Raw genomic sequence first — 57,671 nt, forward strand, 5'->3', positions numbered from 1 at the left:
TTTGTTCTCCGAGCGGGTGAACGAGGAGGACGACTTCGCCGATGTCGTGGGCCAGGACCATGCCAAGCGGGCGCTGGAGGTCGCGGCGGCCGGCGGCCACAACCTGCTCACGTTGTGGACACAATTCCAATAAAACTTGTGGCCATATTCAATCACCATTACGATCAGACCTTCCAAGCCCTACCGCAGAAGATTCGTCATCTTTATCAAGCAGTTCTGAAATCTTTCGGCTGATAATTCCACCGAGTGTCCGCAAGAAGCGATCGGCTGCTTTATCGTCATGATGCGGACAGGTATAAGTCACTTTGAAAAGACGCGGGGGATTCCGCTTCTTGCAGCCAATGCGCTTGGGGGCTTCAGTCTCAGGTAAGGAAGTTCGTATTGATTGCTTGGCCATGGGAATGTGGAATGTCCAAACAACAGTCATCTCACCTTGCAATAAGGTATTACAGCGACGACAGGATCCAAGAGCTTGACAAAATCGTCCTGCCTCGAATTCTCCATCATTTCCTTTTCTAGCCCGTCCGTAACATAGAGGTAGTCGTGTCTCTGCTGTAGGTCCTGCTTTCCTTTCTGGACCGAACCAACTCATGATCCCACCGGTCCGTTTCTCACCGGTTTTCACCGTTCCCCGCTGATTTTCTGACCTCTCATCAATCTGACTTCCGATCGACTCGTGGCCGGAGGCCTGTTCCAGTCATTCGGTTGCCACCGTCACTCGTCTCACTCATTCAACAGAAAGGAGAAATCTTATGGGCTGGTTATTCACATCAGGAGCCAGTCGCCGTGACATCATCGCCGAGCGGATCAAGCGCTGGTCCAACGACGGCGTTGAAGCGGTTTGCCTCAAGCATGCCGTCCGCGGGAACGTCCTCTGGACGGTCTGGGAGCATCGGCATGAAGACGGCCGCACGACGCGCTTCATCGGGTGCGACCTCTTGCAATGCAAAAAGGATTGCGGGTGGGGCTACAAGGACATGGACGAATCCTGTCACCCCTATTACTTCACTTGTCCGCTGTCGTTCCTGGACATGGTGCCGCCGTCCTGTGAGCCCTGGCGGGCCAAGGTACGGGCCTACCACGCCAGGATGAACGCCGGCCGTCACCTGACGGTCGGGCAAGTGGTCAAACTGCGGGGCTGCACGATCCCCGAGATCCTGATCATCTCGGTTCGGCCGTTACGCGGCCGGCACAACGGAATCACCTACCGGCTTCGGCGTAGCGACCTGGATTTGGACCCGGAGCAGCCGCCAATGGCTGAGCCGGCGGCCTGACCCTTTACGATCCTCTCGTCTACACGCTTTTACTCTGCTCACATCGTCGTTCTCTCGACCCATCTCATCACACAGAGGAGGTTTTTCATGAACGGTCAACTCGTTCGGACACAACTCCGCCGCCTGTTCCCCGGGTCGTTTCTCCTGACGAAGCGCTGCCGGTGTACGGTGCACGTCTACGGCGACGGAGCCCAGGCCCCAATCAACGTGGATGCCTGTGGCCGCTGCCGGCGCTATGCCCGGTGGAAAGCGCAGCGGGTGGGGAGAGCCTGATGAGCCGACCCTCCCTCGCGCAGCTGGGCACGGATCTGGGCCAGCTGGTCACCCAGAAGAACCAGGCCTATGGGAACTCCTGGGCCAAGACCGGAGAGTTCCTCAAGCTCTTGTTTCCGGAGGGGATCCGGCCGGAGCAGTACACGGATGCGTTGCTGCTGGTCCGGATCTTCGACAAGCAGATGCGAATCGCCACTCGGAAGGGGGCGTTCGCGGAATCCCCGTTCCAGGACATCGCCGGCTACGGGCTGCTCGGGATGTTCAAGGACCAGACCGAGGCGGGAGGCTGACATGGCGCGACTGGCCTCGCAGGCCAAGATGGGGTTCTACCCGACCCCGCCGCTCAGCTTGGCCCGGGTCGCCGCATGGGTGCGGCCGAAAGCACGTGACCGCGACGAGCCTTACGCCTTGCTCGACCCCTGTTGCGGGGAAGGGCAGGCGTTGAAGACCATCGCAAATCAATTCCACGCGAGTCAGACCTGGGGAATCGAGCCGGATGTCGATCGGGCGATGCAGGCGAGCCAGATCCTGCAGACGGTTGTCCAAGGCTCGATCTTCGATGCCCGGATCAATCCGCTGGCGTGCATGGGATTGCTCTGGTTGAACCCACCGTACGATACCGAAGGTCGGGTGCGGTCGGAAGTCACCTTCTTGAAGCACGCCCATAAGTGGTTGGTTCCTGGCGGCGTCCTGGTGTTCATCGTGCCCGAGGCGATCATCCAGGATGAGCAGACCGCCCGATGGATCGGGCGGCATTACACCCGCCTGAAGGCCTTCCGGTTGGTCACCAGCGAATACCCGCTGTTTCGGCAGGTGGTGCTGTTCGGCCTCAAACGGCCGGCGCCCGTGGAGCCGGAAGCGGCGGAGATCCTGCCGGCCGGGCCGTATCCGCACCTGGACGCCCCCAATCTGCGGGTGGTCCCCTATGAGGTTCCGGCGACCCACGGACCCTCGACCTTTCAGGCGGGGGACACCATCACGGATGAGGATTTGAGCCAGGATGCGTCCAAACTGCAGGACGACATCGCGAAGCTCTGTGCAACCGATCGGCTGGAAGCTGGCGCCCTGTCGCCTCTGTTGCCGTTGCGCAAGGGGCATCTGGTGGCGTTGCTGACGGCCGGTCTCTTGGATGGCCGGGTCGCCGGGCCTCATGGAGATCTGGTCATCAAAGGCTACTCATCGCGTGTACAGCATACGCGGGAGGAGCCTGAGGAGGGCAAGGAAATCACCACGGACACCTACGCCGTGGGGATCCGTGTCCTCGACCTTGCCAAAGGGAGTTGGTATGACATCCGGTAATCCACCGTTCGTCGCCTGCACGATCCGGGGGCAGGGCGTGACGGTCCGGTCGCCGCTGGCCCTGTATGAGGCCGCGACCCCGAACCGAATTGTCCTCCTGTCGGTCTATGGCTCCCCCCAGCAGACCCGGGCCATCTCCGCCCTCTTGGCGACCGGCCAGGTGCTGCTCGCGGACGGGCCCGCCGGCCAACTGATCGAATTGCGGCGTCCTGAGCAGCTCCGGATCCGCGGCCGAGCCATCGGCTACGGGAAACAGCATCTGCTGCTGTGGGACGAGCAGATTCGCGACACGCATGTCATCTGGATGTCGCCGGATCGTAAGCTCGCCAGCCTGCAGGACGCGTTGAATCTTCGCACGATTCCATTTGACCCCGCCTGGCTGCCCGCAATGGACACGCTCCTCACCGAGGGCGACTATTTCGAGCCGCTCGCCGGCTGGGGGCCGGCTCAGGGGTACCGGGTTCGGTGGGACGATGCCGCCATCTGCGATGCGCTGGTGAAACGGTTCGGCCAGCCTCAGCCGACCAAGGCCCCACGCCGGAAGCGAACAGTCGAACAGGCCGCCTAAGCAGGCGGACAATCTCAGACAAGGAGACACACGCGGTATGGGATGGTATCGCTACCAGACCCTCTCGATTGATCATGCCAGCGATGACGAGTTGCGGGCGATCTACCGGGCGCTCAAGGACCACGACGACGCCCGGTATATCTTTGACGTTCCGCATGAAGAACCCAACCTCGACCAGTTGACCTGGTACGGCTGCGCGAATGAGCGCAATCCTCCGTCGTTGGTCGAGTTCTTCGGCGAGCTGAGCCGACGGTTTCCGGCCGTCCTGTTCACGGTGGAGTGGTACGATGATCGGCCGGAGGAGGAGGCCGGCCGGGTCTACTACCGGAATGGCCGGAAGCAGGAGGTCTTCGCAGAGGTCTCTTATCCGGCCTTCGATCCCACGCGAGCCGAACCGATCGAGAGCGCGTCCCAGGGCTCCCTCAGCGTGGGGGGGCCGACCCCGGGTGGGCGGCTATGCCCAAGAGGAGGAAAGAGTTGGCCGTCCAGTTGAAGGAATTCCTCGAAACGTACGCGGATCAGCTGGCCGAGACGCTGGAAGCCAAGCTGACGCCGCTCTACAACCCCGAAAAACCTACCGGGGTGGACGCCTATGCCCAACGGCTGCTGGGCTTGAAACGCCAACTGTTTCGGGTGCAGGCGGAAGTGGTGAAAGGCATGGCCAAAGCACTCTATCAGGCCGGCCGTCAACGGCTGTTCATTGTCGGCGAGCAGGGCTGCGGAAAGACCACGCTCGCCCATGCCACGGTCGCGGTCGCGCCACGGCCGCAACGGGTGCTGGTGGTCTGTCCCGGGCACCTGGTCGAAAAGTGGCTGCGGGAAGCGCGAGCCATCATTCCCGACGTGCAGACGATCGACCTCTCAGTGCAGCACGTCATCACGATGCTGGATGAGCTGCGCACGATCCGCACGCGACCGGAGCGGCACGAGGTGTACGTGATCTCCAAGGAACGGCTCAAGCTCAGCTACGGGTGGCGACCCGCCGCCTGGAAGAAGGGACGATACGGGGGACCGCATTGTCCCGCCTGCGGGGTACGTGCCTGCTCCGGCGATGATCTCCTCGTCTGGAGTCAGCTGGAGACGAAGCGGCGGTCCTGCGGGATCTGCGGGGAGCCGCTCTGGCAGGCGGATCCCAAGATCCGGCGCATGGCGCCCGTCGAGTACATGAAGAAACGGCTCAAAGGGTTCTTCGACGTCATGGTGCTCGATGAGGTGCACGAGCTCAAAGGCGGCGACACCCTCCAAGGGCAGGCGATGGGCGGGGTGCTCGGCTTGGCCCGACGCAGCCTGAAGCTCACCGGCACGCTCAACGGCGGGTACGCGGATGACCTCTTTTACCTCCTCTTTCGCACCGACCCGAACCGGATGAAGAAGGATGGGTTTGAGCATGGGCAGGTCTCGTCCTTCATGGAGCGGTACGGGGTCATCGAGATCGTGAAGGATCTCCAAGACGGGGATGATCACCGATACGGACGGGGCCGCAAGAAACAGGTCATGGTGCGGAAACGTCCAGGGGTTTCCCCTGTGGTCATTGGCCGGCATCTCCTGGACAAGACCGTCTTTATCCGCCTGGCGGACGTGATCGACGGGCTCCCGCCCTACGAGGAGCGGGTCGTCACGATCGCCATGAATGACGAGCAACGAGCCGAATACGCCGCGTTGGAGCGCAAGCTCCGTCAGGCGGTTCGCACGCATGGTCGTCGCGCCTTGGGTGCCTTGCTCCAATCGCTGCTGTCCTATCCCGATTCCTGTCCCCTGTTCGGCGAAGAAGTCAAGATTCGGGACCGGGTCGGCCAAGCCGTCGAAACGGTCACGGCCCCGCGCATTCAGATGCCGGCCGAGACCCTGCTCCCGAAGGAGCGGGAACTACTGGACCTGATCGCGCAGGAACGAGCTGAGGGCCGGAAGTCGCTGATTTACGTGAACTTCACGGAATCCCGCGACATTCGACCGCGGCTCAAGTCGATCGCGGAAGCGGCCGGCCATCGAGTCGGGGTACTGGACAAGTCCATTGCGCCGAAAAAGCGGGAGGCCTGGATCGCCGACCATCAGCGCGACATTGATGTGTTGGTGACCAACCCCGAGCTCGTGAAGACGGGGCTGGATCTCTATGCCTTCCCCAACATCATGTTCTACCAGCCTGGGTATAACCTTTTCACGCTCCGGCAGGCGGCCCGGCGGTCGTGGCGGATCGGCCAGAGCCAACCGGTCAAAGTGACGTTCTTGTGCTATGAATCCACCATGCAGAGCATTGCGATCTACTTGATCGCCAAGAAGCTCGAGGCGGCCTTGCTGGTGGAAGGGGATCTCCCGGAAGGTCTCGCCGAATACGGCCAGAGCCATGCCTCGTTGATCGAGGAGATGGGGAAGGCTCTTGCTGACGGGCAACGGTATTCGGGGGCCGAAGCCGCCTGGGCGGAGTTCCGCAAGAAGGAGATCGAGGCGCAGCTGGCCATCGGACAGTCGGCCGATCAGCTCGAACAGATCATCCACCGCGGCCCGCCGGAGGCGTTGGGCAGCCTCACTCAGCCGAACGTCACGATCAAGGTCTCGATCCTATCCAACAAGCGCCGTAAGACCACGACATCCGTGCTGGAAGTGACGCCGGAGGATCTGGACTCGCTGGCGGAAACGCACGGAGCCCTCCAGTTCGCGCTGTTCTGAGAAGCCAGAGGCGCGGCGAAGTGGAATCCTCCATGCAGCGCCTCTGGCTGGCTGTAATACTCCTAAGAAGGCTGGGGGTTTTTGCGGTCGCTGCGACCGTTGGGTTACTGATTGCTTCGTGGCCCTATCTCAAGCGCTGGCTGCATCGTCGATAGCACCCAGTCTCATGGGTAGTTGGCAAAGCGTCATGGAGGAGGAATCCTCCATGACGCTTTTTTTGTGCGCCCGGCCGGGCGCACTGACTTGATGGATGCAAAGGAGGATAGCTGAGATTGACATTCACACGGCTCACGCCGTGGGCGTTTGGCCGTAATACTTCACTAGCAGACTGTTGTTGCTGTAGGCCATTGCGGTATGGCCGAAACCTCTACGCGGATTCGTCGATGCTGTCGCACGCTGACCACGACCCACTGCGCGATCGACCTGCCTTCTTCACGAATACAGCCTTACATATCCAACACTTAACCATTTCACATCACATAAGGAGGGTTTCTATGCTCGTGACCGAGCCATCTGGCACGATGACGCACGTCGTGTCTGATGGCGAAATCCTGACGGCTGTGAAGCGGAACCAGATCCTGGCCTCGTTCCAGCCGATCGTGGATCGAGACGGGGGGATTCGCAAAGCCGAGGCGCTCCTCCAGTGGGAGCATCCCCGGCTGGGACGCCTGCCGGCCCGTCTCTTCATCGAGCGCCTGTTGGCGCTCGCCCCCAGTCGCTCCATCGTCCAGTCTCTCTGTCGGTATCTGCGCGGTCTGGATTGGCCGCTGCATCTCCGTCTCGCCATCAATCTGGAAGTGGCCGATCTGCTGAGCACCGACACCGTGGACACGGTGGTTCAGTTAGCCGATCACCTGCCGTTGGAGGTCGAACTGTCGGAACGGGGGCCCTACGGGGACACCCTCTTGACCGACATCCAGGGCAGCCTCCGGCGTCTCAAGGAGGCCGGATGCCGCATCGCTCTCGATGATTTCGGCGCCGGCGCCACCTCCCTGAAAATCCTGGAGCAAATCCCCGTCGATGGGATCAAGCTGGACCGACATTGGATTCAGCATGCGCCGCTCTGTCAGTCCACGGAGCAAATCACGAAGCTGTTGATCGCGGCGGCCAAGGCCCTCAATCTCGAAATCACCGCCGAGGGCATTGAAACCAGTGAACAGGCGATTTGGTCCTACCTGGTCGGCTGTACGTTTGCCCAGGGCTGGTTTTTCTCCCGCGAACTCAACTGGGACGAGTTTCAGCGCCAGGGGTTCACGCGCTTGAAAAGTCCCGCGCAAGCCTAGGGCTGGCCTTCGTCCAGTCCTTCATCCCCTTTCAACTCAACCACACGATGATGACAGACCCAATGGAGTGGTCTACGCGATGCTTGTTGAAGTGCTTTTGAAAGTGGCAGCGATAGAGGCTGAAGAGAACGAGCAGGAGTACCGACCGCGGCCGTCCGCGGCCGGACCTGAACGATGCCTTCGCCAACTCGTCTATTTTGCCAGAGGCGTGCCCAAAGAGCCCATGCTCGACCGCATGGCCTTGGTCTTCGACGACGGCCATGTCAACGAAGGCACGACGGCGAAGTGGATCGGCAAAACCGCCTTTCGGTTGCATCATCAGCAGCTGCGAGTCAAGGTCGGAACCGTCACCCACAACGGTCAGCTCTACGACATCGAAGGCTCGATCGATGGCCTGGTCTCGGACTTTCTGGGTATCACGACCTGGCTCTGGGAACACAAGGCCATCAACCGGTATACGTTCGAGGACTATTGGACCGGCAAAAAGCTGCCGCTTGATTACATCACGCAATGTGGGTGTTACCTGTTTGGACTGGCTGCGGCCGGGTGGCCGCAGGTCACCCAAGCGCTCCTGGTGATCAAGTGCAAGGACACCAGTGATTACATCGAGTTCCGCTTGGAATACGACCGGGACGCGGATGCGATCCGAATCCTGGAAGTGGTGCGGGCCAGTACCGCTGAACGGCGATACGACGTCGTGAATCAGAATACCGTCTTAACCGGCGTGCGCAGGCAGGCCCTTGAGCGGTTTGAACTGGTCGAACAGTACCGGGTTACCCAAACCCTCCCGGACCGGCCATTCGTGGAACCCCAAAAGTTCCCGTGCGGGCGGTGTCAGTACCAGCAGCGGTGCTGGGACGGCTGGGTGCCGCCCAAGTTGGACGGGCGGATCGACCTCAGCGCGCAGGATGCGGCCATGGTCCTGGAGTTCGAACGGATCTCGAATGAGTTTTATCAGATAAAACGCCGACGCGAGGAACTCAGCGATCAGATCAAGTTGTTCCTCAGAGCCAATCGGGCCAAGGAGGGACTGGCTGGCGATAAGCTGGTCCGATTGGAGCAGCGGCCTCAGTCTCGCGTCGATCCGGAACTGCTGCCACCTGAAATTCGCAAGTCGGCCACCCGTGAGGTCCTGCAAGAATTCCCCAAGGTCTTGCCGGCACCCCACACGATCCTGAGGCGAGCCGACACGAAGGAGTAATACTCACGAGGAGGGATCGAATAGATGCACACTCAGTTCGCTCAATTCACCACCGTCAAGGGGCTCTCCGATCGGATACGCCTCCCCAGACTGGGAAAGATTCGCCTTGGGATCAAGGTGATCGGCCAGAACGGAGAATACCCGAAGGATGTGCCGTATTTCGTGGTACCGCCTGAGGTCGCCAGGATCTACGGCAACGAGCCGACGGCACTGGACATCATGTTCCCGGTCAACGACCGCAATCTCATCTTCCCGCAGGCCTTCAAATACTACGGCTCATCCAAGGGGCTCAAGTGCATCGGGAACGGGGAACAGGCTCTGAGGGTTGATCCTCAAACAGGTGGACAGAAACCCTGCGAGTGCCCATGCTCGTTGCTCGAGACGAAGGAATGTCAACTGCGTGCAAACCTGATGGTCATTCTGCCCAAGGTCAATATGGGGGGCGTGTACCAGATCGACAGCACCAGTTACCACACTGTAGTGGACATCAACAGTGGGATCTACTACGTGGAGAATCTGGTGAAGCGCTTCGCGATGGTCCCGTTGGTGCTCAAGCGTGTTCCACGTGAAACACACCCCAATGGGCAAAAGCAGATTCACTATCCGCTCCAGGTCCATCTCGAGAATGCGGATGAGAACTTTGTCCTCAAGCTTCGCTCCGAGACCGAAGCGATCATCCAGCGGACGAGCACGCTGGTCCTGCCGGCCCCGGAAGATGTCAATCCGGAGCTGGATGAGGGGGCTACGGTGGTGCGGGAAGAGGATCTCCAGGCGCCCACAGAGGAGAACGTCATTGAAGGGCAGGCTTCGGAGACAGTCGCGCCGAGCCAGGTGACGCCAGCCGCCACTGCGTCCAAGATGCAGGCGAAGAATGAGGGATCGGCCGACGCGGCGTCATCCTCCGAGGCGGCACCGCCACCTCTGCCCTCCGGTGCTCCCATGAATGGGGGAGCGCCATCGAGGACGGAAACCGCTCCGGAACGGACCGTGCTCTCGGTGACGCTCCCGGTAAAGGGACGGTCTGGGAAGTACGGTCCCTATCAGCTGTCCGTCATGGAGGTCGGGGGGAGCCGGATATACCGTTGTTGGGAGTCCAGCTTGCCGGGCATGTTTCATGGTCAGAAGGCCATGGAGCTGATCGGGAAGCGCATCATACTGTCAGCCGAGTCGAGAGCAGGGCGGAGGCCAGGAGAGACCGAGTTCTGGATCACTCGATTCAAGGTGGATGGCCCGGGCCAGGATCCGCCGGTCGCTGCCGAAGGGACCGGTGAATCCTGGCCTAAGCCCGAGAGTCAGCCGGCTCAGACGGTGCCGCCGAGCTCCGGATCGACGCCGGCCCAGCCGTTGTCGTCCGCACCTCCAATGTCTAATGGACCTCGAATGATGTCGGAGGCGCAGAAGGGGAAGATCCATCGTCTGTGCCAGGAGAAGCAGATTCCCGAGGATCGTGTCCAGAAGACGATCCAGGGGATGACCCTTCGTGAGGCGTCCAAACTCATCGACGCGATGACGGCCGGGGATTTCTCGGCCTTCGATCTCGCGGAGATGGAAACCTTGGGCGCGGGAGACGAAGAGCGATACTGACTGCTAAGTCGTAAAAACGCGAAAGGGGCACCCGGCTCAACCGGGTGCCCCTTTTTTTGTTGGCCGGTCCCGGCGAGGCGACAAGGGATACTGGTGCATCCGGCGACAGGGGATACTTGTGTATCCGGGGACAAGGGATACTTGTGTATCCGGGGACAAGGGATACTTGTGTATCCGGGGACAGGGGATACTTGTGTATCCGGGGACAAGGGATACTTGTGTATCCGGGGACAGGGGATACTTGTGTATCCGGGAAAGCGGGATACTTGTGTATCCGGGAAAGAGAGATACTGGTGCATCCGGGGAAGCGGGATACTGGCCGGTTGCAAGACAATGCTGCGTGAAGTTTCTTGTTTTTATCCGAAATTCGTAGTTCATGTCCATTATCAATCATGGCCCTTCACGATTTCGGCAGGGAAACTATTTTTTTATCAGATGGTGAAAATGGCCGTAATATAACGGCGGGAGGTGTTGTTCTCGCATGGATCTACGGAACCCTCAGCCTACCTTACCACATCTCGACCGACCTCCTGCCCCCCCCTTGACAAGCCCTCCAAATAGATATATAATATATCACTAGACTTGGTCGGATGGCTCCTCATCCAGGAAGACCTACTATGAAGCAGGTCGAGCACTGTCCACTCGAAACACGTTTATCTCAAGCGCGGTTACGTCGCCAAGCGATAGTGCAGGGCATTTCGAGGTCGGCGCCGACTACGCTCAAGATTGGGCGGATCGATCCTCCGCACCACGATGATCATCATGGCATTTTGCCGGTCCTCCGAAGGCACGACCGACTGCTCAAGAAATTCGCTCGAGATCGCAGGATGCTGATTACTCTGGATCCTGCCTACGACGCGGAAGACATCGAGCAGGAACTGGTGCTGGCGACCATTGAGGCGCAAAAAACCTGGGACTCCGTGCGAGGTCGGAAGACGAAATTCAGCAATCATCTCTATCTGTACGGCCAGAAGCAAATCCAGAAGATCTTCCGTGGACACGATGTGCTCGTCGATATCATCGACAAAGAAACCGGCCACGTCATCGAGACGATGTCCCACAGCAAATTCAGCAAACGCAAGCGCACGATTGATTTCGGACGATTTGACGCGCGTTCTCGGCCCCGACTGGCGCGTGGAGTCGATCCCGAGCGAGCGACGGAACATCCCGATTCGTCGCCGGATGAGCTTGATTGCGATGATGACGGAAGGAGATAAAGCGTTCGCCAAAATCATGGCGACCGTCCGGTTGAGGCGGAAGCATCGCGGTCACGCGGCACAATATCGCAGGCGAGCGCAAGTACGAGCCGCGCAAAAACGCTTTTTCATCGCCGCGCTGGCGACGTCCCCGCCACCGCTCCCTCCCGGTGAGACCTATATCACCCTGCAGGATTTTCATCGCATGGTACGCCGACTCACAGGGTTCTCATGCACGTTACGCTCATTGCGGCGGTGGGCCGAAGCAGGACGCCTGCCGCGGGGCATTGCGACGTTCCTGCCGAACTGTCCAGTCGGCAGTAATTTCTGGGTCTGTTCGATCGAGGGGAACGGCGGGACCCAAAGCAAAAAGTGGGTCGTGCCGGTGAGCTATCTGCACCCGGTGTTGCTCGATCATGCTCGCGTGCTGAACGTGGTCACGGTGACGCGCGAATATACCGGATCGAGGGAACAACGACTCGAACAGTACATTAAAGATCGCTGCGAGCAACCGCTGTCATATCGTCAAGTTGCAACCGAGCTTGGACTCAACTGGCGCACGGCGAAACGCATCATCCAGCGATTGGTGGAGCGTGGAGTCGTGACTATCATTAAAGTGTCAAAACTGGGGTTCGAAGCCTATTGGCACGCGCCCCAAACCCAACCGAAGGAGGAACTCGCATGAACCGAACGATTGTCTGGTTGTCGCCGGATGAGTTGGTTCCCAATCCCATCTCGACTGAACTGTTCACGACGACCGAGGAAGAATATCAGGTCGTCCGCGATGCAATCATCTCCGCAGGTGTCATCCTGTGTCCCTTGCTCGTGGGGCCTCAACAGGACGGACGCTACATGATCCATAGCGGATTGCAACGGTATCGGGCCGCCAAGGAACTGGGCTATGCCCGGGTGCCCTGTCTCGTCGTCGAGACTCCGCATGAGCGGATCGTCGCGATGTACGATAACGTCTTTCGCCGGCAGATCACCATGGAATTGGCTCGGCAATACCGGGAGCGTGCCGCGAAGGAACTGTCCGAGCGCGATCTCTCGGTCAAGGACGACATCGCGATCATGCGCGATCGGTTTATCAACGCCCTCGCCGCGCATCCTGATGCCGATCGGGAGCAGGTGTTGCGGACGTTATTCGAGGAATTGCAGGCACGCTATCCCGGTCTGTCGTCAAATCTCATCACGCGCATCACGCCGGAGCTTTCCGGCGACAGCGTCTCGGCGACGACCGCGCACACCGAGCGCGCGGCGCATTCTATGACGCTGGAGGTCAACGCGCTGAAGTCGCGACTGGCTGAGTCCAACACGGTCATCGCCGCGAGACAGGCTGACCTCGAATCGGCGAGTCGGCGAATTTCGGAACTGGAAGCTGAATTGCAGAGCGCGCGCGGTGCGCAACCGGTCGCGGAGGGGTCCGGCACGGAGGATCCGTCGAAGATGACGCCACATGCGAAACGGGAGCACAAGCGCATCCAGGCGGAGCTCGAAGAGGCGCATCGAAGTCGTGTCGAGTTCTCGAAGAAGCTCAAGAACGCGAAGGAAGAACTCGAAACGGCCACCGCCGCCCTCGCGGATAAGACGAAGCGCGTGGAGGCGCTGGAAAGTCAGGTCTCGGTGTTGCGCAACGCCGAGTCGTACTGGAAGCAGAATTGGGAGCATGTGTGCAATCTGGTCCTGGACGCCGCCGCCGTCTCACGCGACATTGTCCTGGTCGTGGAAACGCTCCAGCACGTCCACGATGTGCTCGTGGTGTGCTCGGAATGGCCGGAGTCGTTGCACGACGTGGTGAAGAAGGGGCTGGACCAGATCACCGCCATGACGGAGCAACTCCGCGCGGTCGCCACCGCCGCGGCGATCAAATCGTCTCCCGACAACGCGGCTGCGTCTGGTTCCGCGGCTCGCGGTAAGAGGAACGCAAAGAGCAGTGACTGAACCGCGACGCTGGACCGGCATTGTCACCGCCTGGCAGCCAGGCTCGGTGATCCTCAACCGACGGGTGAAGGTGTGCCTCTCTCCACCCTGGGCTGGGATTGAGCCTGATCTCCTCGGGAGCAGGATGACGGTCACGGGGGAGGAGACCGCGCGACGGACGATTCAGGCCGTGAGCGTCTCCATCGAAGCCGGCTCGCGTGAGCCGGCTTCGCAATCGACCACGGCTTGTCATTGGCCGTGGCTGACTCCCGTGGTCTCCTGGCTGCGCGAGGCCGGATGGCCGACCCTCGCCAAGCGCGTGACGCGGATGTCGGTCAGTCGTCAAGCCGAGATCGCCCGAAACCCGTACAGCCTCATCGGCGGACGGGGACTGACCTTTCAGGTTGCCGATTATCTGGCTGTGCATCTCATTGGCCTGGCCCCGGACTCACAAATCCGAATCCTGGCCGCGCTAAAGTTCCTGCTCCGGGAAACCTATCGCCGTCATGGCGGAGGGATTCTCCTACGGGACATCAATGCAAAGCTCTCTGCGTGTCTCCGTCATGCCGTCCCAAGTCCTCTTCCATATCCGCTCCCAACGGACGTGGCATTGCTGCGCAACGAGACACTCTATGACCCGGAGCTGGATCTTCTCCGTCAAGACGCGCTGACCCGGCTCGCCGGGAATCAACAGGATCTGTTTGTCGGATTCGATGATCCCGTCCTCGCCCTGACGCAATATCGATATGCGGTGCTGGCCGGCCAGGCCGGCTCCGGCAAGAGCACGGCCTTGCGACGCCTGGCCTCGCACGCCACCCAGGAGGGATTGAGCGTCACACTCTGCGCCATGACCGGCAAAGCCGCCAGCGTCTTAGGGGATGGGGCCTGCACGGTGCATCGGCTGTTGGGCTATCAATCAGGACGATTTCTGACTCGCGCCATCCCGGTCGATCTGTTGCTGGTCGATGAGGCCTCGATGCTCACATGGCCGGTCCTCCAGGCTCTTTTGCGGGCCGTGCGCGGGAAGATCGTCTTTTGTGGCGACGAGGCTCAATTGCCGCCGATCTCCGGCGAGTCGGTCTTTCGTGTCCTCCTCGGCCGCCTCCCGGTCCTGACGCTCGAGACCGCGCATCGGTTCGTTGGACGGCAGCGACCGGCGTCGAACGGCAAGGGATTGCCGGTCACGCGCGTCCCGCACCAGACGGTCTCGCAGCTGGTCCGCAATCTGGTCAATCTCGTGACGTCGCATTGGGCAAAAGGGACCGTGCAGGTGTTGACGCCCGTGCATTTCTCCCGATTGGGGACCGTCGAGCTCAATCGCCTCTTGCAAGCACGGTTAAACCCGGACGGCCGGAGCCTGGGACGATTCCGGGTCGGCGACCGCGTGATCGTCACCCGGAACTGCTATGAGTCGGAATCCCCGGCCTTTAACGGCCAGACCGGGGAAGTCATCGGCGGGACAGGTTCCGAGGCGATACAGATCCGCCTGGACCAAGGACGGACCTTGGTTGTCTCCGAGGACATTCTGGACTTGGCGTACTGCATGACCGTCCACAAGGCCCAGGGCAGTCAATACGACATCGTGGTCTTGGTGTTCCCGCGATCGAAGCTCCAGACGTTCTGCGACGCCAAATTGGAGTACGTCGGATGTACACGAGCGAGGCAGAAAACCTACTGTCTCGAACTATAACGGTTGGGCAGCCGTGCCGGCAGCGTTGCGAGCACGATGGATGCCGCTCCACGGACGATGAAGCGATCTTCATCGTCCTCTCGCCGGCCCCGGTGTTCCTCTGCAACCGGTGCCGACTTCGACGGAATCACGCTCTCGTGAATACGCTGCATCGTCTTCGCGCACAGAAGGAGAATCTGCATGAATCGTGAGTGTCAGATCGCCGATCAGGTCAACGTACGGCCGGAACTCATCACGGACGCGGTGGCATGCTGTCGGCAGATTGCCCGATCCTCACATGAGTTGATCGAGCAGAAATTCAAACTGGGTGAGCTGGTCTGTACGGTGCTCAAGGAAGCGCAGCATGGGGATCGCGCCGTGCGGAAGCTCAGTGAGACAATCTCCAAGACGCTGAACAAGATAATCTCGGCCTGCAGTTTGTACGAGGCCGCCAGGCTTATCCAGGACATCGAGAATAGCCTGGTCGCGCTCAAGGGCCGGGTCTGCGCACAGGATTAATTCTCAACGGTCCTATGGCTCAGGAGACAACGCAAGAACAGCGCGTCTTTTTCCGTGGCCCGCTGCCGGGCATGAATGACATCTTGGATACGGCCAAGGCATTCGACGGTCGGCAACATCGTCTCAAGCAACGATGGAACGGCTATCAGGAGATCAAAAAGAGTTGGTTGAGGACGTTGGTCTGCGAGCTTCGCCTTGCCAAGATTCGTCCGGTCGAACGGGCGTACTGGCTGTTCGAATGGCATGAGCCGAACCGTCTGCGCGATCCCGATAATGTCTCGGGGGCTGGTCGGAAACTGATTCTCGATGCCTTTGTCCATGCGCAGCTCATTCCTGACGATGGCTGGGATGTGATCGCCGGCTGGGAAGATCGGTTTGTTGTGAGCCGGAAACCTGGCGTGTTGGTCACGATTCGTGAAGTTCAGGAGGAGTCATGAAGCAGGATCTTGCACGCACCTTGGCGAGCAACCCATCGGAACGGGCCGCCCCGGTTCCAGGTGCGGGAACAGGATCGTCACCGCTCGATCTCATTTATACCGAGGGCGAACCGTATCCGATCGTGGTGAGCCCAGGTCCCCATGATCTCAGCGCGATCCTAACTGCTTGGCAACGCTTGGATGCCCAATATGTGAACGGACGAATCCCGGCTGAGCGATGGGTGCCCTTGCGGGACTGGTTGGTTCAGCACGGCGTGACGATCATCGAACCGCGCGACGTGTTCCGTCTGGAGGAGACTCCTGCATGACGGTTCGGACTCTCCCCGCATGGTCCCTTCCGCTTCGATCATGGCAACGCGATGTTGACCTGAGATTCGCCGCGTCCTCGTCAGCGGACTTCCTGATCGTCGCCACGCCTGGTTCGGGCAAGACCACGGCGGCGTTACGGTGCGCGCACCGCGTCATGACCTCCGCATCGATCGAGCGGATCGTCGTCGTGTGTCCCACGAACCACCTGCGTGGCCAGTGGGCCGAAGCCGCGGGCCGTACCGGGATTCAATTGGATCCCTTCGTCATGGGCGACGGTCACGAGAGCCGCGACTATCATGGGATGGTCGTGACCTACCAGCAGGTCTGTGGCAACCCGGGCGGCATGCGACACGCCTGCCACCGTCAACGGACCCTGGTCATCTTGGACGAGATTCATCACGCCGGGGATGGAAAAGAATGGGGCCAGGCTTTGCGCGCGGCCTTCGGTGACGCCGAGCGGCGCCTGTCGTTGTCCGGGACGCCGTTTCGGAGCGATGCGGCCACCATCCCGTTTGTCCGGTACGACAACGGTGTTAGCATAGCCGATTACGCCTATGGGTATGAAGCCGCGTTGCGCGATCACGTCTGCCGGCCGGTCTACTTCTCCACCTATGGCGGATACGTTTCGTGGCGGACAGGAGATGGGGGGATCGCGTCCGCGTCGTTCACCGACGATCTCCCGGACAAGCAACGGCGTGAGCGACTCAAAGCTGCGATACTCAACGAAGGATGGGCCGAAGCCGTGCTGCGCCCCGCCCATGCGAAACTCATGGACCTGCGACGCCAACATCGCGATGCCGGCGGGTTGGTCATTGCGTCAAGCCAAGACCACGCGCGCGTCATCGCCGGCATTTTGCGTGGTTCCATCGGGGTCCACGCCGACATTGCCGTCTCGGACGACCCGGCCGCCTCTCGGATCATTCGCCGCTTTGCACAGTCAGACTCGCCATGGCTCGTGGCCGTGAACATGGTCAGTGAAGGGGTCGATATCCCGCGGCTGCGAGTCGGCGCGTTCTGCACGAACATTCTCACCGAGATGTACTTTCGTCAGGTCACCGGGCGATTCGTGCGGCGGCAGCCGCATCTCCATGGCCCGCAACGGGCGTTTCTCTACCTGCCGGCCGATCCCGTGTTGAGCCACTATGCGAAACGGATTGGGGAAGAACGCGACCATGTCCTGCAAGCTCAAGACCCGCCAGATCCGAAGCAACCGCACGGATTGCTGAGTGGGGCCGAGCAGACCAGTCTGTTTAGTCCATTGGAAGCCCATGCCCAGGCCCAGGAAATTATCGCGCCCATTGAACAGCGTGAGGCGGCATTTATGGTTCAGCCGCCCGTGCAGTCAGCCGCGTCGTCTCATCCGGCGCCGTTGTTTGCGCAAAAGAACGCCCTGAGAACCAAACATAAGCGGCTCGTGGGGATGCTGTCCTCCCGAACGGGTCGCTCTCACCGAGAGATCAACGTGGATCTCATCCGTTCAACGGGGAGTCGAATTGAGACCGCAACGGTGGCGGAATTGGAGCGTCGCATCGCGATCCTCGAACAGCAGTTGGACACCCTCTCGAAACCAATCGGACGGTCATGGGCGTCTCGGAGGGCTGCTCACGGTGAACGATCGGAATCCAGTTGACGAAACGATGCGAACTCAAGCCTCTGGCTTGAGCCATGGGGAGCAGCCAGGCACGGGCTCTCCCGACGATCAGGGACCTTTGCGGAAGGAGGAGCATCGCCCTATGCCGGCAGACAAGAACTTGAGGATTCTGGTCGTGGACGATATGTCCACCATGCGCCGAATCGTGCGCAATGTGCTAAAGCAATTAGGCTATGGCAATGTCGAAGAGGCCGAGCACGGCCAGGAAGCACTCACCAAACTGCAGAAAGAGCCGTTTGGCCTCGTGGTCACGGACTGGAACATGCCGATCATGAGCGGCATTGACCTGCTCCGCACGATCCGGGCTGACCGTGCGATGCACCATATCCCGGTCATTATGCTGACGGCCGAGGCCCAGAAGTCGAATATTCTCGAAGCGCTAAATGCAGGGGTCAGCCAGTACTTGGTGAAGCCGTTCACGGCTGAAATTATGCAGACCAAGCTCGACCAAATCTTTCAGTCCACCGCCTAGTTCGCTCACCCACTTGAGAGCGACCTGGGCACGTCTCAGACCGAGGCCGCTCTAACATACCCACGCTCTGTGGATTCAGTCACGATCCGGGTCCCAGGAACCCGCCTCTCAAGCGATCCGACCATTTATTGTCTTCGACCAGCTCTACCCCCCCCTGAAAGTCCGTAATAAGGAGATGGAGGCAGGTCATGAGTCTTGGGTGCATGAAATGTGAGGGGCTGATGGTGGTCTCACGCGATCCACTGGATGATCCCCACTACTGCGTCAACTGCGGGTGGCGGCCATCCTGGATCCGTTGGATGCGTCCATTCTGGCGCGCTCGACTGCGCCAATGGTCTCGGGTCCACCGTGGCCGTAATATCCCGTCGATGGCGGGCCCGGAGGCTACCCCTCGTCGCCTGTCCGAATGGCAACGTCTGTCAGCAGATGGAGGTGCGTGATGCGAACAGGATATCGATTCGTCATGGCTGCATTGGTGGTGGGGCTGATCGTGCTCGGGTCGGTCGTCGAGAGCGGCGCCTATTCGCCGCTGAATCTTTCGCCGGGCTACCCCACCAGCCTGGATGATGCCTATCCGGTTCCTCACAAGGAATGGGTGGTGCAATCAGGCGCCCGGGTCGATGTGTTCCGGTCAGCCACACGAACCCGTGTCCCGGTCGATGCCCGGTACGGGATCGCCAAGGACGTGGAAGTCGATTTGGGCGGAACGGTCCTTCGCGGCCCGTTGACCCCGGGCACGCAGGAGGATCCGCGGTCGATCCGAGTCGGCGGCCTCGCCCGGATGTACCGAGACGATCAGCTGAGTGTCGGGGCCCGGGTTCAGGCGCAAATCCCGACCGGTGGAGAACGCCGGAGCCCGTCTCTCAAGAGTACGCTCTTGGCGAGTTGGGATCTCGGGAGTCAGCGGTACTGGCATGTCAATGCGAGCTACGAAGCGGCCCCTTCCAGCCAACGTGGCCAGTGGCGGGCCGGCGGAACCAGTCAGTGGACGGGCGTGACGGGGGTTGTCTGGGGCGTGGATACCGTGCCGATGGCGGTGGTCGCTGATGTGAAAGCGTCCAATGTCCGGGGTACTGGCAATCCGGCCAAGGATCGGGAGATCACCGTCACCCCCGAGGTCGGGGTCGTGATCCCGATTTCGAAGCACCTGCATGTTCAGGCCAGCATCAGCCGGGATTTTGGAGGGGCGCCGTCCAGCCAGGCCTCGATCAACGGATGGGTCGGCATTACGGTAACCTGGACGTAATGAGCGCCACTTTCGCCCAGACCTGGCTGTGTCGCCGGTCTGACGGTGAGGGTGGACGGAGGAGTGTTGGTGAGTCGCCGGACAGCCAAAGAGACGCGAGAATCCGTCACGTTCGCGGCTGAAGTGGTTCGAGTCGTGTATCGAGCGGTAGAGGGGGGGTACACCGTTCTGACGATGCGTGCCTTGGGGCGGGACCTGACCCCTTTCAGCGCGGTTGGAGAACTGCCCGAAACCATGCAGCTGCGTGAGCAGCAAGCCTGGTTGATCACGGGGTCATGGGTCACCTCCCCTAAATACGGTCGCCAGTTCCGGTTGACCAGCCTGTCGCCGCACCGGCCGGCGTCGGCAGAGGCGCTCGAGGCGTTGCTGGCCTCGGGGATCATTAGCGGGGTCGGACCTGAACGGGCCAGGCGGATTACCCAGACGTTTGGCGTGAACGCCTGGGACCTGATGAACCAGGCGTCGGAGCGATTGATGGAGATCCCAGGGATTGGGCCCGGAGTCTTCCGCACGATCACCGAATCCTGGCGTCAGCATCAACAGCAGGCGGAGCTCCTCTCCCGGCTCTGCGCGCTGGGGTTGACGCTCTCGCTGTCCGTCAAAGCGGTCAAACACTTCGGCTCGGCCACCGAAGGGATCGTTCAGACCAATCCCTACCGGCTCACAGAAATCCGCGGCATTGGGTTCAAAACTGCGGATCTGTTCTCCCGGTCGCTGGGCATCAAACCGACCGCTCCCTACCGGCTCATAGCCGGACTGCGTGAGGTGCTCAGGCAGGCGACCGTGGCCGGCCATACCTTTCTCCCGGAATCCACTCTGTACGAGGGGTTAAGCGATCTCCTCGGCCTTGATCGGGATAGTGTGCGGCCGGCCCTCTCTCAGGCCTGCGGCGATGGGGAGGTGGTCTGCGATGATGGGCGGGTCTACTCGGCGGACTTATACCGGGCCGAACGAGCCGTCGAGCGCCGACTGTCCGATCTGGTTCGTCGATCGGCCGTCCGGTGGCAAGGCTCCATTGATCCTCGGACCACACCCGAGCAGGCCCAAGCCGTGACGTGGGCGATGACCATGCCATGTTCGATCCTGACCGGGCTGCCGGGCACCGGCAAAACGTACACCGTGGCCGAGATCGTCCGATTATCCAAGCAGCATCGGCAACAGGTGGTCCTCTGCGCCCCAACCGGAAAAGCGGCTCGGCGGATGACCGAGCTCTCCGGCGTGGACGCTTGCACCATTCATCGTCTGCTCGAGTTTAGCCCCGACGTGGGATTTCGACGTTGTGCCGGCCATCCCCTCGATGCCGATCTCGTCGTGGTGGATGAGGCGTCGATGATGGATTTGCCGCTCTTTGACAGCCTGCTGTCCGCCATCGGTCCTCGCACCCGGCTTTTGCTGGTCGGCGATCAGCATCAGCTGCCCTCGGTTGGACCCGGCCAGATCCTGCGCGATCTCATTGCCAGCGGCTGGATCCCCGTCACCACGCTGACGCGGATTCAACGGCAGGCTGAGCTCTCCGGCATCATCACGTGGGCGCATCAGGTGCATGCGGGCACGCTTCCGCCGCTCCGGACAGGGGAGTACGGGGCACTGAATGACTTGTTCCTGATGCTCCAGGACGATCCCGCCGAGTTGGCGACCAGTCTGGAACAGGTCCTCCGTGACGCCGGCCGGTCGTTTGCCCCGCAGGACATCCAGGTCTTGGCCCCGATGCACAAGGGTCCGCTCGGGACGGTCGAGCTTAATGAACGGATCCGCGCGGTGCTCAATCCCCAGGCCGGGAAGGGCCCGCGACTTGGCAAGTTTGCCCCAGGCGACCGTGTCGTTCAGAACGTCAACAACTACGACAAGGAAATTTTCAATGGCGAGGTGGGGCTGGTGGTGGACGTCGATCTGGAAGACGCGATGCTCACGGTTCGATTTGGGGAGCGCCCGGTCAGCTATTCCATCGAGGACCTGGCTGATCTGGACCTGGCGTTCTGCTTGACGATTCATAAAGCACAGGGATCGGAATTCCCGTGCGTTATCGTCGTGTTGCATCGTCAGCACTACATCATGCAGCGCCGGGAACTCTTGTATACCGCGATGACCCGGGCCAAGCAACGATTGGTCTTATTGGCCAGCGCGGAGGCATTGAGGATTGCGGCGAAACGCACGGATGCGGCTCGACGGTACAGCTCTCTGTGCGCGGCGCGTCCCGTTCAATCGATCTTGATGAAGTCCGTAATATAGAGATGGCCGTTCCGTCGTGAGGGCTCGATGCGATCGCGAGGCCTCTCTGGTGTTGGTGTTCGCAATCACCTGATTACATTAACGAATTTCTCGGAGGAGGACAGGCAAATGGTCAGAACAGGCGTGTTGGTCGTGGCGGCGGTGATGTTGGTACTGCCGCTTCTGATGGTGGCGTCCGCGTACGCCGGCACGGATACGACGTTCGATGAGATCGCCCAGACGGTTCGTGGCTGGATGCAGGGGTCACTGGGCATGGTCTTGTCGTTGTTCGGGGGGATCCTGGGGGTCGGCAGTGCCGTCAAGGGCGACTGGGCCGGGCTCGGGACCGGGATCGGCATCGCGGCCGGCTCCTACTACATTCCCAACGTCCTGCCCAGCATCATCACGGGATTGATGTAAGGTCACGCATCATTGGGACGGCTGGCGGCGATCCGGGTGTGGCCCATCGCCGCCATGGCGCACCCCCTGACGTGTTGGTGTCTGATGTATACCATCCCACGGTATATCGACAGCCCCCCGCAAGTGCTGTGGTGGGAACTGGATGAGATTGTCATCCTGATCATCTGTATCTTCGCCGGCATTATCAGCCGGGAATTGACGACGCTTACAGCGGTCGGCATCTGCTCGACGATCCTGATTAGCAAAACGAAACGCGGGAAGAGCGAGGGCATCGTGCTGCATTGGTGTTACTGGCACTGCCTCCCGATGTTCTCGCTCAAAGGCTGTCCCTCTGGTGATGTCCGGGAGTTGGTGGAATAAGAAGCTGGCGGAGGCGACGTCCTGGGTGCTTGCCAGGCCTCACGTCATCGTTCGTCGGACGGGAGGACGCGGGGAGGCCGCGTCAACAGAGTCGTGAACTGGACGCTCTATCGGGATCATCTCGCGAACGCACGAACCCTCAACACGTTGTTGATGGTCATCGTGGTCGGGCTCGTCGTCGCGTTAATTGCCAACGGGTTCTATCGCCGGACGGTGGTGCTGCATGTGGCGCCGGTCTCCGTCGAACGCGAATATTGGGCGAGCTCCAATCAAGCGAGCGACCAGTATAAGAAGGAAATCGCCCTCTCCTTGATCCCGTATGTCGCCAATGTCAGCCCGGCGAGCGTCCGGTTGGGCCATCAGACGTTTCTCCGCTACGTGGCCGAGGAAGCCTACGGGCAACTCAGTGAGGCGTTACGGGCGGATGAAGAGTATGTCACCAAAAACAATCTCAATCGCTTCTTTTCGCCGGAATACGCGCGCGTGTCCGGTGATGAGGTGGTGCTTGGCGGCAAGGAGCGCCGGTTCATCGGACATACCCAGGTGGCGGAAGAGGACCGGGAATACCGCATCGTCCTGAAGTTCACGGACTGGCGCGTTCATGTCTCCAGTCTCAGCGCAGGCCTGTTCACCCGCAAGCCGGCGAACCCCGAAGCGCAGACGGTCAAGATGCCGCCATCGGATCAACCCGAGAAACAACCATGACCACTTCGTGCTTTGATGCGCGTCAGATTCTATTGTCCGCCGCGCTGTGCGGTCTTCTCTGGATAGGGGAGTATCCCGATCATGCCCTTGCCGTCCAGCGCATGGATGTCGTTGATGAGAGCTCGATCAGCGTCACAGTCTCGTCCCGCGATGTGAACGTGATTACGGCGCCGTCTCCCATCCTCCATGCCTATACGTCCAAACCCGAGATTGAGGTCAAGACGCAGGGCCGGCATGTGATCGTGACGACTGGCGCAACGGCCGGCGAATTGGTCCTCCTGACCGAGCAACAGGTCTATGTCCTCCAATTGAAGCCTCAAAACGGCCCCTCGGAGACGATCATCCTCAACGACCGGCGTGTGGCCGACACCACCAACCAGACGGACCAGGAGCAGCAGAACAGCGCGGACTACATTGACGAACTGACGACCCTGATGCGGAATGTCTTTCTGGGGCAGGCGCCGGCAGGGATGCGGGTCATTGAGACGCCGAAAGAGCGCCACCTGACCTGGGTGGAATTGGAGTTGGTCCATGACCGGCTTTACCGTGGTGCCACCTATCTGCTCAGACGCGTGGAGTGGCGGAATGACACGGCCGGCACGCAGACGTTCCGCGAAAAGAGCTTTTTCACCGGGCGTGAACTCGCCATCGCGTTCGATCGTCTGCGCGTCGAGCCAGGCCAATCGGTGACCGCGGTGATGGTATACCCCGCACCCGGCCGTGACGCCGAGAGACCGGCGTCGCCCCTGCCGCCAGCGGAGCAATAAGGACCTCGATGGTTGACGTGAATGCCGCAGGAGGCGCTCCAACCGGCCCCATCCTAGACCCCGTCAATCCCGGACCGCAGCCGGGCGCCTCCGCCAAATCCGGACTCCAGAAGTGGATGGTCTGGGCGATCTTAGGCATCGTGGGGGTGGTTGTGATCGTCGTGGGACAGCGGGTTCGCGAGGCCGAGTTCGGTGGAGTCATCAAGAAATCGCAGCCCAAAGCGGCGACCTTGGTGCCGAAGGCCGACCAGGAGGTGTGGATTGCCGAGGCCGGCGGCAAGCTCAAATCGCTCGAAAAGACCATCGAGACCCAGAGCAAGCTCATTACCCAGTTGCAGCAGGAAATGGACAAGGTCAAGAAAGACACGAAACGGGGCCCGGGAGGGCCGGAAGGGAAACCGGGTCCCGCGGGTCCCCCAGGTCCCCCAGGCGCCGTAAAGATCGTTCCGTCCGGCAAAGCCGGCCTGAAGAGCGGGACCATTCCTCCGTTACCCCCCGCATCCTCACTGCCCCCGCTTCCTCTGCCAGGCGGTCCTTCCGGTCAGGCTCAAGCCGGGAGTCCGTCTTCGACTTCGAAATTTCTCGAGCAAGCAGCCGGCAGCCAACCTGCCGGGAGCGGGGAGGTGGGCGCGAAGGGTCCAGGACCGGCGGGAAAACCGGCGACGCCCTCTGGGTCTCCGACGGAGCGGATCCGTGTCTTCAAAGCCGATCAGGTCTCCATGCAACCCAAGAGCAAGTATTTCATCAATACCGGTACGCTGATCCCCGTCCAATTGCTCTCCGGCATCGATGCTCCGGCCAGAGGGGGCGGTGTCGGAAGTGGAGGGATGGGCGGGGGGGTGCGTCAGCAGCCCTACCCTGTGCTGATGGTGGTCAATAATCTGGCGTTTCTCCCGAACGATTTTCGCCTGAACCTCAAGGAATGCTTTGTGATGGGGGAGGGGCTCGGCGAACTGTCCAGCGAGCGGACCCAGATTCGCGTCCTCGGCCTGAGTTGCGTCAAAAAGAACGGCCAGGCCACGGATGTCGCAATCAAGGGCGTGATTACCGGAGAGGATGGCAAAGTGGGGCTCCGCGGCAAGATCGTGATGCGGGAAGGCGCGCTCCTGTATCGCTCGCTCCTGGCCGGCTTCGTCAGTGGTCTCTCCAGGGCGTTTCTCCCGTTCCAGCAAGGGTTTTTCTTCGCGCAAAGCCCGCAACAGATGATGCAGTTCCCCGACACGCAAATGATCGGAATTTCAGGCCTTGCAGGAGGGTTAGGGCGCGCAGCCGAGCTCTTAGCCCGTTTTTATATGACGATGGCCCGGTCGATATTCCCTATCATCGAAATCGATGCCGGTCGGAAAGGGGTTCTGATCGTCACGGAAGGAAAAGAGTTGCCCGATATCCCGCTCTAATCCCGCGTTGTCCGTAATATCGTAGCGTGTGGGTCTCGCTTCGGTACCACCAAAGGAGGGTCGTTTGCACAATCGAGATTCTATGAATAGGGCCCCCTTTACGTTGGTCGACAGTCGAGGTACGAAGGTCCGACTGTCAGGGGTGACCAACCACCACCAACGAAAGGGGGCAGGTGATGATCTACGTCGGATTGGATGTCAGTGGCAAGAGTCTGGTGGCTTATGCGGTCAATGAACGGAAGCAGCGCGTGTTCGCAGGGGAGCAGCCGGCCTCCCGGGCGGGGCTCCGGGCGCTGCTGCGGCACGTGGGGGTCGGCGCCAAGCTGGTCGCCTTCGAGGCGGGCAATCAGATGAAGTGGATCGCGGAGACCTTGAAGAAGCTGACGGACGTCCAGGTTCATGTGGTGCATCCGAACGAGGTGAAGTGGATCACCGAGAGTCGGGGGAAGACGGATCGGGTGGATGCGAAGAAACTGGCCGAGCTGGCGCGGACGGGGTTGCTGCCGCGGGCCGTGCATGTGGTGGCGGGCGTGACCCGAGAGCTGCGGGAGGTGGCCAGTGCCCGGCAGCAGTTGCAGAGCAAGCGGGTCGCCTTGCTCAACACCCTGCGCGGGTATGTGCGGCAAGAGGGGTATCGGCTGCCGGCCAAGTTCTTCGCGAGTCCGACCTGGCGGACGCAGCTCGAGCGGCTGCCGCTCAGTGCCCCGCTGAAGCTGATCATCGAGACCTTCCGCGCGAGCCTTGAGGCGCTGACGGCGGCGGAGCGGCAACTCACCGACCGGCTGCGGGCCATTCGGGATCCCCGCTGTGCACTGGTGGAGACCATTCCGGCCTTGGGCCCGTTGTCCGCCCGTGTGCTGGTGGGGGCGCTCGACGAGGCGCGTCGGTTTGATGATCAGAAGGCCGTGGCGAACTATGGGGCGCTCACACCGACGATCTACCAGAGTGGGGAGGTGCGGCAGTTGGGGCGGATCAACCGGGACGGGCGGCTGGAGGTGCGACGGGTGCTCTTGCAGTGTGCCCACACGCTGGTGCGGATGAAGAGTCACGGGGCGAAGCCGCTGCAGCAGTTCTTTGCCCGTGTTGCCCGGCGACGGGGCCAGAAGATCGCCCTTATCGCCCTGGCCCGGAAGTTGTTGACGACGGCCTACGGGGTCTTGAAGTCGGGGCAGCCCTACGACCCGGCCAAGCTCCTGGCGGCCGCGCGCTAGCGCCCGCGGTCGATGAAGGAGAAGCGGGCACGTTCGATTGCCCTGATGGTCACGCCAAGACGGTGAGCCCGCATGGTCCTTGAGGGGACAACCTCGATAAGGAGATTGGGCGGCTGTCTTTGGACCGGAAGGTTGGGCGACCGAGCCCGCATGGGAGGTTAACGGTCCATCTTTTTCAACGTCAGGGCCTCGTATTCCCTGTTGACAGAGGCCCTATTCATGGGAGGATCCATGATGTTGTTGCGCACGCTGCGACAGGCCGGTTGTCTCGGCCTGGTCGGCTTGGGGTTGTGTTTGGCGGTCGGTCTCTCGTCAGATGCCTGGGCCGATACGGTCAATGCTCCGATCACGAGTTGGACCTGGCCGTCTGAGTCCATGGTCTACGATGCTTCAACCGGACGGTTGACACTGGCGTTTTCTCAGGAGCCGACGCGGCAGACGGACCTGCTGCCGGACACGCTGAGCGATGCTGCTCTCGTCGCCTCTCCTGGCGGTCAAACCGTGTGGCGACTCATGAACATGACGGGTCGGGTCGTGAGTTCCGCCAGTGCGACCGCCGACTTCGGCGGAGCGGGCTGCCGCGGGGGCTATTGGCAGCGAGCCGTCGTGGCGATGGATGGCCGGATCTGGATCCCATGCGACTCTCGGGTCATGTTCGGCACGGTGGACGGGCAGGTTCAGCAAGTCTCGTTGCCTGACCTTGGCTACGCTCCGTTCTTTGGGTTCGTGTACACCCAAAACCAGTTTCTCTATGGGCTCACTCGTGGACCCGTTCCGGGCTGTTCCGACGTCAAAGCCCTCTGTTTGACGACGATCGATACGTCGAACAACGGGTTCGCCCTGAGCAAGTGGAATGAGGCCTATCTTCCGAATACGTTCGGCGACAGCACGATCTCCGGTTACGACGTCTCGCGCGCCTACTTCCTTTCTCCTGGTTCAGGGTTCGTCCAAGTATATTTGAACGGTCCGAACCGCCACGCATGGCTCCGCTATGCGTCGAGCAACCCCGCGCCGTGGGCGCCGTGGAATCCGGATTTCAATCCCGTGTCCGAGGTGCCCCGTTCCATCTTTCTCGTCGGGGCCTATCCGTGGGTGGTGACGGATACCGCCATCCACATCATGGACCCTGGCGGGGTCTCAAGTCTGAAGACGCTTGCCCTGCCGACCGGCGTCTCGGTCCAAACCGCGGGACTGGCCCGGAATAATGTCGTATGGGTGGCCGCGTCCAGCGGCGAACTCTTGCTCTATTCGGCATCGGATGGGCAGGAACGCCTGCTTGGCCGATCCAATGTCCTGTCCGTCGGCAACCAAGTCTCCAGCATCACCCCGGCGCCAGGGGATGATGCCGCGGTCCTGGTCGCGCCTGCCACGTGCGCGTCCGGCAGCGGCCGGTGCGTCGCCAACATGACCGCCGCCTCACGCTATGCGAGCAAAGGCGTGGCCGCGATCTCTCCGGTTTACACGGGACCAACCATTTATAAAGTCCTGAGCCGGCTGTCTCCGGTGGCCTATCAAGCGGCTGGAACCGATGTCCGTTGGGCGCTGAGCTTCGACCGTGGTGTCACGTGGCGCGTGTACCAAAACGGCGGCTGGCAACAGCTGCCCTCGATGACCGCCGTTGAGACGGCCGGGATGTCCACCCAGACCCTCTCGGAGCTCACCCGTACGTCACTCGGCCAATTTGCGGATCGCCCGTTCCAGGCAGCCGTCGCCCTCCTCGCGAGTCCCGATCAGTCGGCCGCGCCTCAACTGGCGTCATTGAGCGCAGAGTTCGGCTTGTATGAGGCGCCGACGGCAGGAGGGCTGTCCTGTCCGCCGCAGACCCGGTTTGGGGTCGCAGTGGATTGTGCGGTCTCGGCCACTGCGCCGTTGGGTACCCTGAAATACAACTGGACGGCTACTCCGAGCACCACGCTGGTGTCCGGGAGCGGCCAGGCGGCGACGATTACGCCCCGACGAGTCGAGGCCGTCCTCGTGACGGTCTCCGTCTCCTTGGTCGAGGATCCGAGCCAGACGTCGGCGCCGCTGACGACCACGATCGAGGTGACGCCCCCGGAGCTACGCATCTCGATTTTCTGCCCGGCCGATCGAGTGGGGCGTCGGCAGGATCTCATCTGTGATGCCGACATGAATGGCACTGCCGGGACTCCGCAGATCCGTTGGGATACCGGCGACGGGGTGGGGCAAACCGAGAACGGAGGGCTACGTCTGAAGGCCAGATGGACGACGCTCGGCCAGAAGACCGTCAGTGCCGTCGCGTCGTTGCTGGAGGCGCCCGGCTATGAGGCCACCTCTTCCGTCACGGTCGAGGTGTTTGGCTGGCAGAAACCCAGCATGAGGATGACCGGACCACTCCAGATCGTCCGCGGCTCCGTGGCGGCGTTCCAAGGCGTGGCGGCATTGCCGAGAGGGGCAGCCCCCGGCAAGCTCGAGATTCAGTGGGATGTCTTTGGGCAGATCAGTTCCGGCCAAGTCCTGAATCTGAAAGGTGAGCGGGTCGGCAAGCTGCTGGTCAAGGCCAAAGCCGTGATCGTCGAGGCGAACGGAGATCCGGATGCGGAATCCGACACCGTCCAGCAGGAACTTACGGTGTCGCCCATGCCGAAACCCAAGCTGTCCATGCGCGGGCCCCGTTTTGCCGTGGAGGGGTTCCCGGTCACCTTGCAAGCCCAGGTGAAGCATACGGGGCCGGTGACGCTCGAATGGATGTTGCCGGATGGTTCCGTCGTCTCCGGGCAACCCAGCCTCACCTATACGCCCGACAGCAGCGGGGGAGTACATGTCGTCAAAGTGCGGGCGATTCCGGAGGGGAGCGTGACGGAGGATGAAATCGCCTCGGTGACAGTGAACTACCCCATCCTGAGCTACTCGTTTCCTGTCTTCGCCTTGGAAAAGCGTGGTGACAAAGATCCGTCCGTGCCCTACACCGTGGCCTATAAGTTGAACGGGAATGTCAGGAACGCGCCAGGTGCTATTTTCACCTATGCGTGGGACTTTGGAGATGGTGAAACCGCAACCGGCAAAAAAGCCGGCATGACCCATGTCTATCGGGCCCCGGGGACCTATCACGTCTCGGTGACCGTCTCCGATCAAGCTGGCCATAGCCAGACCGTGACGGATCAACTCGTCGTCGAAGATTCGAAACCGATGAAGATCGGCCTCAGTACAATGTCGTCGAATCGGTGGTTCAAGGCCCCGCTGACCGTGAAGGTGCGTCCGACGATTACGGGACTGAAAGATGACAAGATCATGAAGTATGAATGGCTCCTGAATGACTCGATTGTGAGCCTGAATAACGTCGGCGTGGCCGTATTCCGTGAGCCAGGGGATTATTTGCTGACCCTGCGGGTGACGTCACGGAAAGGGCAAACCGGCGAGGCGCAGCTCAATGTGTCCGTCGTTGCAAACCAGCCGCCGACCTGTTCGGTCAGTCAGCAACCCAGCACGTTCAGGCCGAAACAAGTCAGGCTGACAGCCGCCTGTCTTGACCAGGATGGGAGGGTCAAGGGGTATCGCTGGGATCTCGGCGACGGACGGGCGATTGAGAATCGGGCCATCGTCGTCGTGGAGTACCAGGAACCTGGGAGCTACCAGGTGGTCATGACGGCAACCGACGACGATGGCGCCACCGCCGAAGTGACGGAATCGGTGATCATCAATTAGCTCATCGGGCTTCCGAAAGGTGTTGGTGATGGCGAATCAGTCCGTGCGGCATATCGTGATCATCGCGGCGATCGGGCTTCTGCTAAACGGCTGCTCGTACGGGCAGTCGTTCAGCTGTAAGGGCTATCCCGAAGGGGTCCGTTGCCAAGATGTGATGACCGTATACGAGAATCGGCAGGCGATCGACAAGATGGTCCAGTCCGGCGACGAACCTGGAGGATGGGGACTCGACGGAACCTCTTCAGGAGCAACGTCCGTCGGGATGCCTCCACCTCCGACCATCGAGTCGGCTCCAGGTGCGCCATTGGGTCAGCCGGCCATCACGCCTCCGAAGGTCGCGCGCGTCTGGATTGCCCCGTGGCGGGATGAGAAAAATCGGCTCCATGAGGCGTCGGTCGTCTACATGATGGTCGAAGAGAGCGATTGGGTGTACGGGCAGCGTCCTCGCCAGGCCACGCCATCCCGCGGACGCGGCAGTATCGTCCCGACCGTCTCCGCGCTCATTGAGCGCCCCGGGCAACACCGGAACGCCGAGGGCGTGGATCCGGCCGGGACGGATCCATTGGGACGGCCTGGACGCGAGCGGATGGTCCAGCCGCCTCGCCCTCCGATGATGATGCCCACTCTCCCGAACACGCGGATGCCGTCCGGCGTGCCGATGGTCCCGATGGTGCCGATGGGGTCTCCGGATACGGCGGTCGGCGAGATCATGGGCGAAGGCATGGGCAGTGACCCCCTGTTGCAGTAACCCTCATGGCCGTGCCCATTTACCAGACAAACAAGATTCTCCAGCGGTACCCGCTCAGCGAGTATTTGCCCTATCAGGCCTACGATCCAGTCCACAATCTGTTCATTCAGGCTGACGGCCGATGCGGGGTGGTCCTGTCCTCGGAACCGCTGACCGGGTTTAACGATCAGGTCCTGGCGAAGTTCACCAACCTCTTCGAGCTCGACCTTCCAGCCGGCTCGACCATCCAGTTCGCGATTCACGGGTCACCCGCCATCAGACCGTGGCTGGATGACTACGTCAAGCTACGGGAACAGGCGAGTCCCGTGCTCGCGAAGCTGGCCGACCGAACACGGGACTTTTTCTTCGAACGCCGGGCCCGGCTCCTGCCAACCTCAGGGCTCCCCCTCCGGGATGTGACCTGCTACATCAGCGTGACGATCCCGCTCGCCGGGATGCAGCCGCACGGCCTCAAACTCGAGGCCATCGCGGAAAAATGCTCCGGGATCGAGCAGCTCCTCAAGAGCTGCGGATTCAGCGTACAGCGTTTGGAACCTTCCACGTTGTTGCATCTCTTGCACGGGCTCATGAATCCCGCCCATGCCTGGAATGAATTGCCCGAACACGCCTACGATCCGCTTCGGTCCCTATCCGATCAGGCGGTTCGCTATGATACCGTCACCCGGCTGACTCCCAAATACTTGGAAATGGACGGCCTATATGTCAAAAGCCTCTCCATTCAGCAATTTCCGGAACGCTGGCATGGCAGCATGAACCGGGAATTGATCGGCAGTCTCCATCGTATCTTTGACCAGGTCACGGTTCCCTTCTGGATCTCCCTCAATACGCTACGGTTGGATCCATCAACGACCCAGGGCGAGATACGGAAAAAACATCTCTTGATCACCAATCAGTCGTACAGCGGCCTGCTCAATGTCGTGCCGCAGCTCAAGCGGAAGAAGGAGCATTACGACGCGATGGTGAGCGCCATGGCGGACGGACGAGCCCCGATCGGCGCCTATTTCCATATCCTGCTGTGGAACAAGACGCCAGAAGAAGCCGAGAAGAACACGCAGGGCCTGAGCGCGCTGTACCGGAGTCTGGACTGGCTCGTCCAGGAGGACCACTACATCGGCCTCCCGATGTTCCTGTTCTCACTCCCCATGGGGCTCCCCAACGACGTCACCATGCTCCGAGACAAGCTCCGGCGCATGAAAACCCTTCATACCGGGGTGGTCCCGCATCTGGCTCCGGTGGTCAGCGACTGGAAGGGGATCGGCCGGCCGGTCGTGCTCCTCGTGTCCCGGTGCGGGCAACTGATGAACTTCGACCCGTTCATGAATCCGAGCGGGAACTACAACATCTGCGTGGCGGCCAAATCCGGGTCCGGGAAATCGTTCTTTACGAACGAAATGATCCGCGGCTACTTGGGCCTGAACGCCCGCATCTGGATGATCGACGCGGGGCGAAGTTACGTCAAGCTCTGCGAACAAGTCGGCGGACAGTACATCGAGTTCGGGAAGCGGCACCATGAATTCTGCCTGAACCCGTTGAGCTCGGTCGTCGAGCGCGATGCGGACGAAATGGCGATGCTGAAAGCCATCTTCGCCCAGATGGCGTCCCCCTCGCGGGCCTTGACCGATCTCGAAATGTCCTGGATAGAGGAAGCCCTCAATCAGGTGCTTGACGAGTCGGGGCAGCAGGGGACGCCGACCGACGTCTCCAACGTACTGCTCAACAAAAGCGACCAGCGCCAGCGCGATCTCGGCCAGATGCTCTACCCGTACACGATACACGGCCAATACGGGCGGTTGTTCAACCGGGCCGACATGACGCCGGAAGACGATCGCGATCTCAGGTTCGACAATCCCTTCGTCGTGCTGGAATTGGACGGCTTGGACACCATGCTTGAAGTCCGAAGCGTGATTCTCCTGCAATTACTGTTTGCGATCCAGGGGGCCATGTACGGCGGGCAGAAGGACCAGCCGAAGATCTGCGCGATGGACGAGGCCTGGGATTTGTTGAGTCAAGGCGGCAATACCGCGACGTTCTTCGAGAAATCCGTGCGCCGGGTCCGGAAGTACGGCGGCGCCATCATGACGATCACGCAGGGCATCAACGACTACTACGACAAGATGGGACAGACCGGCGCCGCGCTGATTGAAAACTCCGACTTTCTGGTCCTGTTGCAACAAAAGCCGGAAAGCGTCGAGTCCATCAAAGAACGGAAGCGCCTGGTGTTTTCCGAGTACGAATTCAAACTGCTCAACAGTTTGCACATGATCAACAAGGAGTATTCGGAACTGTATCTCTACACGCCGATCGGCCGCTCGATTGCCCGGTTATGCGTCGATCGGTACACGCAGCTCTACTACACCACCAAGCCGGACGAGCTGGCGCGGATCGCCGCGTTTACCGGCAGCGGACTCTCCACTGAGGATGCGATCGTGAAGATCCTGGAGGAGGAGCGCGCGCAGGCCGCCCCTGGCCCTCAGTCGCCCATGGCCGCGTCCAGCTGAGCCCCGTCCGTTTCGCCCAGTCTCCGCCGGCACGCTGCCGATCTCGTTCCGCCACGTCTCCTGTCCGTAATATCAGAGCGGTGACATCGCGCGCTCAAGAGACGGCTCAGGCGTCCGTTCGAGATTGGCCAGCTCGTGCGGATCGTGTCATGGCTTGGTGGCGGTCGCCCGCCTTGCGGTGGCCGGTTCTAGCCGTGACCACGCTGCTGTGGATCATGATTCTGGCCTCCCCTTGGGTGGGACTCGCGATCCGGTCGGATGAGAGCTGGCCGCATCATCGCCTGTTTCTGATCGTCAAGGCACGGTCCCCGGCCCGAGGGGAGTTCGCCGCGTTTTCGATGACCGCCGAGCTGGCCGCGCGCGTCCAGCCGCCGCGCGACAGGCCCTATGCGCGGGTTGGCGCACTCTGGATGAAGCGGGTCGTCGGAATCGAAGGGGACCGGATCACGCTCCTCCCGATGAATGGCGGCCAGACCATGATTCTGATCAATGGTCAACGGACGGGGGTTGCGCTCTCTCATGATCGGACCGGGCAGCCTATCCAAGTCGCGGCACTCCCCGCCGTCATCCCGCCGGGCTATGTGTACGTCTCCCTCGATCACCCCCGTTCGTTTGATAGCCGTTATTTCGGCCTCGTCCCCATGGCCGCGATTCTCGGAACCGCGAAGACCGTGTTGTAACCACCCACGGCAGGCTGCGGCCAGATGGGCGCTCCGGTCGTAATATCCATACAGGAACGCTACCAAATTTCTTCGTGGGCGACTCAACATGGTGTTGGCGCAAGGAGTCCTTGGCCGCGGTCTGGCCGGAGCCGTCACGGCGCTGGTTCTGCTCGGAGTGTCTGGAGCCCACGCGGATGATCCCTACCGGCAAGCGGCTCAAGCCATCGCGGACGCCGGCTCCCAAACGGTGCGCTCGGCCTTTGCAGCCGGACCGTCGGAACACCGCGTCCCGGATGGGTGGTACCTCGTGCTGTCCTGGTCCGTGCCCGATCCGCTCCGTCGTGAACTCATTGCGGGGGCCCGGCGTCTGGGGGCGACCGTCGTGGTCAACGGCCTTGTGGGCTCCTCGCTCAACGAGACGATCGCAGCCTTCCGTGCCCTCGCGACCCCAGAGCAGGCCGTCCCGATCGTGATTGACCCCATCCGAATCCGGGAATGGCACGTGGAGACGTCCCCGACGCTGGTCCTGAAACGTGACCATCGCTACCTCGCCCTCTCGGGAGGCGAGCCGGTCGATGGTCTGCTTCGAGCCTTGGCTTTGGTGAATCGGAACGTCCGTCCGACAAGCGAATGGCTCCTCCGGCATCCGGCGCCGTGGTGGGACCCGGACCGGAAGGATCCGCGCCCACTCCTTCCGGAGGTAACGGCATCCGCGAACCATCGCGGAACCCGCCCGGGGTGGCCCCTTGTGGAGCGGCCCCTGGATCAGGCGCTGAAGGAACGCATTCGTCAGGTCAACTGGAAGTCGCTCACCGCGGCCGCTCAGGCGCGGCTGGCCGAACGGATCGCGGAGGGCCCTGGCTTGACGTTACCCGCCGCCACCAAGGCGCGAACGCGGCTGGTCGATCCTTCGGCCCGATTGACCAAGGACTTCTCCGTCAACGGGACCACCTTGTTCAAAACCGGGGCGTCCATGAATCCTCTAGCCGATCAGAATCTACGATTCCGGTACTTGTTTATCGACGGGACTGATCCGCGACAGGTCCAACTGGCCCGGAAGTTGGCCGGCGCCATGTCGGACGAGCCGCCTCTGCGCGTGGTGCTTCTCCGCGGGAACTGGCGTCAGGTTGCCCATCAGATCAAGGTCAAACACGTGTATTGGGCCCAAGCGCCGATGCTATCGCGGTGGCAGGTCGAACGTGCGCCCAGTCTCGTCACGCAACGCGGCGTGGTGTTACAGGTCGAAGAATTCCCGCTCGGACCCGCAAAGTAGGAGGAGTCAATCATGGTCTCGATTCGCCTCAGACTCATGCTCGGCATGGCGCTCCTAGTCGGCTGTGCCGGATTGCTGGAAAGTCCCGAGTTCGGTTGGGCCGGTGAGCGTGAGGCTCCCATCCTTGTCGCGCCGGGGTCGTCCCCGACTCCCCAACCGACTGATCCTGCTCAGGCGACGCTGCTACAGCGTCTGCAGGCGGTCATGCCGGAGGTCGCCGTCGATTGGATCAAGCCCGGCCCAATTCCCGGCCTCTATACGATGAAGGCCGGCCGCTCGATCGTCTACATGGATGCCTCGGGGCGGTATCTGTTTGCAGGCGGGATCTTTGACCTGCAGGCGCAGGTGAATCTCACCGCCTTGGTCCAGGGACAAGAAGCGGTGGCGCAACTGTGGGGGGGGCCGTTGGCGGATCTCGCGATCCCGCTCGGGGAGGCGGATCGTCCGGACAAAGAGATCGCCGTGTTCGATGACGTCGATTGTCCGTATTGCAAGCGCCTGCATCCGGAGATCGACAAGCTGGTCCAGGCAGGCTGGCGCGTCTGGGTGCTGCTCTATCCCGTGCAGAAACTCCATCCGCATGCCTATTCGAAGTCCGTGGGGATCTGGTGCGCCGAGGACCGCCCTGACGCGCTCCGTCGTGTCTGGTCCGGAGAGCGTGCAGGGGAGAAGAATTGCGCCCATCCCCTGGATCGCATCCAAGCCCTGGCACAGCAGGTCGGGGTGGCCGGGACCCCCACGATGGTGCTCAAGAGCGGCATCGTGATCCAGGGCTATCACAATGCCGAGTCCATCGTCTCGATGAGCCGGCCCCAGTCGGCTGCCGTCGCGGAGAAACCGTAGCCGCGTGAAAATGTTCAAGAGGTTGCGCCGGGCTATCCTGATTTGCTGCGGAGTGTTCGTGGCGTTGAGCCATGGAACCCGTGCGTGGGCGGCCTGTGAAGGCTTGACTGGCCTGGATCAGGCTCGGTGTTATCTCAATCAGCAGCCAAGCCGGAATCCGCTGACTTCGGGCAGCTTCGGCGCGCAACCCTCCACAGTCGTCCCCCAATATGATCCATCAGCACCGGTCCCCACGGATCTGTATAGCACCAGCGGGAATGCGAACCGGCTGACCCAGGAAGGCAACACGGCGCTCCAGCAGAATGAGATGATCCCGTCCCTGTTGCGGAGCCGGCAAGATGCCAAAGCCTGGTCGCTCCGTGATAGCCCATTCATGCTGAACGGCCAACAAGCCCTCCAATCCGTCTCGCCCTTGGCCGGCCTCAGTCAGCAATGCTCCTTGCAGGACGTGTGCGTGTCGCGCGCGGAGCCGAGCGTGGACACCGTGACCTGCCGGGAGCCCGCATCCCAACTGCATATTTGCTCGGAGGGCACGGCCGTCGCCCACCTGATCGCGCCGGCCGAATTCCAGCCCGTCGATAACGGCCAACATGATCCGATCGCCGGGTTCTGCGAGAACCACTTCCACAATCAGAGCGACGAATATGGTCTGTCCGGATCCTGTTACATCTTCAAAGTCCCGGCGTACGACACGACCGTCTGGCCGTGGCGGTTCCAAGTCTGCGCGAAAGCATGGTACCGCTATAAGGGCGAAGTGTTTCCGATCACCGAATCCTGTCTCTGGGTCAACGAAGGGGAAGCGTTTGACCGCCTCACCCTGCAAACCTATCACAGCGCCGGCTCCGGCTGTTGCGGCACGACGCGCTTCGAAGTCACCATCAGCGGCAGGATCGCCAACGGATTCGGGGAGGTCACGTTCACCCCGGGACAGGGGATCGCGCATGTTCAGACTCTTGGGTTCACCTATGTGCCCCCCAACTATACCGTCGAGATGGTGGATGCGAACGGGCAGCCGATGCTCGGCTGCTCGATTCCTGACGGGGCGCCATCCGAATGCCAGGCCCAGGAAGAAGCCTGCACGGGGGTCGAGGAAACGCGAGTGGTGGATGGGGTGGCCGTGCTGATCCCCTGCACGTCCAAGACCAACTATATCCAGTGTCGGATTGCCGACACCTGCGCGCAATACAAAACCCAGGGAGGATGCACGACCGTCTCAAGCCGCTGCGGCCAGGAAGACATCCATGGACAATGCCTCTGGTACGAAAACACCATGCAGTGTCAGCGGCCAGGGTCCTGTCTGGATGCGCATCAAGTCATGCAATGCTCGCAGTGCGGGACGCCGGAGAGTCCCGTGCCCTTCTGCATTGATACCACCACGGCGCCAAATCGCAACCTGCCGCTCGCGGCCGGCTACCTCGAACTCTTCCAGCAACTGCGTCGTGATTACGACCCGACCTCGCTCACGATCTTCAAGGGAACTCCTCGGCGTTGCCAATATCAGACCATGCTCGAACAAGGGCTCTCGACGACCATGAATACCGCGTTATCCTCGTTGATCGGGGCGGGGACCGGCGGCGGACTCGGCGCGTTCATGTCCGGGGCGACCGCCGTCGCCGGCGGCGCAATGGCCGGACCGATCGATTGCTGCAATCTCAACATCCAGAAGAAGATTTCGACCGTCACGATCGCCGCGAATGCCGCCGTACACGTCTCGCAATATGCCCTGGAATACGCTGCGCACGCTCAAGAAGTCGCAGAAAATGCCATCCAGACGGCCGATCAAGCGATCATGCAAGCCGATCAGATTCGTCTGGGGACCGAGACCGTGTCGGGGGCCCTCGCCGAATCCGGCAATCAGGCGGCCGGCGAGGTCATGAGCCAAGCGGCCAGCAACGGCGGCGACTATATTCAGATGGCCAACGAATGGTCCGTGGCGGCGAAGGAGGCGTTGGCGGCCGGCGATGCGGCACAGGCGACGGAATTCGCCGAGAAGGCCCAGGAAATGGCGAATAACGCCGGAGAAGTGATGGGGTCATCTCTCGGAAGTGCTGACTCGATGCTCTCGGCGGCCGGCGATTTGGCGAGCGGCTTGACCTCGTTGGGGGTCAGCATGGCACTCAACATAGCGAAAAGCGCGCTCCTCGATCAGCTCGTGGGCCTCAAATGCGATAGTGACGATGTGCTGCTCTCGGTCGAGCGGAATTCCGGTCTTGCCGTCTTCGTGGGGACGCGATGCGTGAAGTGGTTGGAGCTGGGATTCGCCAAGTCCTGCCGGGTGAAGGAAGAAGTCTGGTGCTCGTTCAAGTCGATCCTGGCTCGGTTGGTCCATCAACAAGGAAGACCGCAAATCGGTCGTTCGTTCGGGGTCGTCCATGACGGCGCCGATTCGCCGGATTGCGGCGGGCTCACGATCCCGGAATTCGCGGCGATGCGGTTCGACCAAATGAATCTGCAGGAGTTCTACGACCACTTGAATCCGCAAGCCTCCGGATTCGCCATGAACCGCGCCGGCATTCGAAATGCCACGACCTATATCCGGCAGAAGGGGGGCCCATGAGCGCCCGCACACTCCTGCTCGCCTTTGGATGGGCCCTGGCCGTGGCGGCGTTGATCGTTTGGCCGGATGACACTCGGGCGGAGAGCACCCCCGGTTGCCGGGAAAACAACCTGTTCGGCGAAGTCATTGATCGGACCTGCTGGGAATGTATCTTCCCGGTCAGTTTCGCTGGATTCGTGCTGCACCAAGGCGACCAACCGGCGCACGACCCCGCCAAAGGTCAAACCAGCACGCTCTGTTTTTGTTGTCGTGAAGGAGAAATCGATTGCCCCCCCAGTGTGCCGATCGGCTATTGGGAGCCGGTTCGATTAGTCGAGATCGTCCATGAGCCGTTCTGCTTTCCGTCCTTTGGCGGGGTCGATCTCAACGGCGAGACCGATGTGGAAGGACGCGGGAGCGTGGGCAGCAGTCAAGCCGATCCGGAACGGGACATGGCGTATCTGAATGCGCATCTCGTGGAGTTCCCCTTGTTTGCGATCATCGGCTTGGTGACGGATGTCTTTTGTTTGAACGGGTTGTCCTTTACCGACAACATCGACGTCGTCTATCTGACCGAACTCGATCCTCTCTGGAGCGATGATGTGGCCGCCACGGTCATGGCTCCCGAGGCGGCCTTGATCGCAAATCCCATCGCACAAGCCGCCTGTGCGGCCGATGCGATCGCAGCCAGCAGTGGATTTCCGATTGACGCGATGTGGTGGTGCGCGGGCGCCTGGGGATCGCTCTATCCGCCGACGGGCAACGTCTCCGGGGCGACGGCGGGGCCGGTGAAGTCTTCCGCCTTGACCATGTCCCGGCTGATCGCCCACATGGCCCGTCTCGGAACAGAATGGTATACGGCCGGGGTCGAGGGTAATATTTGCTATGATTATCCGACGTTTATGATCGTCAAGAGCCAGTATAAGTTTCAGTTGTTGTGGCCCATCGCGAATACGGCCGGCGCCGGGATCCCGTGCTGCTCTCCGTTGGGCCGGACGACCTTCATGTGGGGGATGAGTAAAACCGTCCCGAGTTGGCCGGAGGATTTTGTCTACCTCCTCTGGCGCCTGCAGAATTGCTGCATGCGGTTGGGCGCGTAGGCGCCGGCCCTCCTTGATCTCCTCCTCCCGCCGTCCACGCAAGCGTTTGGACGTAATATAGAGGTGATGCCGCCGATCTGGGAGAAGACGTGTGCGTTCGCGTTGGCCTTCTCGATCAGCCTCGCCTCGATGGCATGGGCTGTCGAGGGGGAGCGGGCGATCATGGCCCTTTCCCGGATGGCCGAACTTCTCGTGGTGACTGCTCCAGGGTGTCAACCCTGTCCGGAACAGGTGGCCTACGCGCAAGCCGTCGCCGATCGGTACGGCTACCGAGTGCGGACCGTTGACCTCTCCGATCTCTCGACTCGGACGGTTCCAACCACGCTCTTCGCCATGCTCGAGCCCCTGCGCCCGACCTTGGGCGGCAAGACGCCCGTGGTCTTTGTGGCGGTCCCGGCTCTTCCGGCCTTGCTCCCCATCGTCTCCTCGTCCTCGCTTCCCCATTCGGCGGACGAACTCTCGGAGCGGCTTGGGATCGTGGCGGATCTCGCGTATGCCCAGTGAGGAGCGAATGATTCGCAATCGGAACGCAGTCGTGATGCTGCTCTTCGCGGCGCTCGTGACGATCCTCTGGAGCGGCGTCGGCCGTGGAGAGGAGAATTTCTTCGGCTTGAACGAGAAGAAAGGGTGGTTTTGGTATGAGGACCCCCCGGATCCGCCCAAACCGGAGCATCAGGACGTCACGCCGGACGTGTCCGTCACCGTCTTGAAGAAGCCCAAAGCGCTGACCTGGGAGGAGCTGAAACGGATCTCCCTTGAGACGGTAGATCTTGACACGCTTCCGGCTCGATGGCTGCGCGCCATCGCGGATGCCAAGCGGGAATATGCGCTGGACGACCCCATTCCTGAGCGGGTCAAGGACTACATCGTGGTGCAACGTGCGGTCTTTGCTCGGAGCGAACGGTTTACGTCCTCGTGGCAGGTGGTCATGTATGCCAATCCGGACCTTGACTACAGCAGCCAGCATCCGACCTCCGAGTTCGGGCATCAGGTGGAGGCGGATCTGGTTGCGGCGCGGGAAGAGGAACAATTGCGGAAAATCGCCGAGCGTGGCGGTCTCTTCTTCTTCTTCACCTCGACGTGCAAATTCTGCCAGGAGCAGGCCAAAACCTTGCGGGTCTTCGCTGATACCTATGGCTTCTCGGTGCTGCCGATCTCGCTGGACGGGAAGGCGCTCCCTGAATTCCCAAATGTGAACGTGGACAACGGCATCGCCAAGCGGTTGGAGGTCAAGATGGTACCCACCCTCTATCTTGCGATCCCGGATGAGCGGGTCCTCACACCAATCGGCGCGGGAGTGCTCACGGTGTCGGACCTGAAGGAGCGGATCCTCCGCATGGCAGGGGTTCCGCCGGCCAAGGGGCTTGATCCGGCAACCTCATCCGAACCGGTCCCGACCACCGCGGCCGTGATCGCTCCACGCCCGGGCCGGTCTGCAAACTAGGATGGTTGTCTGAAGGGATTCTGGAACCGCTTATGCAACGGGTCGTCGGTCTGATCGTGGTCGCGTCCGTCTTCTGGCACGGCATCGCCTGGGCAGGCCTGGACAGTGAGCTCGGGCAGATGTTTCAGTCTTGGGGCATCTCCGGTGGGGCAACGGTCAACCAGGGCGGGGCCTATCAATCCCAGCAGCGGGGGTTTCTCTCCGGAGGCAGTGTCAGCGTGCGCGTCTACCGTCGTCCGCTCCCGCCGCTGGTGTCCTTTTCGAGACCTCGATTCAACGTCGGTTGCAACGGGATCGACGTGTATCTCGGGGCCTTTTCCTACGCCAAACTCGACCGGTTCGTCCAGATGCTCCAACAATTGGGGATGGGCGTGGTCGCCGGCTACGCCTTCAAGTTAGCGATGAAGGAGCTCTGCGAAACCTGCTCCAATGTCATGGATAACCTGGAGTCGGCCATCCGGTCCTTAAATGCCCTGACCAATCTCCAGCCCTGCCAGGCGAGCGTCAGACAGATCGAGAACACAGGGAAGAAGATCATGAACGCCGGATCGGAGCTGTGGGACAGCATCAAGGCCGCGGAAGGCGAATTGAGCGACCGGCTGGAAGGCAAGGGGAAGAAGCCTGATGCCGACAAACTCGCCGACATGAACAAGAACGACGAGACGAGAGTCTCGTTCAACCTGGTGCATGATCCGCTCAAAAAGGCCGGCGTGGACGATGACACGATCCGCCTCATCATGTCGGCCACGGGGACCTTGACGGTCAACAATAACGGGACCCCGAAATGGGTGGGGGCCACGCTGTCCCTCGATCAGCTGGTGGATCTCAGGCCTGGGGATTCCGCCACGATCTTGATGTGCGGCGACGAGTCGTGTCTCACCGTCGATGAAGTCGAGATTCCGCCCGGGGACATCACGGGTCTGGGTAAGCGCGTCAGGGACGCCATGGAATCCATTGCCGATAAGCTCGTGAATCGGACGGTCGAGCTCACCACCGAGGAACGGAAGATGGTGGAGATGTCCCCGCTGCCGTTCATGGTCAAACTGAGGCAGCAGAGCGTCGAGCGGAAAACCATGGCCGGGTACATCGAACGGAACGCGGAGGTCGTCTCCGTCGAAATGGCCCGTAAATGGATTGAGTTTGCCGTTCATGAAGCGCTCAAAACGTTGGACTCCCTGAAGGAACTCCATCCGAATGCCGCGCTCTCGCCGGAGATGGAACGGAACGCCAGGGAAGCCCTGCAAGCCCGCGTCTGGATGGCGTCGGCCGACGCGGATAACCGCCTGCAACGCCTGACCGCGGCGATGCCGGTCGAAGTAATTGACCCTCACAGCAGCCGTGGAAAAGCCGTCCATGAGGCGTACAAGACGTTGACGCAGGACCAGCCGCTCACACAGAGCACGACGATGGCGAAATGACCTGGGAAATCCTCGCAATCGGCAACGGTGATTTGCTGTGGCAGATCTTCAACGGGGTCAAACTGCTGACCCAGGGCCCCTGGTTCAGCCTCATGCAAGTCGTCGCGTTGCTTGCCATTCTAGCCGGGCTGACGATCGCGGCCGTGAAGCCTGACAGCTCCATGCATCAGGTGCTACTGCTGCCCATCCTGACGATCCTGATCATCGCGCTGGTCAGTTCCGGCATCAAGGTCAACGTCGCCATCACGGACGTCTTGAATCCCACGACGCGGCAAGAGGTCCTGACCGACGTCCCGATCGGCGTGGCGCTGCCCTGGTGGATCCAGAGTCAATTCAGCTACGAATTGACGAGCCTGGTGAACGGGGCCTTCAGTGCCTCGGGGAAGCCGACGGTGTTCGAAGGCTTCATGAAACATCAGCTTGAACTGCAAGCCCTCATGACCGCGCAGCTGCCCGTCGGCGACGCCCGGCAGACCATGATTTCGTTCCTCAGTGAATGCGTGTTTCTCAACATGATCGGCGATGGACGAATCCTGAGCCCGAATCAGCTGCGGGACAGTCGCGATCTGCTGGGCGCGATTGGGGTCAACATGGTGGACCGGGTCCGCGCCAGCAACATGTTCGTCGATGGCAATATCGCCGCGAACCGGCTCTGCCAAGATGCGTTCTTCAACAACGACGACGGGATCCTCGGGGTGCGCGCGATCTTCGGCGCGGACAACAACGGGGCCGACGGCGCCCATCCGGATTATCAGAAAGTCCTCCATCGGCTGATGCTGGTCACCGGGACCTCCGATTACAACGCGCTGGAAACCGAACTCGAAACCATGTTTGTCGGACTGACGGGCGTCCCCCTGCAGACGTGGACGAGCGAGTTCGGGTCATCGGCGCAGATCCGCGTTCCGCTCAATACCGTCCTGATTCGCGACGTCTGGGAGTCCGCCGTCGTCGTCGCCTTGGAAGCCGATCAGAACGTCGCCGGGGTGACCCGGCTCATGATCAGTTCGTTACGACGCGAACTGCAATACCAGACGTTCAGTCAGTCGTGGACGCTCAGTCAATGGGTGCCCATGATGCGCAGCCTCGCCGAATGCTTGGTGCTGATCATGGCCCCGTTCGGGCTCATCATCATGATGGCCAATGCGCGCCTCTTCGGAGTCGGCGCGTTCGTCAAGATGTTTCTGTGGCTGGCGCTCTGGTGGCCGCTGCTGGCCTTGCTGGATGCGACCATGTACTTCTACGCCGCCCGGGAATTGCGCATGGCGATGTTGTGCCCCAACGGGGCGCCGGATTCCTTGTTCAATTGGATCCAGCAGGCCATGACCACGCTGGGCAGCAATGCCATCGCGTGCCAGGGGATCACGCTCAGGAACTATGACCAGATCAAAACCATCATCTTGTCCATTAACGCGGTCGGCAACAACTTGATTGCGAGCGTGCCGGTCCTGGCCGGGGCCATCGTGTACACCGGGGGCAATCTCGCCGGCTCCGTGGCGGAACGGGTCGCCCAATCGGCCCCCGACAGCGGCGGGGTCTCGAAAAGCGCCGGGGCCGGCAAGCTGGACGCAGTCGGGTATGAAGGGGGAGGACGGATGATCACCTGGTCGCAGGAAACCGGCCTGACCTCCACGGCCGACTATATGCGTGGGGTGAAAGCGACTCATCGATCGGATGGATCGTCGGTGTATAGCGGCCTGGAAGGCAATTACACGACCGATCGCTTCGGGAACGTGATTGCCGGATCTCGCGTGCGACAGACGGAGGATGGGTCCACCGTGGAAACCACCGGCAACGGCAACGTTCAGAGGGTGACAACGACCCGGATGCGCGCGGATGGGACGAGCGAACAGGTCGTTCAGACGTACAATACCGCCGGCGGCCAGAGACAGCTGTTCAGCACGGATACCTTCACGCGCTCCGCGGAGGGATTGACCGTACGCGGGGAGTTCAACGCCGACGGGAAAGGCACGATACAAGAGACGGGCGTCGATCGAGCCACCGGCCACGTCATCGAGCGGAAGCTCAACCAGGATCGGAGCGGTTCGGAGTCGCGTTCAGGGCAAGCGTGGGTGCCGGTGCTCCAGGAGGACGGATCGACTCGATCCGTGTTGATGGATGGCGAAATCCGGAGCCGATACGACAACGGCACGACGACGCCTATAACCGCGACGTTCAGGATGAATGACGAAAAAGGGACGCACCTCAGGCATGCCCGGTGGAATGCCGAGAAAGGCGCCTTCGAGTTTATGGCTGGGCAGTCGGCGCGCGCCATCACGGATACGCGAGCCGCCATCGACCCCACGACCGGCAAACCGGCATTTCAGGAAATGGTCCTGGCCCCCGATGGAACGGTCGTAAGCCGAACCTATCGATCCGGCGCGTCGTCGCAGAACGACAGTTTCGAGGCCGATATCGACGGCGAACATCTGCGAGGCCGAGCGTCCACGTTCATCGCCAATGACGGAACTCAGATCAAGCTCTTCGACGGCACCGTCCAGGGGGCTGACGGACAGGTCAGAAGAGCGACCGGCCTGATCTCCTCGGACGCCGAAGGCCGTTCGAAGTTCGTGCAGCGCGACGATCTGGCAGGGATCGCCGGCGAAGACCGCGCGTTCAAGGGCAAGGTCGATAACTTCGAGCTCGAGGGTTCGCGTCGATGGCAATCCGTGGGAGGCAGGCTCATCGAAACCTTTTCCGGCTTGGTAGACGGCAGGCAGGGACACGGGATGTTCGTACGCGATAGGCATGGCACTGAACGCTTTGTGCGTCTCGAGGCAAAGGGCGGGCTGAACATCCAACAGGAGGACGTCAATAATACCGTTCGTGAGCGGCTGAACATCAATCGCGAGAAGAACGTCAAGGATACGGTGAGCGAGAACATCGCACCTCATGAATGGACGGATGATGAGGGAAAGACGCATCGAGGGTTCAGTCGTGTCGTCACGGATGCGGCGGGCAACGTTCTGACCTCCGAGCTGACGGATCTCCAGTCCCAAAAAGTCTGGCAGGCTTTTCAGGATCCGAAGACCGGAACATCCCATTACGGCGTCGCCGATCGTGTCATGACCTCTGGCGGCGCATACCGGATCCTGAAATTTCAGGAGATCGGCCAGGCCGAGATCGAACGGAACGGGTTTGCCACATCCATGAAGCTGCTGTGGGACATTGATGAGAAGAAGAAAAAGAATGAGAAAAAGGAACTCTTTTCCAGGAGCGAGAAGGGGCAGGAGGTCAGGGATGCGTTTACTTATAGCCTCGACCGAAGGGTCGAAGCGGCGGTCAGTGCGGCCTCCGGTTTTCTTAAAGAAGAAACCAACGATCTGACAAAAGGCGACCCACTCGCAATAACGGGCTACGATGTGTCTCGCGACAAAACTCTACTGTACGCGGCATACCTCGATAAAGGCATCGAGATTACCCAAAAATTCGCCGACGTGGTGAATGAACTAATTGGAGCGGGAAAGATTGGGAATGCCGCGAAGAAAGCGAATTCGTTCATGAAAAGGAAGTTCGGAGGCGGATCGGGCGGTTCGGCTGGAGGATCGAATCCGTTACGCGGCGGCGGGGGCGGCGGCGGGAGCGTCGGCGGTCCGAAACGCGGGGGCGGCGGCGGGCCGCGCGAGCACTTGATGTCCCCTGAACCGGCCGATCCGGGGAGAACCGCCATGATCGAGCGCGCCCACGTCGAAGGCCATCCCGATGTGACCTTCCGCGCATATAGACGGAGGCGGTCGGCTCCGGCGCAGCAGCAGACTCCGCCGGAAGGGCCGTCGCCAGGGAGACGGGCCAGTGTGCCCCGCGACAGCGTTCAATAGGGAACCGAATCTGAATCGCAAGGAGGGTTGCCGCCATGCACGTCGTCAGCTTTCTGCCAACGAAAAACGGACTGGCCGCCTTGGTGGCGCCAGACGGCACACACGCTTCGTGGGACGCGATCCCGTCCGCCACGTGCCTGGTCGCGCCGGACGGGATCAGGCTGGTCTGGGGCGATCAGTATCTCCTGCTGCCCGCCGCTGCCGTGGACAGGCTCCTCGATGTCGAGGACGATCCCACGCTGGTCATTTACGAAATGGACTGGCAGAACGTGATCCATGAGATGGTGGCCTCGGTCGTCTTTCATCGCGACATCCTCATGGGAATCAATGGGCTCTCAAGGTTCGAGAAACTCGGGGTCAAGGAAGCGAGCGCGAACCTTGAGCCTGAGCCGCAAGGAACAGGCCGCGATGAAAATCTGTCGCGCGACGTCGGGTCAGACGGTCAATCGTCGTCTTCATATTCATGACGGACGGAAACCACCTTCCTGATCGTGAAGATATCGAAGAACCAGTTGAGCGGGACCAGCGCGGTCAATGCCCCCATGCCTCCAAATATTACGAATGAAAAAAAGGCTTGGATATAGGAAACGTCGCCGCTCGAGTGAGAGAGAGAAAGCATCATACGTCTTATAATCATCACGGCCCCGCTACCGAGGATCCACAAGAGCACCTTGCCTGGATGCTCATCGGGCAAGTTCGGCCGGAAGAAAAGAAGAACGACCCAGAATACACAAAAGTACACGAGATCGAGAAATAATTTGTCCATAAATACTATGTTCATGGCCCCGCCACCGAGGATCCCCAAGAGCACCTTGCCTGGATGCTCATCGAGCAAGTTCGGCCAGAAGAAAAGAAGAACGCCCCAGAATACCCACAAGCACACGAACCCGAGAAATGTTCGGCTAACAGGACCCCGCAAGAATTCTTGGTCTCCTTTCGGAAGGAGATCCAAGATAACGGCTTGCCGATACACGCAGGAGACCTTGACGATCTCGTCCTGATCGACCCATACAGACGACACTTCCTTATACCATCGCGTTGATCGGACTTCGATGAATTCTCCGACCTGCCTGCCCGTCCATTTCAGGACGTCTTCGTAATCGGAATTCCTGTAGGTCTCTTTCTTTGCGCTTCCGGACGGGCTATCGTATTCATGTATCTCTTTCCCGGCCGGCTCATAACAAACCCCGGTATCCGACGGCGGAGGCGCCGCGGGCTGGGGGGTCGCAGCCGTCGGCGACGGCTCCGGAGGCCACGACGGCTCCGAAACCTCGCCCTGCGCCAGCATCGTCGTCGCCTTCTCGGGCCTCTTCTTGATGTTCGCGTCGCCCAATCCGAGCCAGTGCATCGCGAACGCCAGCCCCATCACGATCGCCGCCAGCAGGAGCAGGGTTCTGACGAGCGGGAACCGCGAAAACAGCGGAAACCGCTTTTCCGCGGATCCGCGAGCCGCCGTGTCTGCCGGCTTTCCGGCGGCATGATCAGACGAGTCGCTTGACTGGTCCACGATCGCGTGTTCGTTATTCATGCGACACCTCCATAACCGGCGCCGTCTGCGTGGACGCCGTCACCGCGCCGCGTTCGTCCCAAACCAGCATGGTGCGACGTTTGTGGTCTTGCTTGTGCTTGGCCAGGTACAAGAGCAGGCACATCGCCGCGATGCCGACGATGACTCCGGTCATAAACGACGTCACGACCATCTTGAGAAGCTCTCGGTTTTCCGCGTGCCGCCACATGTTGATCATACCCATGCGATCCTCCTGTTCGGCATCCCAATGATCTCCCCGATGGACGGGGTCCGCCCACGCTCAGACGACCTACTTGCAGGCGGTCCTGGCGACCACGGCTCTTGCAAAGCAACACCTCCTTGTTGGAACCAGCAGCCAGAACATCAGGAAGTTGCCGATGATGGGTCATCCTTGAGTGTATATCAATAATACAAAAGATAGTAATTGTCAAGCAGGAACCGCCCGTCTCCGTCAGGCATGGCGCAGGCGAGTGGCCGGTCGCGTCGCGAACTCATCGACGCGCGGGCATGGACCGATCTCGAGACGAGAACCGTTGGAATATCGAATACTTACAAATGACTATCGGCATAATCGCGCGGAACATTAAGGAAGAGAACCGGCAGGGGAAAATGAGCGAATATATTCGTACTATCAACCACTTCCATTCGCGCGGCGTCTGCGGAAAGGCCCGGGTGGCTACGGCGGGTTGCGCACGACGGTAATATCCTGTTGGAGCGTGTTGGTGATGAGGGGTTAGCGGGGAAGGCGAGCGATGTCAAAAAAAGGCGCGTTCGCCTCTTCCTTGGTGGGGAGGAAGCGGATCAGAGGGTGAGAGTTTCTTATAAAGCAGTATGATCTACGGGCCTGTGAAGGGACAACCTGTGCACAACCTGTCGCTATGCTCCGGATGCTTGATCTCTACATATTGTGTTTTTTGCCTTGACTTGTCCCCAGGATGTGGCTATAGTCGGGCGGGCCGGTTGGCACCTTTGTTCTGCTTCGGATGAACCGTGCTACATCGCCGCCCGCCAGGGGTGATTGAATGGCAGCACGAGTTCCCTATACCCAGCAGTTCTCACCTGAACAGACCCCACTGGAACGACTTATCCCTATTCTCCGGCAGAACGCCGGGAATCCTAAGAATCTGAAGGCCGCGATCGCGTCAGCCTTCTTTAAGGGCACAGCCGATCCCCTGAAGTTGGCCGGGAACACGATCATCTCCCTTAAGGCTCATGGGATTCTTAAAACGGATGGAACCCCTAGCGAATTTGGTAACGATCTATTGGAATTTCAGGGCCGTGAAGCCGGAGCGTACGAAATCATGGCGCTCCACATATTGCGTAATCCGAGGCTCAGCGGCGTTGGTGTCGTTGAGACGCTTCGGGAAATGGGAAAGGCTGGTTTGAAGATCAACCTGCAGACCCTTCCCGATGAATTGATAAAGCGTGGTATCGAGGCGAGCTACAATTCGAGCGACCTCTCCGGCCTGCTGAGTTGGCTGAAGAAGGCTGGCGTGATCTCTGGATACCAGGTTAATGAAGATAAGTATTTCAAAATGCTCGGAACAACGGGGCCAACTCTTGGAGCATTAAAAGGTCTATCAAGCGGTCAAATCGCTTTCTTGCGGGCCATGGTGGCGCTCAATGTGACGGATTGGACGCCGTACAACGTGGTTTGCCGGCATGCCGAGGAGCTGTACGCAGGAGAAGTCCGCTATAACAGGAAGGATGTAGTCGGGGACGTCCTGAAGCCGCTACAGAAGGCTGGATTGATTGAGTTCAAGAAAAAGGAAAAGAAGGAGCCAGGCACTAAAGAGGGACGAGGCGGGAAGCCCGCCGACGTTAAACCAACCAAGCGGTTTGAAGATGAGATTGCAACGCCGCTGCTCGGCAGTCTTTATAGGTTGGCGGGATTCGAGGAGATACGGAAAATTCGCAGCCTCTCGCTCGCGGACATCGTGGCAGACCTGGATCCTAAGAAGGGGCCCGATGTTAGAGGTAAGGCGCTCGAAGTACTCGCAATCCGACTCTGTCAGCTGTTGGACCTGGACTTTATGGGATGGCGAGAGACCGATGTGGAAGTCGCGGCAGGCGGCGAGGTGGATGCCCTGCTCCATTCTGCACGGCTTATCTATTCGCGATGGCAGATCCAGTGCAAGGTTGGTCCCCTAACCTTGGAGGCTGTTGCGAAAGAGGTGGGCTTGAGCGATATGACGCTCGCCAACGTGATTCTTATCGTTTCGACCGGCAACGCCACGGAGAGCGCTCTTACGTTTCGCCGGAAGAAGATCAGCTCGAGCAGCATGAACATTATCTTCATCGATGGACCGTTATTGGAGAGAGTCATTGCGGATCAGTCGTATCTCATCACTATCTTGCGAGCACAGGCCCATGAAGCGCTACGTCTGAAACCGAGCTTAAAAGACATAAAATCGACTCCGAGATCTTCGGGGTCAGGATCTCCCGCGCCAAAGGAAGCGACCGAGGTTCCCGAAAAGCCGAAAGGCCCTCCGGAGAACGGTTCCAGCCAAACCCAATTAACCTTTGCATATAAGACCGAGTTGGGACGTTGTTTCGAGGGTGATTCTCTTGAGATATTGCCGTTGCTTGTCAGGGAAGGGATACGGGTTAAATTGATCGTGACGTCCCCGCCCTTCGCGCTCGTACGGAAGAAAGACTACGGCAACGAGGATGCGGAAACATACTTGCACTGGTTCGATAAATTTATCCCGCTCTTCAAGCAAATTCTCACGCCCGACGGGAGTTTGGTGATCGACATCGGCGGTTCATGGATCAAGGGATTGCCTGTCAAGTCCGTCTATCATTTTCAACTCCTCCTTCATTTATGTCGGCATGGCTTCTATTTGGCTCAGGATTTCTATCACTACAACCCTGCGCGGCTTCCTACCCCTGCCGAGTGGGTCACGGTTCGCCGGCTTCGCGTGAAAGATGCGGTCAATAACGTGTGGTGGCTCACGCTTGATCCGTTCGTTCGGGCGGACAACCGGAGGGTTCTACGCCCGTACAGCGCGAGCATGAGGGAGTTGCTCAAGAACGGCTACAAGCCGGGGCTGCGTCCTTCGGGGCACGACATCAGCGACAAATTCCAAAAGGACAACAACGGAGCTATACCGCCAAACCTATTTCAATTTGCGAACACCGAGAGCAACAGTTACTACTTGCGGCGTTGCAAGGAAGAGAATATCAAGCCCCATCCGGCGCGGTTTCCCCAGGCTCTTCCGTCATTCTTCATCACCCTTCTGACCAACCCCGGAGATCTGGTCCTAGACCCTTTCGCGGGGTCAAACGTAACTGGAGCCGCGGCGGAATCGCTCGGACGCCAGTGGATTGCGATCGAGTTGGACCCCTCTTATGTGCGAGCGTCTCAGTTCAGATTCGAGAAGCAACCGGAGAAGGATGGTGTGGCTGGTTTGAAGAATAGACCTATTCAAGCGATCACGAAAATAGTTTCGAGGCCTATTGTGGAGGCGTCCTTATGAATTTTTAACTCACGGCTGTAATATTCTTAGAGAGCGTGTTGGTGACGTAGCGCGTCTTCCATCTTAGGAAGACGGCGCGAATCCACCGGATCGTTTGAAACCGTCTCCTTGTCTTCGATTGCGGCCGCCCCCTCTGCCGAAGCCGTCGCGCCGCGATCCCTGAATCGGACGTCACCCCGTCCATCATCCTGCCGTTCCTGTCCCTGCCGGCCACGCGAGCCACGCAGAATTCCCGTTGTCCGTCAAGAACTTCAGTCGCTGCGGTCAACCGCATCGTCACCATTTTCAACTATTTTCAATGGAGGTCTCACATGTTGCTGTTTCCTGGGAAGAAAGACGAATTGAAGAATTACCGGAGCGGGTTGTACGTGAAGAAGATCCACGGGCCCGACTCCGAGGTCGTCTGCATCGGCGCGATCCATGACCCGGAGACCGAAAAGGTGCTCGGGGCCTGGGGGGAAGTGGTCAACGGCAGGACGACGTTCGTCGAGGTCAGCATCGCGGACTACCCGAATCTCACGCCGTCTCAGCTCAGAGCGATGGCTCTGAAGGAGGCGGTCGCAAAAAACCGGGAGTACACGATATCGGGCTTGGAGGTGTTCCTCGATCGGCTCCTGCCGAGCCGCCGGCGCCGAATCCCGCGCTAAAATTACAGAATTACGAGACGCGACGTTGGACAAGCAAGGCGCCGTGGGCATCTCCCGGCGCCTTTTGTCGTTTGAGCCCTCTCCTCTCCGTGGGGTCCTTGCCGTCTTTGGACGTAATACCACTGTAGGGCCATCGGGTCGTTCGTTCGCCTCTGGCCGGATTGAACGGGAAGTGCCATGATGCCACGAGTCCTTAGTCGAGTCGGACCGGTCCAGGAGAGCCGACGCGCGTCGGTCGGCGGGGGTGTTCTCGTTGATCGTATTGCACAAGAGCCTCCGCCGTGGGCCACGACGCCGCTGCTGGCGTGGGATGAGAATCGGATTCAGCGGACTGAGCCGTTTGTGCGCCAGCGGTATTGGACCAACCGCGCCACCGTGAACGTCTTCCGCGTCATCGGCACTCAGCATCCAGACTACCAGGGCCTGACCTGGCTGGAGTTCCTCAAAAAGGGGAAACGCATGGGCCGGAACTTGGGTCTCTATGAGGCCAATCCCTCGTACTACACGGATATCGCGGTCAAGGAACCCACGATGTACTACCGGACCTTAGATGGTGGGCTCTCCTACTATGTGGCGGAAGATGGGAACCATCGGAGCGCCATTGCTCGATTTGACTGCTGGTACCGAGGGGATCTGCTCCTCCACGGAGTCACCGTCACCGACTTGCGGATTGACTGGGAGCTGGCCCGGCTCTACTCCCGCCTGCAGACCCTGATCGCAACCGGTGGCGCCCGGATGCACGGCAAGCAGGTCGAACCTGTCACCCGGCGAGTGTCACGGGAGGATGGCCCGGGTTGGATGCTGGAAACCTTCACGCCCGTACTCAGGGTCCGGGATGGGGCCCAGGTCTTCGATGTCGGGTCGGCCGAGGCGATGGACGTAGAGCAGCGATGGCTCAGACTGACCCGGCGGCCATGGTGGGTGTTTTGGACGTAATATCATCATGTAGCCCGATCAGATAGAGAGGTGTTGGTGCTCGATATCCTGCAAATCGGCCATCTCGTCTTTGGGCGTGTTGTCAAGGCGCACCCGGATAAGAGTGCGTACCTGATCATGTTGACGACCGGCCATTTAGCCATCCTCCCAAAGGAAGAAGAAGACCGACCCTACAAGGTCGGGGATAATCTCGCCGCCGCGGTCAGCCGGATCGGGGACAGTCACCCGATCCTGTCTCAGCGGTCCGTCCACTACATTCGAAAAGTCGCCGATACGCTGCTGATCCCGTTGATTCGGGCGCAACGGGTCAAAATTCGCGGTGTGGCCAGCGCGGTGGGGGCCCCCTTCGTCAAGATCGCCATCGAAGAACTCACGGACGATGACCCGATGGGGGACTGTCTCAAGCTTCTCCTCGACTTTAAGTCGTACCTGACCCCTACAGTGGTGCTTGTGCGGTTTGATTCAGACTTGGAGGCCTATATTACCAATGCCCTGGCCCCCGCTCCACGGAATAAGATTCGGCGCATCGTGATACTGCATTCGACGCGATCGGCTCAAGTTCTCGTCGAAACGTCCAGCGTCAGAGCCTTCCTGGGTTACAAGGGGCTCAACGTGGCCGTCGCGAATAAACTCGTCAAGCGGCATATCGAAATCGTAGGGGTCACGTAAGGTCATCGTCTCTCCGCAGCGCGCGACGCTGGGGAGTTGTTCAACAGGGACCATCATCAAGCCAACCCCGGGTTCGCAAGGACGAACCCGCAGACCAAGGAGGAGTGTCATGTCGCAACAGAGCGTCGTCAGTGAATCGAACGGAAGCACGGAAGGTCGTGGTAATGGGGTCAGGAGCGGGAGAGACCGATCCGAGCGGGCCGAGCGGATTCAGGCCATGAACATCGAACGCGCCAAGGATCCGCGCAGCGTGATCATCCTGCCCAAGACGAACGAGGGCTTCATGATGTGTCGCATGATGATCGCGCTGGACAGAGCCGTCTACAGGCTGCGGCGCGAGATCGGGAGCAGCATCTCTTTCGACAAGGCCGCCGTGGCGCTCAAGAAAGTCGAGGATCTCGGGGCGGCCATGAAGGACGCATTGAAGAAGTTCGGCATCCACGATGCCGGGGTGTTCGGCGCCCAGAATGATCTGGAAGCGCCCGAGGTGAGGGTCGCGTTCGCGGCGCGCCGGAATGCGTACGTGTTTCTCCCCCGGACTCAGTCGCTTCGCGATTTGATCTATGGGGTGCGGCATCTGGACAGCGCCATGCTGTCGTGCCGGTTGACCAGCACCGATCTCTCGGCCTCGGCGACGTCCCTGAAACAGGCCATCGAGGTCGTCAAGCAGGTCAATGACCTGACGGCCGAGCTGTCGGCGCTGGTCGGCATTGACTACGATCCTCCGCGCCGTTACGAGCAGTTGGAGGGGGGCGAGCCGAAAGAACCGAGGGCCCCGAAGGCTCCGAAGGAACCAAAAGCTTCAACGGTTTCGGCCGTTGCCGCGTCCTGAGGCACGAAGGCATTCCGCGACGAACTTCTCGGGATCCGGCCGTCGCGGGATGCCCAGCCGGGATGCCGAGCACGGTCGTTGTGGGGTCGTGCCTGCTCGATCAGCCGTGACCGATGTGATGAGTGCCTGTAACGGCCCGGAAAGGAGCGTATGCGACGTGTGGTGTTGGTGATCAGCGTGATCGCGGGATTGGCCGGGTGCGTGTCGAAAACAGAGTACCGCGCCCTCATGGACAAATACGCCCATACCCTGGCGATCAAGAATGAACTCGATGTGGAGTACGGGGACCTCCGCAAACAGGTTGGGGTCCTGGAGCAAGGACATGGGAAGCTCGCCGGCAGCCTGACGGAGATGAAGCAGGCGCACACGGCTTCAACCGGCCAGATGAAGCTCATGCAGCAGGATCTCGAGTCGGCTAAGGGCCTCTTGCAGAAGGAGGCTCAGCTCATTCAGGAACTTCGGACCACGGTCGGCTCGCTCAAAACTCAGGTCGAGCAAGACGCGATGGACCTGAAGCGGGCGTTGGATGACGCCCAGGCCGAAGTCCGCGCCAGCCAGGAGGATCTGCGGCGCCAACTTCAGGCTCTGCAGAAGCGTGTCAACGATCTCGTCGTGAAGGTTCGGAGGATGACCGCTGCCGGGGACAAGAAGTCCGGCTCAAGTACGGCCGTGCCGGACAGCCCCAAGGCCGTATCGGACAACGGCAAAAAGGCAGTCGGTCCGAACCAGGATGGCTCTTCCGCAGCTCAAGGGACACCGGAAGGAACGGAGCAGCCCGCGGCCGACCCCGGGCCTCCTCCGTTGATCGGCACGCCGAGCGAAGCCGGAGGCAAGTCGTGACCCATTCCATCTGGCTGCTCACCACGGAAACCATTCCTGGGCGCCACTACGAGATCTTGGGATTGTTGATCGAGCAGGAAATTATCGGGCTCAATGTCGCCCGAGACCTCTTCGCGCAAGTGAAGGATTTCTTCGGTGGGCGTGTCGGCAGCTACGATGCGCCCATTCGGGCCGGAATGACCGACTGCTTCGAACGACTCAAACAGCGCGCGAAAGAGGCCGGCGGGGACGCCGTCGTGGGGCTCCGTGTCAGCCTCATGCCTGTCCCCTTCAAGAAGATGACCATGTTGCAAATCTGCGCCTATGGGACAGCCGTTCGACTGCTTGATCCGATGGAGTCCCCATGACGACCCTTCACCGACGAAAGGCTCGGAAGTCCGCCCTGCTGATCGCGATCCTCTGGATCGTCATTCTCGGAGTCTGCTGGGTGTTTGCCTTGGCCGTGTCTGTTCGGGCCGAGGCGTGGACCCCGCCGGCCTGCATGGAACAGATTGCTGACTACTGGCGAATACCACCCTCCCTCATCCACGCCATTGTCCAGATCGAGAGCGGCGGTGATCCCATCGCCTTGAACGTCAATTCGCACGGACAGGGGAGGCGAGAGCTCGTGTCCTCGAAGCGGGACGCCGAGCGACGGATCGCGCGTCTGCTCCGGGAACGGGCCAATTTCGACGTAGGCTTGGGACAGATCAACGTCTGGACGGCCATCTCGTACGGCGTCCATCCGGCGTGGATGCTCGATCCGTGCTGGAATTTGTTCGTCACGGCTCGCCATCTCCGCGAGAAGATCGACCGGCACGGGTATAACTGGACTGCTATCGAACGCTACAACGGCATCAATCCGAGGTATCCATGGAAGGTGTACGGGCAGTTACGACGGATGGCGGGCTCGCGATAACGCTCGGCATGATCGTCCTTGGGGCCGCGCTCCACGGGTGCGAGCGAGATCCCAGCTCTCAACCACTGACGCCGGCGCCCGTGGCCGGCATGGTGGAGGGACGGTCCCCGGTTACCGAGCAGGCGCTCCAGAACCTGCTGGAGCAGGCCCCTTCCAGCGCGGAAGTCCAGGCGATTGCCTATCGGTTGATCGATTGGCATGGTGCGATGCTCAAGCGGCAAGTCGATCTGGCGGTGGCCGCGTGGGACACGCTGTCTCCGGAGCAACGGCGGCAGGTTGCTTCCTCCATCCTCGGCCTGGCCGGGACGCTTGCAACTCGTGTCAACGGCTCTGGCCTCCGGCCGGGACGAACACCGGAAGTACCGCAATAACCAGAGGATCGGGACCCATGCGGACATGGATGTTATTGATCAGGCCGGGGTGGTACGGGCGGGTCAAGCAGTTTCTCGAGCATATTGGCGTCACGGAGATGCAACGGATGGACGACTACATCATTTGTCAGGGTCCTGATGATCTGAAGGAGACCGTACGGAATTGTCAAAGCGTGCTCACGATCGTCCCGCTCGAATCGGCGCCGGATTCGGGGACCGTCGAGCAGAATGGGGCGCCCGATACCGATGCGATCAAGCCGGGGGAGTTGGTCACGGTCAAGATCGAGGGCGGGGCCACCATGACCGGCCAGCTTCATGCGATCCTGGGTGAAACCGTCATCGTCCATGTGTGGTGTTTCGGCCGCGTGCTGCCCCTCACCACGCAGCGAGCTGCCTTGAAGCGCGTCGAACTGCCGGAAGCGTGGCGGTAACGAACACCACACCTGCCTCCTGTGACTGTCGTGGGACCACGTCGGACCTCATTCGCTCAACTACTCTCGCGGTTCCTCCCCTGGAAATCCGCTCGTGGTCCGACCGAGGAAGCCCCGTTGGTCATTCCATTAGAGAGCTTGGCTGACCTGTGGAAGAATCGGAATAGGGCCCGGCAGGCTTCCGGTCGGACCGAGACATCACCGACGAGCCAGGCTTCTGCCGTTCCGTTTCAGCCGATCACGCCTGGCCATGCCGATCAGGCGCCTCCTCAGGAACAACCGGCGACCACGGATGTCACGCATTCGGTCCCATCCCGTGCGGGTTCCGGACACTCCGCCCGTCTTCTTGATCAATTCCTCGTCCCCAACCGGCACCTTCTGGGATCCGCGTGGGAGCCGCTCGTCGC

General features: G+C 60.7%; 54 protein-coding genes (1 of these 54 only partly in view). 51 read left to right on the forward strand and 3 right to left on the reverse strand.

Features of this window, described 5'->3' with window-relative positions; all coding sequences use genetic code 11:
* On the forward strand, nucleotides 1-133 hold the final stretch of the coding sequence (locus AB1411_02390) for a magnesium chelatase domain-containing protein (GenBank protein ID MEW6542440.1). The gene continues 539 nt to the left of window position 1, outside the view; the window shows 133 of its 672 coding nt (coding positions 540-672); the start codon falls outside the window, past its left edge; it ends in the stop codon at nucleotides 131-133.
* 15 nt (nucleotides 134-148) lie between these two features.
* Here AB1411_02390 and AB1411_02395 read toward each other — a convergent pair whose 3' ends face one another.
* Complete coding sequence (locus AB1411_02395; protein MEW6542441.1) at nucleotides 149-397, reverse strand: hypothetical protein; 249 nt, start codon at nucleotides 395-397, stop codon at nucleotides 149-151.
* Between the two features lie 355 nt (nucleotides 398-752).
* On the opposite strand from AB1411_02395, the gene AB1411_02400 reads away from it, so the two are divergent.
* The 40 genes from AB1411_02400 (at nucleotide 753) to AB1411_02595 (ending at nucleotide 47,100) form a co-directional block, all read left to right on the forward strand.
* Nucleotides 753-1,274: a hypothetical protein gene (locus AB1411_02400; protein ID MEW6542442.1), complete on the forward strand. Its 522-nt coding sequence runs from the start codon at nucleotides 753-755 to the stop codon at nucleotides 1,272-1,274.
* Nucleotides 1,275-1,361: 87 nt separating this feature from the next.
* Nucleotides 1,362-1,547 (forward strand): hypothetical protein, encoded by a 186-nt coding sequence (locus AB1411_02405; protein ID MEW6542443.1) that lies wholly within the window; start codon nucleotides 1,362-1,364, stop codon nucleotides 1,545-1,547.
* Entirely contained in the window at nucleotides 1,547-1,837 is a 291-nt protein-coding gene (locus AB1411_02410) for a hypothetical protein (GenBank protein ID MEW6542444.1), read from the forward strand. Before AB1411_02405 ends, AB1411_02410 begins: the two co-directional genes overlap by 1 nt.
* A 1-nt stretch (nucleotide 1,838) precedes the next feature.
* A complete protein-coding gene (locus AB1411_02415; GenBank protein MEW6542445.1) occupies nucleotides 1,839-2,846 on the forward strand; it encodes a DUF6094 domain-containing protein in 1,008 nt (335 codons plus the stop codon).
* On the forward strand, nucleotides 2,833-3,414 hold the full coding sequence (locus AB1411_02420; GenBank protein ID MEW6542446.1) for a hypothetical protein: 582 nt from the start codon (nucleotides 2,833-2,835) through the stop codon (nucleotides 3,412-3,414). Before AB1411_02415 ends, AB1411_02420 begins: the two co-directional genes overlap by 14 nt.
* Nucleotides 3,415-3,451: 37 nt before the next feature.
* Complete coding sequence (locus AB1411_02425; GenBank protein MEW6542447.1) at nucleotides 3,452-3,907, forward strand: hypothetical protein; 456 nt, start codon at nucleotides 3,452-3,454, stop codon at nucleotides 3,905-3,907.
* The gene (locus AB1411_02430; protein ID MEW6542448.1) at nucleotides 3,892-6,078 is read left to right on the forward strand and encodes a DEAD/DEAH box helicase; all 2,187 of its coding nucleotides are present in this window, start codon (nucleotides 3,892-3,894) and stop codon (nucleotides 6,076-6,078) included. The genes AB1411_02425 and AB1411_02430 overlap by 16 nt, the downstream gene beginning before the upstream one ends.
* Nucleotides 6,079-6,572: 494 nt before the next feature.
* Nucleotides 6,573-7,361 (forward strand): EAL domain-containing protein, encoded by a 789-nt coding sequence (locus tag AB1411_02435; GenBank protein ID MEW6542449.1) that lies wholly within the window; start codon nucleotides 6,573-6,575, stop codon nucleotides 7,359-7,361.
* 67 nt (nucleotides 7,362-7,428) lie between these two features.
* Nucleotides 7,429-8,562: a hypothetical protein gene (locus AB1411_02440; GenBank protein ID MEW6542450.1), complete on the forward strand. Its 1,134-nt coding sequence runs from the start codon at nucleotides 7,429-7,431 to the stop codon at nucleotides 8,560-8,562.
* Between the two features lie 24 nt (nucleotides 8,563-8,586).
* Entirely contained in the window at nucleotides 8,587-10,146 is a 1,560-nt protein-coding gene (locus AB1411_02445) for a hypothetical protein (GenBank protein MEW6542451.1), read from the forward strand.
* A 617-nt stretch (nucleotides 10,147-10,763) separates the two neighbouring features.
* On the forward strand, nucleotides 10,764-11,363 hold the full coding sequence (locus AB1411_02450) for a hypothetical protein (GenBank protein ID MEW6542452.1): 600 nt from the start codon (nucleotides 10,764-10,766) through the stop codon (nucleotides 11,361-11,363).
* On the forward strand, nucleotides 11,347-12,027 hold the full coding sequence (locus AB1411_02455) for a winged helix-turn-helix domain-containing protein (protein ID MEW6542453.1): 681 nt from the start codon (nucleotides 11,347-11,349) through the stop codon (nucleotides 12,025-12,027). Before AB1411_02450 ends, AB1411_02455 begins: the two co-directional genes overlap by 17 nt.
* On the forward strand, nucleotides 11,985-13,283 hold the full coding sequence (locus AB1411_02460; protein ID MEW6542454.1) for a ParB N-terminal domain-containing protein: 1,299 nt from the start codon (nucleotides 11,985-11,987) through the stop codon (nucleotides 13,281-13,283). The genes AB1411_02455 and AB1411_02460 overlap by 43 nt, the downstream gene beginning before the upstream one ends.
* Before the next feature lie 124 nt (nucleotides 13,284-13,407).
* Nucleotides 13,408-14,952, forward strand: a complete 1,545-nt coding sequence (locus AB1411_02465; protein MEW6542455.1) for an AAA family ATPase — start codon at nucleotides 13,408-13,410, stop codon at nucleotides 14,950-14,952.
* A gap of 180 nt (nucleotides 14,953-15,132) precedes the next feature.
* Nucleotides 15,133-15,450 carry a hypothetical protein gene (locus AB1411_02470; protein MEW6542456.1) on the forward strand — a complete coding sequence of 106 codons (318 nt, stop codon included), beginning with the start codon at nucleotides 15,133-15,135 and terminating at the stop codon, nucleotides 15,448-15,450.
* A 14-nt stretch (nucleotides 15,451-15,464) separates the two neighbouring features.
* Nucleotides 15,465-15,887, forward strand: a complete 423-nt coding sequence (locus AB1411_02475) for a hypothetical protein (GenBank protein MEW6542457.1) — start codon at nucleotides 15,465-15,467, stop codon at nucleotides 15,885-15,887.
* On the forward strand, nucleotides 15,884-16,195 hold the full coding sequence (locus AB1411_02480; GenBank protein ID MEW6542458.1) for a hypothetical protein: 312 nt from the start codon (nucleotides 15,884-15,886) through the stop codon (nucleotides 16,193-16,195). Before AB1411_02475 ends, AB1411_02480 begins: the two co-directional genes overlap by 4 nt.
* Nucleotides 16,192-17,826 carry a DEAD/DEAH box helicase family protein gene (locus tag AB1411_02485; protein MEW6542459.1) on the forward strand — a complete coding sequence of 545 codons (1,635 nt, stop codon included), beginning with the start codon at nucleotides 16,192-16,194 and terminating at the stop codon, nucleotides 17,824-17,826. Before AB1411_02480 ends, AB1411_02485 begins: the two co-directional genes overlap by 4 nt.
* Before the next feature lie 103 nt (nucleotides 17,827-17,929).
* Entirely contained in the window at nucleotides 17,930-18,319 is a 390-nt protein-coding gene (locus tag AB1411_02490; protein ID MEW6542460.1) for a response regulator, read from the forward strand.
* Between the two features lie 439 nt (nucleotides 18,320-18,758).
* Nucleotides 18,759-19,565, forward strand: a complete 807-nt coding sequence (locus tag AB1411_02495; GenBank protein ID MEW6542461.1) for a hypothetical protein — start codon at nucleotides 18,759-18,761, stop codon at nucleotides 19,563-19,565.
* A gap of 123 nt (nucleotides 19,566-19,688) precedes the next feature.
* Nucleotides 19,689-21,794 (forward strand): ATP-dependent RecD-like DNA helicase, encoded by a 2,106-nt coding sequence (locus AB1411_02500; GenBank protein MEW6542462.1) that lies wholly within the window; start codon nucleotides 19,689-19,691, stop codon nucleotides 21,792-21,794.
* Between the two features lie 108 nt (nucleotides 21,795-21,902).
* Nucleotides 21,903-22,193, forward strand: coding sequence for a hypothetical protein (locus AB1411_02505; GenBank protein ID MEW6542463.1), 291 nt, complete (start codon nucleotides 21,903-21,905; stop codon nucleotides 22,191-22,193).
* A gap of 12 nt (nucleotides 22,194-22,205) precedes the next feature.
* Nucleotides 22,206-22,553 (forward strand): type IV conjugative transfer system protein TraL, encoded by a 348-nt coding sequence (traL, locus tag AB1411_02510; protein ID MEW6542464.1) that lies wholly within the window; start codon nucleotides 22,206-22,208, stop codon nucleotides 22,551-22,553.
* Between the two features lie 93 nt (nucleotides 22,554-22,646).
* A complete protein-coding gene (locus AB1411_02515) occupies nucleotides 22,647-23,258 on the forward strand; it encodes a TraE/TraK family type IV conjugative transfer system protein (protein ID MEW6542465.1) in 612 nt (203 codons plus the stop codon).
* Nucleotides 23,255-24,025 carry a type-F conjugative transfer system secretin TraK gene (locus tag AB1411_02520; protein ID MEW6542466.1) on the forward strand — a complete coding sequence of 257 codons (771 nt, stop codon included), beginning with the start codon at nucleotides 23,255-23,257 and terminating at the stop codon, nucleotides 24,023-24,025. Before AB1411_02515 ends, AB1411_02520 begins: the two co-directional genes overlap by 4 nt.
* Nucleotides 24,026-24,141: 116 nt before the next feature.
* Entirely contained in the window at nucleotides 24,142-25,422 is a 1,281-nt protein-coding gene (locus AB1411_02525) for a TraB/VirB10 family protein (GenBank protein ID MEW6542467.1), read from the forward strand.
* Between the two features lie 176 nt (nucleotides 25,423-25,598).
* The gene (locus AB1411_02530) at nucleotides 25,599-26,633 is read left to right on the forward strand and encodes an IS110 family transposase (GenBank protein MEW6542468.1); all 1,035 of its coding nucleotides are present in this window, start codon (nucleotides 25,599-25,601) and stop codon (nucleotides 26,631-26,633) included.
* 231 nt (nucleotides 26,634-26,864) lie between these two features.
* On the forward strand, nucleotides 26,865-30,296 hold the full coding sequence (locus tag AB1411_02535; GenBank protein ID MEW6542469.1) for a PKD domain-containing protein: 3,432 nt from the start codon (nucleotides 26,865-26,867) through the stop codon (nucleotides 30,294-30,296).
* Between the two features lie 28 nt (nucleotides 30,297-30,324).
* The gene (gene traV / locus AB1411_02540; GenBank protein ID MEW6542470.1) at nucleotides 30,325-31,044 is read left to right on the forward strand and encodes a type IV conjugative transfer system lipoprotein TraV; all 720 of its coding nucleotides are present in this window, start codon (nucleotides 30,325-30,327) and stop codon (nucleotides 31,042-31,044) included.
* A 5-nt stretch (nucleotides 31,045-31,049) separates the two neighbouring features.
* Nucleotides 31,050-33,542: a type IV secretion system protein TraC gene (gene traC / locus AB1411_02545; GenBank protein ID MEW6542471.1), complete on the forward strand. Its 2,493-nt coding sequence runs from the start codon at nucleotides 31,050-31,052 to the stop codon at nucleotides 33,540-33,542.
* 149 nt (nucleotides 33,543-33,691) lie between these two features.
* The gene (locus tag AB1411_02550; GenBank protein MEW6542472.1) at nucleotides 33,692-34,222 is read left to right on the forward strand and encodes a S26 family signal peptidase; all 531 of its coding nucleotides are present in this window, start codon (nucleotides 33,692-33,694) and stop codon (nucleotides 34,220-34,222) included.
* Between the two features lie 88 nt (nucleotides 34,223-34,310).
* Nucleotides 34,311-35,477 (forward strand): TrbC family F-type conjugative pilus assembly protein, encoded by a 1,167-nt coding sequence (locus AB1411_02555; protein MEW6542473.1) that lies wholly within the window; start codon nucleotides 34,311-34,313, stop codon nucleotides 35,475-35,477.
* Nucleotides 35,478-35,489: 12 nt separating this feature from the next.
* The gene (locus AB1411_02560; protein ID MEW6542474.1) at nucleotides 35,490-36,320 is read left to right on the forward strand and encodes a DsbC family protein; all 831 of its coding nucleotides are present in this window, start codon (nucleotides 35,490-35,492) and stop codon (nucleotides 36,318-36,320) included.
* Between the two features lie 10 nt (nucleotides 36,321-36,330).
* Entirely contained in the window at nucleotides 36,331-38,877 is a 2,547-nt protein-coding gene (traN, locus tag AB1411_02565) for a conjugal transfer protein TraN (GenBank protein MEW6542475.1), read from the forward strand.
* Complete coding sequence (locus AB1411_02570) at nucleotides 38,874-39,956, forward strand: TraU family protein (GenBank protein ID MEW6542476.1); 1,083 nt, start codon at nucleotides 38,874-38,876, stop codon at nucleotides 39,954-39,956. Before traN ends, AB1411_02570 begins: the two co-directional genes overlap by 4 nt.
* Nucleotides 39,957-40,022: 66 nt before the next feature.
* Nucleotides 40,023-40,460 (forward strand): hypothetical protein, encoded by a 438-nt coding sequence (locus AB1411_02575; protein ID MEW6542477.1) that lies wholly within the window; start codon nucleotides 40,023-40,025, stop codon nucleotides 40,458-40,460.
* A gap of 7 nt (nucleotides 40,461-40,467) precedes the next feature.
* Nucleotides 40,468-41,400, forward strand: coding sequence for a conjugal transfer protein TraF (locus tag AB1411_02580; protein MEW6542478.1), 933 nt, complete (start codon nucleotides 40,468-40,470; stop codon nucleotides 41,398-41,400).
* A gap of 32 nt (nucleotides 41,401-41,432) precedes the next feature.
* Nucleotides 41,433-42,818, forward strand: coding sequence for a conjugal transfer protein TraH (locus AB1411_02585; GenBank protein ID MEW6542479.1), 1,386 nt, complete (start codon nucleotides 41,433-41,435; stop codon nucleotides 42,816-42,818).
* A complete protein-coding gene (locus tag AB1411_02590) occupies nucleotides 42,815-46,633 on the forward strand; it encodes a conjugal transfer protein TraG N-terminal domain-containing protein (protein ID MEW6542480.1) in 3,819 nt (1,272 codons plus the stop codon). The genes AB1411_02585 and AB1411_02590 overlap by 4 nt, the downstream gene beginning before the upstream one ends.
* Before the next feature lie 35 nt (nucleotides 46,634-46,668).
* Complete coding sequence (locus tag AB1411_02595; GenBank protein MEW6542481.1) at nucleotides 46,669-47,100, forward strand: hypothetical protein; 432 nt, start codon at nucleotides 46,669-46,671, stop codon at nucleotides 47,098-47,100.
* Here the strand turns inward: AB1411_02595 and AB1411_02600 are convergent.
* Together AB1411_02600 and AB1411_02605 are read right to left on the reverse strand one after the other, a co-directional pair.
* Nucleotides 47,076-48,161 carry a hypothetical protein gene (locus AB1411_02600; GenBank protein MEW6542482.1) on the reverse strand — a complete coding sequence of 362 codons (1,086 nt, stop codon included), beginning with the start codon at nucleotides 48,159-48,161 and terminating at the stop codon, nucleotides 47,076-47,078. The genes AB1411_02595 and AB1411_02600 overlap by 25 nt on opposite strands.
* On the reverse strand, nucleotides 48,154-48,384 hold the full coding sequence (locus tag AB1411_02605) for a hypothetical protein (GenBank protein ID MEW6542483.1): 231 nt from the start codon (nucleotides 48,382-48,384) through the stop codon (nucleotides 48,154-48,156). The genes AB1411_02600 and AB1411_02605 overlap by 8 nt, the downstream gene beginning before the upstream one ends.
* A gap of 2,350 nt (nucleotides 48,385-50,734) precedes the next feature.
* Here AB1411_02605 and AB1411_02610 point away from each other — a divergent pair.
* From AB1411_02610 to AB1411_02655, 10 genes are all read left to right on the forward strand, one after another.
* Nucleotides 50,735-51,640, forward strand: coding sequence for a site-specific DNA-methyltransferase (locus AB1411_02610; GenBank protein ID MEW6542484.1), 906 nt, complete (start codon nucleotides 50,735-50,737; stop codon nucleotides 51,638-51,640).
* A gap of 311 nt (nucleotides 51,641-51,951) precedes the next feature.
* Nucleotides 51,952-52,287: a hypothetical protein gene (locus tag AB1411_02615; GenBank protein ID MEW6542485.1), complete on the forward strand. Its 336-nt coding sequence runs from the start codon at nucleotides 51,952-51,954 to the stop codon at nucleotides 52,285-52,287.
* 342 nt (nucleotides 52,288-52,629) lie between these two features.
* Nucleotides 52,630-53,223, forward strand: a complete 594-nt coding sequence (locus tag AB1411_02620) for a hypothetical protein (GenBank protein ID MEW6542486.1) — start codon at nucleotides 52,630-52,632, stop codon at nucleotides 53,221-53,223.
* Between the two features lie 36 nt (nucleotides 53,224-53,259).
* Complete coding sequence (locus tag AB1411_02625; GenBank protein MEW6542487.1) at nucleotides 53,260-53,892, forward strand: hypothetical protein; 633 nt, start codon at nucleotides 53,260-53,262, stop codon at nucleotides 53,890-53,892.
* 109 nt (nucleotides 53,893-54,001) lie between these two features.
* The gene (locus tag AB1411_02630; GenBank protein ID MEW6542488.1) at nucleotides 54,002-54,724 is read left to right on the forward strand and encodes a hypothetical protein; all 723 of its coding nucleotides are present in this window, start codon (nucleotides 54,002-54,004) and stop codon (nucleotides 54,722-54,724) included.
* A gap of 150 nt (nucleotides 54,725-54,874) precedes the next feature.
* Entirely contained in the window at nucleotides 54,875-55,564 is a 690-nt protein-coding gene (locus tag AB1411_02635) for a hypothetical protein (GenBank protein ID MEW6542489.1), read from the forward strand.
* Nucleotides 55,561-55,911: a heavy metal-binding domain-containing protein gene (locus tag AB1411_02640; protein MEW6542490.1), complete on the forward strand. Its 351-nt coding sequence runs from the start codon at nucleotides 55,561-55,563 to the stop codon at nucleotides 55,909-55,911. Before AB1411_02635 ends, AB1411_02640 begins: the two co-directional genes overlap by 4 nt.
* Nucleotides 55,908-56,462 carry a lytic transglycosylase domain-containing protein gene (locus tag AB1411_02645; protein ID MEW6542491.1) on the forward strand — a complete coding sequence of 185 codons (555 nt, stop codon included), beginning with the start codon at nucleotides 55,908-55,910 and terminating at the stop codon, nucleotides 56,460-56,462. The genes AB1411_02640 and AB1411_02645 overlap by 4 nt, the downstream gene beginning before the upstream one ends.
* A gap of 8 nt (nucleotides 56,463-56,470) precedes the next feature.
* Nucleotides 56,471-56,833, forward strand: coding sequence for a hypothetical protein (locus AB1411_02650; protein MEW6542492.1), 363 nt, complete (start codon nucleotides 56,471-56,473; stop codon nucleotides 56,831-56,833).
* Nucleotides 56,834-56,940: 107 nt separating this feature from the next.
* Nucleotides 56,941-57,264, forward strand: a complete 324-nt coding sequence (locus AB1411_02655) for a hypothetical protein (GenBank protein ID MEW6542493.1) — start codon at nucleotides 56,941-56,943, stop codon at nucleotides 57,262-57,264.
* The last annotated feature ends 407 nt before the right edge of the window (nucleotides 57,265-57,671 follow it).

The sequence above is a fragment of the Nitrospirota bacterium genome, from assembly GCA_040757595.1.
Classification (GTDB): domain Bacteria; phylum Nitrospirota; class Nitrospiria; order Nitrospirales; family Nitrospiraceae; genus JBFLWP01.

Coding starts and splice junctions, on each gene's coding strand:
- AB1411_02550 (MEW6542472.1), top strand. CDS start 33,692: ATGGCTTGGTGGCGGTCGCCCGCCTTGCGGTGGCCGGTTCTAGCCGTG.
- AB1411_02535 (MEW6542469.1), top strand. CDS start 26,865: ATGATGTTGTTGCGCACGCTGCGACAGGCCGGTTGTCTCGGCCTGGTC.
- AB1411_02615 (MEW6542485.1), top strand. CDS start 51,952: ATGTTGCTGTTTCCTGGGAAGAAAGACGAATTGAAGAATTACCGGAGC.
- AB1411_02555 (MEW6542473.1), top strand. CDS start 34,311: ATGGTGTTGGCGCAAGGAGTCCTTGGCCGCGGTCTGGCCGGAGCCGTC.
- AB1411_02605 (MEW6542483.1), bottom strand. CDS start 48,384: ATGGGTATGATCAACATGTGGCGGCACGCGGAAAACCGAGAGCTTCTC.
- AB1411_02585 (MEW6542479.1), top strand. CDS start 41,433: ATGCAACGGGTCGTCGGTCTGATCGTGGTCGCGTCCGTCTTCTGGCAC.
- AB1411_02570 (MEW6542476.1), top strand. CDS start 38,874: ATGAGCGCCCGCACACTCCTGCTCGCCTTTGGATGGGCCCTGGCCGTG.
- AB1411_02635 (MEW6542489.1), top strand. CDS start 54,875: ATGCGACGTGTGGTGTTGGTGATCAGCGTGATCGCGGGATTGGCCGGG.
- AB1411_02595 (MEW6542481.1), top strand. CDS start 46,669: ATGCACGTCGTCAGCTTTCTGCCAACGAAAAACGGACTGGCCGCCTTG.
- AB1411_02580 (MEW6542478.1), top strand. CDS start 40,468: ATGATTCGCAATCGGAACGCAGTCGTGATGCTGCTCTTCGCGGCGCTC.
- AB1411_02560 (MEW6542474.1), top strand. CDS start 35,490: ATGGTCTCGATTCGCCTCAGACTCATGCTCGGCATGGCGCTCCTAGTC.
- AB1411_02420 (MEW6542446.1), top strand. CDS start 2,833: ATGACATCCGGTAATCCACCGTTCGTCGCCTGCACGATCCGGGGGCAG.
- traV (MEW6542470.1), top strand. CDS start 30,325: ATGGCGAATCAGTCCGTGCGGCATATCGTGATCATCGCGGCGATCGGG.
- AB1411_02655 (MEW6542493.1), top strand. CDS start 56,941: ATGGACGACTACATCATTTGTCAGGGTCCTGATGATCTGAAGGAGACC.
- AB1411_02450 (MEW6542452.1), top strand. CDS start 10,764: ATGAAGCAGGTCGAGCACTGTCCACTCGAAACACGTTTATCTCAAGCG.
- AB1411_02490 (MEW6542460.1), top strand. CDS start 17,930: ATGCCGGCAGACAAGAACTTGAGGATTCTGGTCGTGGACGATATGTCC.
- AB1411_02395 (MEW6542441.1), bottom strand. CDS start 397: ATGGCCAAGCAATCAATACGAACTTCCTTACCTGAGACTGAAGCCCCC.
- AB1411_02470 (MEW6542456.1), top strand. CDS start 15,133: ATGAATCGTGAGTGTCAGATCGCCGATCAGGTCAACGTACGGCCGGAA.
- AB1411_02435 (MEW6542449.1), top strand. CDS start 6,573: ATGCTCGTGACCGAGCCATCTGGCACGATGACGCACGTCGTGTCTGAT.
- AB1411_02405 (MEW6542443.1), top strand. CDS start 1,362: ATGAACGGTCAACTCGTTCGGACACAACTCCGCCGCCTGTTCCCCGGG.
- AB1411_02415 (MEW6542445.1), top strand. CDS start 1,839: ATGGCGCGACTGGCCTCGCAGGCCAAGATGGGGTTCTACCCGACCCCG.
- AB1411_02505 (MEW6542463.1), top strand. CDS start 21,903: ATGGTCAGAACAGGCGTGTTGGTCGTGGCGGCGGTGATGTTGGTACTG.
- AB1411_02475 (MEW6542457.1), top strand. CDS start 15,465: ATGGCTCAGGAGACAACGCAAGAACAGCGCGTCTTTTTCCGTGGCCCG.
- traC (MEW6542471.1), top strand. CDS start 31,050: ATGGCCGTGCCCATTTACCAGACAAACAAGATTCTCCAGCGGTACCCG.
- traN (MEW6542475.1), top strand. CDS start 36,331: ATGTTCAAGAGGTTGCGCCGGGCTATCCTGATTTGCTGCGGAGTGTTC.
- AB1411_02630 (MEW6542488.1), top strand. CDS start 54,002: ATGTCGCAACAGAGCGTCGTCAGTGAATCGAACGGAAGCACGGAAGGT.
- AB1411_02590 (MEW6542480.1), top strand. CDS start 42,815: ATGACCTGGGAAATCCTCGCAATCGGCAACGGTGATTTGCTGTGGCAG.
- AB1411_02410 (MEW6542444.1), top strand. CDS start 1,547: ATGAGCCGACCCTCCCTCGCGCAGCTGGGCACGGATCTGGGCCAGCTG.
- AB1411_02520 (MEW6542466.1), top strand. CDS start 23,255: ATGACCACTTCGTGCTTTGATGCGCGTCAGATTCTATTGTCCGCCGCG.
- AB1411_02400 (MEW6542442.1), top strand. CDS start 753: ATGGGCTGGTTATTCACATCAGGAGCCAGTCGCCGTGACATCATCGCC.
- AB1411_02480 (MEW6542458.1), top strand. CDS start 15,884: ATGAAGCAGGATCTTGCACGCACCTTGGCGAGCAACCCATCGGAACGG.
- AB1411_02600 (MEW6542482.1), bottom strand. CDS start 48,161: ATGAATAACGAACACGCGATCGTGGACCAGTCAAGCGACTCGTCTGAT.
- AB1411_02530 (MEW6542468.1), top strand. CDS start 25,599: ATGATCTACGTCGGATTGGATGTCAGTGGCAAGAGTCTGGTGGCTTAT.
- AB1411_02645 (MEW6542491.1), top strand. CDS start 55,908: ATGACGACCCTTCACCGACGAAAGGCTCGGAAGTCCGCCCTGCTGATC.
- AB1411_02525 (MEW6542467.1), top strand. CDS start 24,142: ATGGTCTGGGCGATCTTAGGCATCGTGGGGGTGGTTGTGATCGTCGTG.
- AB1411_02485 (MEW6542459.1), top strand. CDS start 16,192: ATGACGGTTCGGACTCTCCCCGCATGGTCCCTTCCGCTTCGATCATGG.
- AB1411_02650 (MEW6542492.1), top strand. CDS start 56,471: ATGATCGTCCTTGGGGCCGCGCTCCACGGGTGCGAGCGAGATCCCAGC.
- AB1411_02425 (MEW6542447.1), top strand. CDS start 3,452: ATGGGATGGTATCGCTACCAGACCCTCTCGATTGATCATGCCAGCGAT.
- AB1411_02575 (MEW6542477.1), top strand. CDS start 40,023: ATGCCGCCGATCTGGGAGAAGACGTGTGCGTTCGCGTTGGCCTTCTCG.
- AB1411_02455 (MEW6542453.1), top strand. CDS start 11,347: ATGACGGAAGGAGATAAAGCGTTCGCCAAAATCATGGCGACCGTCCGG.
- AB1411_02495 (MEW6542461.1), top strand. CDS start 18,759: ATGCGAACAGGATATCGATTCGTCATGGCTGCATTGGTGGTGGGGCTG.
- AB1411_02465 (MEW6542455.1), top strand. CDS start 13,408: ATGACGGTCACGGGGGAGGAGACCGCGCGACGGACGATTCAGGCCGTG.
- AB1411_02445 (MEW6542451.1), top strand. CDS start 8,587: ATGCACACTCAGTTCGCTCAATTCACCACCGTCAAGGGGCTCTCCGAT.